The sequence below is a fragment of the Aestuariivivens marinum genome (genome assembly GCF_022662175.1).
Lineage (GTDB): Bacteria > Bacteroidota > Bacteroidia > Flavobacteriales > Flavobacteriaceae > Aestuariivivens > Aestuariivivens marinum.
On sequence record NZ_JAKMCR010000007.1, the window covers coordinates 1 to 57,671 of the forward strand.

The following is a 57,671-nucleotide window of genomic DNA, read 5'->3' on the forward strand; positions in this document are numbered from 1 at the left end:
ATACCTGAACCTGCCATATCTATTGTAACTGTCGCGGTTCCATCATCACTGGTTCCGCTATCGTCATCACACGTTACCGGTGTCGAGCCTACTGAAATTCTCAATGGATCTGCTGGCGCTACTGTTACTGGTAAAGTCGCTGTACATCCATTAGTATCTGTAACCAATACATTGTAATCACCCGCCGCCAAATCTGTCGCGGTTGCAGTAGTTTGAGCTAATGGATCATCCCACAAGATGCTCGCTATACCTGAACCTGCCATATCTATTGTAACTGTCGCGGTTCCATCATCACTGGTTCCGCTATCGTCATCACACGTTACCGGTGTCGAGCCTACTGAAATTCTCAATGGATCTGCTGGCGCTACTGTTATCATTTCATCAACATAACAGCCTCCAGTTAATTGTGCTCTAACTGTATAATCACCTGAAGTTAAATTATTATATGTATAAGTACCATTACCATTATCGGTATAAGCAACGGCTCCACCATTTAATAATAAAGTTACAGTAGCGCTACTAGGAGTAACTGTTACGGTAATTGTACCGTCGTCGCTAGTTCCATTATCATCATCACACATCACTGGTGTTGAATCAAGATCAATTTCTAGAGGTGTTGAATTTCCAAATTGGAATGGTCCAACTAAATCTTTTAACTCTGAAACAAAAGAGGTAGAAGAACGTGTTTTTACCATCACACTGGACAAAATTGGCTCACATGGCTCATCCTCTCCATTAATGTCTAAACTTAAAAAAGAACCATCTACTGCAAATTCAGCAAATTGCAACGTAGCGTAATCTCCGGTAAGACCTCCTCCTGGGGTAATAGTTCCCCAATTTGGACCATCTACTGGGTTTACTTCATTAACTTGAGCAAAAATTTCTGTGTCCAATTGTATTTGAGCATACCCATAGATAGTAGTACCTTCTCCACCATCCCAACGAGGGAAACCTCCCATACCATCACCAAAGTCAAAAGGTCTAGAAGTTAGAGTATTAAATTGAGCAAACCAGGCATCGTCTTTACCAGATAGATCCATCCAAATAAATACACGCACATCGGCTGCACCACCACCATTTTCATAGTTCATGGAAAAACTAACATCACCATTATCTATAATTGCTCCTGCATCTATTTCACCAGCAGGCACAAACGTATATGCGGTTCTACCATCTTGCATACCACCTGCAGTCCAAGTTTCTGATGTGTAGTCATAATCTATACCTTTTCTATAAAACTCAACATCCAGATAACTAGTACCGTTGGTAGCTCGAGTAGAAACACCAAAATAAGCCCATAACTTTTGATCTCCAGCAATTTCTTGTCTTACATGGAGATAAGTGTCTATAATATCATTTTTTTGCGGTCCACCAGATCCTTCTCCAACGGTCCATGTGGTAGGATTATCTGCATTGGAGTCTGATCCGGAAGTAAACCAAGATGCATCTGTTAAATTACCATCTTGATGTTGATCTCTATTATAAACAGCATCGATCCATACATATGGTGCTTGAGGATTGTTTTCACCGCCAACTTGCCTTAAAGTAAAATTGGCATTAGAGTCTCCATATGCTGGAGCACCAGTAATATCGATAACTCCATTCCCACCATTAGTTCCAACAAACCAATCGTCACTAACAACCAGAGGCATGGGATTTTGTTGGATTGGTCCTAGTTCATTGGACCTGACATCAGCATCAACACCAAACCCACCACGAACACTGGAAGTTAATGTTACTTGTGCCTGTAAATTGCTCGCAGACAATAAAAAAAGCATCACAACGGCCAAGCCGCCTATACTTTTAAATAATTTCTTAAGATTCAACCAACAACACATTTGGTCATTGATTTGTTGTTGTTTGGTAATTTTGTACATTAACATAACATTTAAGATTAATTAATAAACATGTTAACATAACAAGGTATGAGAAAGTCGTAGAATGAGGGGTTTACGAATCTTATCTAAAAGATAAAACACATAACATGGTAATACAAGTTATCTGGTAGTAAAGGGCATTTAATAGTGCTATTAATCAAATGCATTTTTTCAATAGGAGAAAATCTCGCAATTACTGCAAGACAAGTAAATTTAACTATTTAATTTTAATCTTTAGCATAAAAGTGAGAAAATTAGTTAAGTCGTAATTATCATCGATAAACTACAAAATTTCTCTTTTTATAGACTAAAAGTCCCTTTTTAAAGCAAGGAAAAAAGGAGACGATTTTATTACATAAATTTGAATATCAATTAGTTATGTGTTTTAGATAAACTTAGCAGTCATGGTGTTAAGGAAGTTGTTTCTAGTTTTCCAATTTCAGATTTTATATTCTAAGTTTGAGGTTGGAGGTATTAAGTTTTAAAATTCCAAATTTTTGATTTTATGTTTTAGGTTTCTTGACACTTTTCTGGCTCTTAGTTTTTATACCTATTCTAAAATTCAATTTTCTAAAACTTTGATGGATAGGCAATTTCTGTTTTGCCTGTTATATAAATAAGCAATCTAAGTTGGCAGTATTACTTAACCAAAATAAGTTAATAACAAAAAAAACGCAACCTTTTACTCCTCCCTGCATCTATTGAATAGCTTAATCAATCCGAATTGTGAAAACCATACTTATCATCAGCTTGCTAATCCTTGTTAACTTTATCCTTTTAGTGTTTAGCGTTAATAAACGAACTGAGCCTTGAATATAATGATACAAACGTCACTGCGAGCGAGCGCAGTGAGCGAAGCAGTCTTCTGTTGGGCGTACCGAACTAACTATAAGGAGATCACTTCGTTACTACGTGCCTCGTGATGACGTCACTGCGAGGAGCCCAAAGCTATTTGGGCGACGTGGCAGTCTGTTTGTCTGGAGTTCCTATTCATGGGATGGCTTCGCTGCACTTCGACAAGCTCAGTATGACAGTCGCCATGACGTTTTGTACCATGAGATTGCCACGACATTGACTGCCCCAATGTCTCGCAATGACCGTTCTATTCGTCACTGCGAGAAGCCCAAAGCTATTTGGGCGACGTAGCAGTCTGTTTGTTTGGAGTTCCTATTAATGGGATGGCTTCGCTGCACTTCGACAAGCTCAGTGTGACACTCGCCATGACGTTTTGTACCATGAGATTGCCACGACATTGACTGCCCCAATGTCTCGCAATGACCGTTCTATTCGTCACTGCGAGCGAGCGCAGTGAGCGTGGCAGTCTTCTGTTGGGCGTACCGAACTAACTATAAGGAGATCACTTCGTTACTACGTACCTCGTGATGACGTCACTGCGAGGAGCCCAAAGCTATTTGGGCGACGTGGCAGTCTGTTTGTCTGGAGTTCCTATTCATGGGATGGCTTCGCTGCACTTCGACAAGCTCAGTGTGACACTCGCCATGACGTTTTGTACCATGAGATTGCCACGACATTGACTGCCCCAATGTCTCGCAATGACACCAGATGGATATTGCTTCTTCGCCTATGGGCGAATTGCAATGACGAAAAATAAATATGCCCTTACCTAATTCACTTCGGGTAAAAAATTATAGTTTTTACTATAGTCCAGCATTTGGTTCATAAAACTTTCGGGTTGTAAGATCTTAATGGCCGTAATTTCACCTGCCTCATTGGTTTCGGGAACCAAAATAGGGTTTACAAAGCCACTATATGGTGCCGACTTAAATTGCTTATTACGTTCCAATACCTCAGCATGGATAGCTTGATCTACCTTTACGCCATAGCCTTCTACCAAAGCTTCGGCTGCGGCATAATCGCCTTCAGATTTAATGCGCTGGGTTTCCCTTAGCAGTTCGCCAAAAAGCATACGTAATTTATCATAATCGGTAATATTCAAATAGGTTTTTCCATCACGAACCACCTTTTCTATAACATTATCCTTTTGGCCTTTTTCATAAACCCAAGCCGATACCCATTGCCTGTTACGCATGTGGGCTTCTTCAACATCATCTCCTAAATTCAATCGTATAAGCTGTGTTATTAAACCATTTCTAATATATCCATCGTAAGTAGCTTTACCCACCGCCTTCCAATCTTCAACCAAACCAAGCTCCTGTAATTTAGCATCGTAGAGATAATACAACCCCACCAAATCGGCACGTCCTTCTTCCATAGTAGAGGCATAATTTTTTAGGGTTTCCTTGGTCTCGCCAACACCAGGGTTTAACTGGCCCGAAGCATGCCCAATAACCTCATGTAAAGCGGTATGCAGCTTATCGGCTAATTTTCCGTATTTCTCTTCCAACTCAATTTCTTCGGCATCGTGGGCAAATTCCTTTAAACGCCCACCGCCATCGGCATTATTATGGGCATTTACAATATTACCTAGGGACACCGATTTACTACCGACTTCCTTACGTATCCAGTTGGCATTGGGTAAGTTAACCCCAATAGCACAACTGGGGTGCGCATCTCCTGCCATACCTGCTACATTAACCACCTTATAGGTAACCCCAACCACATTTTTCTTTTTATGTGCATCCATTAAGGGTGAATTGTCTTCAAACCATTGTGCGTTTTCTGAAAGCACGGCCATTTTTTCGGACATGTCAAAATCCTTGATCTGTACATAGGTTTCATAAGAACCCCTATAACCTACTGGGTCGTTATACACTTCAATAAAACTGTTGATGTAATCTATGTTGCCTTCCGTGGCTTTTGTCCATGCCACGTTATAATCGTCCCAAATTTGTAAATCGCCTGTTTTATAATATTGAATCAACAGGTCTATGGCTTCGCCTTGGGCTTGGTTTTCGGCTACACCCTTTGCCAGTTCCAACCATTTTATAATTTCATCGATAGCCTCGCCGTACAGTCCTCCCGATTTATACATCCGTTCCTTTAACTCGCCATTTTCCTTTATCAATTGCGAGTTCAATCCAAACGATAAAGGCCTTTGTGGATCGGGCGATTGTTTGGCCGCATAGAAATGCTCCACATCGGCATTGGTAACCCCTGGGCCATAAAAATTAACCGCCGACAGAGCTACATTATCAATATCTTTAGCCTGGTTAACCTTTTTAGTATCAAAATCGTTAAAAATCACATTTAAAATTTCATCTTCTAAAACGGTATTTGTTTCAGCTAATAACTGCTTTAAATACGCTAAAGAAAAGTTGGGTTTCAGCTTGTCGTTCGAATAATGGTGATGTATACCATTACTAAACCAAACTCGTTTTAAGTAGGTTTCGAAAGCCTTCCAGTCTTGCGATGTTTTGTTGCCCTTATAATTCACATAAACATGTTCCAAAGCCTTTCTAATGGCTAGGTTATGTCTGTAATTCTGATCCCATATTATATCCCTACCAGACAACCCTGCTTGGGTGAGATAATAAACCAGTTTTTGTTCCTTTAAACTAAGTTGTTCCCAGCCAGGGATATCATAACGTAAAATTTTAATGTCGGCAAATTGGTCTACATTGTGACTCAACGATTGAGACACTTGAGATTCTGACTCCGTTTTGTTTTCAGTTTTTTCTTTTCCGCAGGACATAGAAAGTAAGGCTGCTAAAGACAGGATTAGGATCGGTTTCAACTTCATTTTTATCATTTTTTGTTTTGGTGAAATGAATGATTATTATTCAATAATTCTTTAAATTGAACTATCATAATTACATAATAACTTAAAATACACCATTTAAACTATTAATACTTTAATTTTGAGACAGCTAATGTAATAATTTCTTAACAAAAATATAGAAATGATTATCTTTGATTTTGACTAAAATTTAAAGGACAGAAAAAATCTAAATCGAAAACCTTTCCTGCCCTGAAATTGAATTTTAAAAATAAATGAAGCACCTCTTATTGGTTTTTTTGGGCGGTGGTTTTGGTAGCGTGTTGCGATACCTTATAGGTAAACAATTAAACAGCACCACAACTAGTATACCCTACGGTACTTTTGTAGCAAATATTTTAGGGAGTTTATTGATTGGTATTATTTTAGGCTTGGCCGCTAAAAACAATACCCTATCACAAAGCCAAACACTGTTTTTGGCTACAGGGTTTTGTGGAGGCTTTACCACCTTTTCTGCCTTTGCCTATGAAAACCATGTATTTTTAAAAGCTGGCGATTTTACAAGCTTTGCCATTTACACAGTGGGTAGCTTTATCGTTGGGTTTCTTGCCGTGTTTTTGGGAATCTTTTTGGTCAAATGATTTCGAGATGGAAGATGGTTAATGAATCACTAAACAACCAAACATTAACCAATAACAAACATTAATGCTTTTTAAACGCTTTAACTCCAGCTTCTATACGTATTCTTAAGTAATTATGGCGAGGCACAATGGGACAGGAATATGTATCGTTATAAGCACAATAAGGATTATACGCCTGATTAAAATCGATTACCATAGTATCATCTTTGGGGATTCTGGCATCGATGTAACGACCGCCACCATAACTTTCCAAGCCGTTGGTCTCATCCAAAAAAGGTAAAAACAAGTAATCTTCATAGCCTTCTTGTTCAATCAATCCCTGATTTTGATAAATATTCAATTTAAAATCTTCACCTTTCAAACTAAATAGCAATTCCCCATACTTCACATAAACAGGTAACCTGTCGGTAGTGGTTTTCATTTTAAAGGGATTTTCATTTGGTGTGCGTATGAATTGTGCTGTAACCACATAAATTGAATCAAACTTAAAGAAGTCCAACCCCGTAAAGCTTTTTCTATCCTCTTCTTTTAGGGGAGACGTTGATGCATCTTTATATTGAGCATTTAACTCTCTCTGAAACTCTGTTTCCCCTTGTATGGGGCGTTTTTTTTGAGCGCATCCTACCAAAAAGACAGCACACAGTATTAGTGTTATGGTATGCTTCATTTTAAAAAAATTTCATTTCAAAAGTACAACTTAAGAATATTTTATATAGTTTTGGGTTGTTAAAAAAGAAAATATGCGTTGTAGCGTCACAATTTACAAAAAGCAATGGACCTCATTAAAGGATGTGGGTTGGGCTAGTATATTGTGGTGATATGAACTTAAGATATTACAATATGTAAAAGTCCGACGTCAGCGTCGGACTTTTTGTTTTTAATGAAATTGATAAATCAAATGAACCCCGAACTATCGCGTTGAGCACAGTCGAAACGTTATTTCGAGAACTCGAGAAATAGAAACCAACACTAATGAAACGAACATTAACAAATTTTATAAATTTCTTCATAAAGGGGAATGTTTAAAATTTTTAATGTGAGAGCGTAGCGGTTGCACGCGTTCTCAATTTTATAATTAACACATTATCAAATAATTACTAAAATTTAAACGTGTGAAAACACTAATTAAAAATTACTTAAACACCTTTTCTGGATTATCTCGGGAAGTATGGTGGTTAGCGCTTATTACACTAATTAATAGAGCGGGTACTATGGTCATTCCGTTTTTATCACTTTATTTAACCCAAAGCCTAAACTTTAGCCATAGTAACGTAGCCTGGATTATGAGTGCTTTTGGATTGGGTTCGGTTACGGGATCGTGGTTAGGGGGCAAACTAACCGATCGGGTTGGTTATTACAAAGTCATGGCATATAGTTTATTGGGCACAGGGCTTTTATTTATTGCGTTACAGTTTGCAAACACCTTTGTACTTTTTTGCATTGGTATTTTTTTGGTCATGCTGGTTGCCGATATGTTTCGCCCAGCCATATTTGTTGCCCTAAGCGCCTATAGTAAAGCAGAAAACAAAACACGTTCGGTCACTTTAATACGCCTTGCCATAAACTTAGGGTTTTCGGCAGGACCTGCTATTGGCGGTATTATTATAACAACATTAAGTTATGCCGGATTGTTTTGGGTAGATGGTATTACCTGTATTTTAGCTACTGTTGTTTTAATAATTGTACTCAACCCAAAGTCAACCACGGTTTTGGACGCAGTAAAAGTTGAACATCCAGAATCGGCTTATAAGGATAAGTCCTTCTTAATATTTTTGGGGGCCATGGTATTGTTTGGTGTTATATTCTTGCAATATTTTTCAACCATGCCCTTATACTATAAGGAAGCCCATCATTTAACCGAATTGGAGATTGGCATGCTTTTGGGACTAAATGGTTTCGTTATTTTTATTTTTGAAATGCCTCTAATAAAATGGCTGGAAAACACACAACATTCCAAAACAGGATTGATGCTCTTTGGAGCCATACTAACTGCATTAAGTTTTTTGGTACTCAATTTTACCTCGTGGGTTGGTGTTTTGGTAATAGGTATGTTGCTCATGACATTTGGAGAAATGATAGCCTTTCCTTTTTCCAATGCCTTTGCCATAGAACGGGCAAGAAAAGGAAATCAAGGGGAATATATGGCCTTATACTCGATTTCATTTTCCATAGCCCACATCTTTGGACATAATGCAGGGTTACAAATGGTGGATAAATTGGGGTTTAGCAATACTTGGCATATTATTACATTAATAGGTGGTGTTTGTGTATTTTTATTATTCATTTTAAAACGAAATCTTAAATTATCTAAGCTAAAACAGGAATGATAGATGTCATAATTATTGGTGGTGGTCCCATTGGGATAGCCTGTGCCTTGGAGTGCGAAAAAAGCAATTGGAATTATTTAATCATAGAGAAAGGAGCGTTAACCAACTCGTTGTTTAATTATCCCAAAAACATGACCTTTTTTTCAACTTCTGAAAAATTGGAAATCGATAATATTCCCTTTATAAGTAAAAACCCTAAACCCAACAGGGATGAGGCTTTGGAATATTACCGCCGTGTGGCCACTTCCAATACCATTAAAATCAATTTGTATGAAACAGTTAATCAGTTACAAAAAAACAATGACCATTTTACTGTAACCACTAACAAAAGTACCTACCAATGTAAGAAAGTGGTTTTGGCTACAGGGTTTTATGACATCCCCAATTTATTGAGTGTTTCAGGTGAAGATCTACCAAAGGTCACACACTATTACAAAGAAGCCCATCCGTACAGCATGCAAGATGTGGTTGTGGTTGGCGCGAGCAATTCGTCGGTAGATGCAGCTTTGGAGATATGGCGAAAAGGCGGAAAGGTTACCATGGTTGTAAGGGGTGAAACTATTGGAGATCGGGTAAAATATTGGGTACGCCCAGATATTATAAACCGAATAAAGGAAGGCAGTATAGATGCTTATTTTAATGCTGAAATCATTGAAATAAAACCCTTGGAGGTTATTATTAAAACGCCTGATGGTCTAAAACACCTGCCCAACGATTTTGTCGTCGCACTCACTGGCTACAAACCCAATTTCGACCTATTGGAACAGGTTGGGGTTTCGCTTTCCAACGATGGTATAAAACGCCCTGTATATAATAAAGATACTATGGAAAGTAATGTTAATGGTTTGTATCTAGCGGGAGTGATTTGCGGTGGCATGGAAACCCATAAATGGTTTATAGAGAATAGCAGAATTCATGCTAAATTAATAGCAAACCATTTAAAACAAGTTTTTAGCAATAAATAAAAATTGCAACTAAATATATCCGTTCAAGTTATTAAATAGGTTTAATTTCCTTTTGTTTTACAACTCGGGATAACACTATTTGGGTTTTGCTTTCACCGTAGGTAATCAACTGGTCAATAAAGTTTTCTAAATGTTTTTGATTTTTTAAAACCACCTCCATAACAATGTTTTCATCACCTGTAATACGATAACAGTTTATCACCTCATCATATGTTTTTACCTTCTCCAAAAAAGGTTTTAATTTTCCCATAAAGGCGCGTAAAGTAATTATTGCCTTTAGTTGATACCCTAACTCAAATGGAGAAACAAGAGCTTTATAATCTTCTATAATGCCCAAATCTTCCATTTTTTTAATGCGCTCAGAAACTGCTGGAGAACTTATACCCACTTGCCTCCCAATTTCGGCATTCGAGAGCCTTGCGTTTTTTTGTAAACACCTTAAAATCTTCGTGTTAAGATCATCTAACGCCATTTAAAAGAATTTTAACTTGAAAAAAGTAAATATTAAAGCAAATATACAATTTTACTTTAACATTTAAAGTTGATTGTAAATTCTTGTCACTAATTTTGGGTAATTGCTTATAGAAAAAAGAATGATGTTAGCTAATACCCCATCAAACCTATCGGATTTACCGATTTACAAAAAAGCCTTAGAGATTTTTGCGCTTTCGCAGAATATTTCGGGCTATTTAAATCATGATTTATCAGCCCTAAAGGAAGATGGTTCTGAAGACGACAATATCTACTTTTCAGGAGACATTGTCCAACAGTCTGTATCCTTGGCACCAGAAATCATTAATGCTGAAATGCAACGTCATTCAGAACGGAAATATAAGCACATTGCTTCCCTTAAACGCCTTACCAATTTGCTCTATAAAAACTCTTACCGTTTGGAGAGGTCGAATAGTAACGGTAAAGATTTTCTACCCATTCTAAGACGTGAACTGAAGAAATTTAAAAAGCTTCAACGTAGTTGGATGCTAACTTTATAGTATTTTTAGTTTTATATAATTTTCTGTTGAAATTGTAATTCTAAAAAATCCTTGGACTACCTGCTTCGGCATAGCTCAGCTGAAAAATTTGGAGATCTACCTACATGTTTCTACGATACTGCCCCCCTACCTCAAATAAAGCATTGGTAATTTGACCTAAAGAACACACTTTACAAACTTCCATTAAGGCCCCGAAAATATTTTCGTTATTTATAGCTTTTCGCTGCAAGTCCTTTAATAAAGCTTCAGTATTATTAAATTTATGAAGCTGTTTTAAAGTTGTTATTTGTATTTGTTTTTCTTCTTCAGTTGCCCTAATAACTTGTGCAGGTAATATAGTTGGAGACCCTTTACTACTTAAAAAGGTATTGACCCCAATAATGGGATACGTACCATTGTGCTTCAAGGTCTCATAATACAAGCTTTCCTCCTGTATCTTACTACGTTGGTACATGGTTTCCATGGCACCCAAAACACCTCCCCGCTCATTGATTCTATCGAATTCCATAAGAACCGCTTCTTCAACCAAATCGGTCAATTCTTCAATAATAAAAGCCCCTTGAATTGGGTTTTCGTTTTTAGCCAAACCTAATTCTTTATTAATAATCAATTGAATGGCCATAGCACGACGCACCGATTCCTCGGTTGGTGTAGTAATCGCTTCGTCATAAGCATTGGTATGTAAGGAATTACAATTATCGTATATCGCATATAATGCCTGCAAGGTAGTTCTAATATCATTAAAGTCAATCTCCTGTGCGTGCAAACTACGTCCAGAGGTTTGAATATGATACTTTAACATTTGTGTCCTAGGATTAGCACCATATCTGTACTTCATTGCCTTAGCCCAAATTTTTCGGGCCACACGACCTATAACAGCATATTCTGGATCGATACCATTTGAAAAGAAAAAAGATAGGTTTGGCCCAAATTCATTAATATCCATACCCCTACTTAAATAATATTCTACATAGGTAAATCCATTGGCCAGGGTTAATGCCAATTGGGTAACAGGATTGGCTCCGGCTTCGGCTATATGATAACCGGAAATAGAAACTGAATAAAAGTTTTTAATGTTATTTTCAATAAAATACTCCTGTACATCGCCCATTAAGCGCAAAGCAAATTCTGTTGAAAAAATACAGGTATTTTGGGCTTGGTCTTCCTTTAAAATATCGGCTTGGACTGTACCCCTTATTTGGGCTAAAGTCCCTGATTTTATTTTTTGATACACCTCTATTGGCAATACCTGATCTCCTGTAACACCTAACAACATCAATCCTAAACCGTCATTGCCTTGTGGTAAAGCACCATAATACCTAGGGCGCTCTTTACCTCTGTACAATGCAGCTATTTTAGATTCAACGTCTTGCTCCAGTCCGTGTTCTTTAATATAAATTTCACATTGCTGGTCTATGGCAGCATTCATAAAAAAGCCTAGAAGCATAGGTGCCGGACCATTAATAGTCATACTCACCGAGGTCATTTCGTGGGCCAGGTTAAAACCAGAATACAATTTTTTAGCATCATCCAAACAGCAAATAGAGACACCAGCATTGCCAATCTTTCCATAAATATCCGGGCGGCTATCTGGATCGTTACCATAAAGAGTTACACTGTCGAAAGCTGTTGATAAACGCTTGGCAGGCATATCCATGCTTACATAATGAAACCGCTTATTAGTACGTTCTGGACCACCTTCTCCAGCAAACATTCGTGCCGGATCTTCATTGGTTCTTTTAAACGGATAAATACCCGAAGCAAAGGGGAATTCCCCTGGAACATTTTCCTGTAATACCCAGCACAAAATATCTCCCCAGGCCTGATATTTAGGCATAGCAACCTTAGGTATTTGTAGGTGCGACAACGATTTAATATGTGTTTCTACTTTTATGGTTTTATGTCGAACTTTAAAGCTATAAATGGGAGCTGTGTATCTATTTACCTTACTTTTCCATCCTAAAATTGTTTCCCAATGGCGAGGATCAAGATTGAGCTTAACACGATCGAACTCTTTAAAGAGAAGCTTTAAAAACCGTATTCGGGAATCCTCTTCTGGATGCTTACCATCCTGAACCTTTTTCAAAATCTCTTCTACATTCAAACCCGATTTGCCTATAAAAGACATTTCGAAAACACTTTTACTATGTTCTGTGATCCCGTCAGATGTAATATTAGCTACAGAGCAAATGGTTTTATATATACCATAAAGCTTTTGAGCGACTTCAGCTTGTTCTCTCAATTTTTGTTTATAAGTCCTGTTATGCTCTGCAATTTCCGACAGATAACGTGTTCTCTTTGGTGGAATAACAAATACCTTTTCGCTCATCCCCTCTGAAACCTCAAATGTAGAGCTTAGGTCGGTTTTGGTTTTTTTTACCAATATATCCATAACCGCTTTATAAAGCCTGTTCATTCCAGGATCATTAAACTGTGATGCCATAGTACCAAAAACAGGCAACCCACTTAGCGAAGCATCCCATAACCCATGGTTACGCATATACTGTTTTTTTACATCCCGTAAAGCATCCTCTGCGCCTCTTTTATCAAATTTATTAATAGCAACCAGATCTGCAAAATCCAGCATGTCTATCTTTTCCAACTGTGTAGCGGCCCCAAACTCTGGGGTCATTACATAAAGCGATACGTTACAATGCTCAACAATTTCGGTATCGGATTGTCCAATACCCGAAGTTTCCAGTATAATTAAATCGTACTCTGCAGCTTTTAATACGGCAATGGCTTCATTTACATGCTTGGACAGCGCTAAATTTGACTGGCGCGTCGCCAGACTTCGCATATAAACGCGGGGATTATTAATAGCATTCATACGAATTCTATCACCTAACAAGGCGCCTCCTGTTTTACGCTTTGAAGGATCTACCGAAATAATACCAACTGTTTTTTCGGGAAAATCCAATAAAAAGCGACGTACCAACTCATCCACCAAACTCGATTTACCAGCACCTCCTGTCCCTGTAATTCCCAAAACAGGTGCCTCATTTTGTTTTTTATAAAAATGAAGTGTGCTATTTACAAAAGCTTCATGATTATTTTCTGCAAGGGAAATTAATCTCGCAATACTATTTATGTCTTTTACTTTAAGATTTTCTCTAATATCATTTTCTTTTGGTAATGGTTCCATTGGAAAATCTGATTGCTCTACCAAATCGTTTATCATACCTTGCAATCCCATTTCACGACCATCATCTGGTGAGTAAATACGTGAAATACCATACTCCATTAATTCCTTGATTTCTGAAGGCAAAATCACACCACCACCTCCACCAAAAATTTTAATATGTCCTGCTCCCTTTTCCTTTAAAAGATCGAACATATACTTAAAATACTCATTATGGCCTCCCTGATAAGAGGTTACACAAATCGCATTTACATCTTCCTGAATGGCCGTATTAACAACCTCTTCAACACTTCTATCATGCCCTAAATGAATGACCTCAACACCTGTGGCCTGAATAATTCTGCGCATAATATTAATGGAAGCATCATGGCCATCAAACAGCGAAGCTGCGGTTACCATTCGTATATTGTATTTTGGTTTATATGGAGCCTGTTGATTCATTCGTAAAGAATATTCATTTTTATTACTGCAATTTACGAAATATTCAAAAAAATTAACCATTTACATAAAATCACCTAATATAGTTTCAGAAAATATTCTTTAATGAATTAAAAAAGGTAGATCGTTTTTGTGATTTTTTTGTCATATGAAGAAAGGTTAAAACCAAGTATCCACACCTGAGAATACTCCATAAATTAAAATACATATATTTGTTAAAGCCTATAAAACCCAAATTATCCATGATTCGTAAAACATTAACCTTTTTATTCCTTTTAAACTTAACGGCTTGTGCCGAACTCCAACAGGTAGTCAACCAGTTACCACAAGGCGGTTTGTCTCAAGCTGAAATTGCAGCAGGCTTAAGACAGGCCTTGAATTTTGGTATTGATAAACAGGTCACCAAGCTTACCCAAACAGATGGATTTTACAAAAACGAGCTGGTTAAAATTTTACTACCCGAAGAACTGCATAAAGTAGATAAAGCACTTCGCGATATTGGCTTAAGCAAACTAGCTGATGAAGGTTTAAAAGTGTTGAATCGTGCGGCAGAAGATGCCGTAAAAGAAGCTACCCCTATTTTTGTTGATGCCGTTAAGGATATAACCTTTTCTGATGCGAAAAACATTTTATTGGGCAGCGATGATGCTGCTACGCAATACCTAAACTCTAAAACCCAAACAACACTTTATGGAAAATTCCATCCCGTCATCAAAAATTCGTTCAGTAAAGTGGGTGCGGACCAAATTTGGAAAAACCTAATCAATAAATACAATACCATTCCATTTACCGCAGACGTTAACCCAGATTTAACCGATTATGTTACTAATGAAGCTTTAAAAGGTGTATATACCATGATAGCAGTTGAAGAAAAGGAGATTAGAACCAAAATAACTTCAAGGACTACCAATTTGTTAAGAAAGGTTTTTGCTTTACAAGATTAGTGACAAAGAATAATACTGAATGCCATCCACCTTTTAGCTTTTAGCAAACTAGACTTAAAAAACATTGTCAATAACTTTAACTATACTAAGAACTAAAAATATTTTTGCTTCATTATTTAATTTTAAAAATAAAAATGTATATTTAATAGCTTGTCAATCAACACTTAAATGAGCCAGATTGAAAATATAAAATCCAATCAAGATAAACTCTATAAACAATATAGGGCACTAATAGAGCAAGCCTACAATTTTAGGCAAACTGATTCTGCCTTTAGTGACATTTCAGAATATAAGGCTATAAAACTTCTTAATAAACTTAACAAGCTAAAATATCTAGCCAGGGAACAAACCAAATTAGCTCGATAATTATCAATAATTTAACGTTTTAATTACATCCAAAAAACATAAATATCCGTACTTTACATAAAAACACGTTATGAGTACGCATTTTTGTAGAGTTGGTAAAATTAAGCCCAACTTTAGTAAAGTAATAAGCTTAGAAGAATTGGAAAATTGCATTTCCAATTTTGTTGATGATTTAAGTAAATTAGATTACGACGGCAAGCACGAAATTTCTCCTATCTAGATGATAGAATGGACTGCATGACTATTTGAATGTCTTTTGCTTTTTCCGCTGCTGCATTGGCAAAATCTTCTTTGTTAGAGGCATAAATAATCCCTCGGGAAGAATTGATAAGAAGTCCAATATTTGCATTCATACCATACTTACAAACGTCTTGCAGATTACCTCCTTGGGCTCCAACCCCAGGCACCAACAAAAAGCTGTTTGGGATAATTTGCCTAATATCTTCTAAAAACTCTGCTTTGGTAGCACCAACCACATACATTAGGTTTTCAGCATTATGCCATGTTTTAGACGTTTCCAGAACTTGCTTATAAAGTTCTTTGTCACCAACGGTCTTCGTCTGAAAATCGAATGCACCTTGATTAGAGGTTAATGCTAAAAGAATGGTGTGTTTATCTTTAAAAGCTAAAAAAGGTTCCACCGAATCTTTTCCCATATAGGGTGCAACTGTGACACTATCGAAGGCCAAATCTTCAAAAAAGGCCTTGGCATACATACTACTGGTATTTCCTATATCACCACGCTTGGCATCGGCTATTGTAAAAATTTCAGGATGCTTTTCATTCAGATAATTGATGGTTTTTTCTAAAGCCTTCCAACCTTTTAATCCATAAGCTTCATAAAATGCCGTATTGGGCTTATACGCCACACATAAATGGTGCGTCGCATCTATAATGGCTTTATTAAAGGCAAAAATGGGATCTTCTTCCTGTAAAAGGTGCTGTGGGATTTTATTTAAATCGACATCCAATCCTATACATAGAAAGGATTGTTTTTTTTTGATTTCTGAAATAAGTTGGGCTGTGGTCATATTTTATTTTGCCAACAAAATAGCTATTTTAAATTGTGTCATCACCAGCTTTTAATTTCTCGGTATTTTCTGCCAGTTGCAATTCGTCAATAATTTTTTGTATATCACCATTAACAATATTTTGTAAATCGTAAAGTGTTAAACCTATTCTATGATCGGTTACACGCCCTTGGGGATAGTTGTAAGTCCTAATTTTAGCACTTCTATCTCCAGAACTTACCATACTACCTCGCTTAGCGGCATCTTCCTCCTGCTTTTTGGCTAACTCCATATCATACAACCGCGAACGCAATACCCTAAACGCTTTTTCTTTATTCTTATGCTGCGACTTTTGATCCTGACACTGCGCCACCAACCCTGTTGGGATATGTGTTAAGCGAACTGCAGAGTAGGTGGTGTTTACCGATTGCCCCCCTGGTCCAGACGAACAGAAATAATCAATACGCACATCTTTTGGATCTATTTCCACATCAAACTCCTCCGCCTCTGGAAACACCATAACCGTAGCTGCACTGGTATGTACACGCCCCTGGGTTTCGGTTTGAGGTACACGCTGTACGCGATGCACACCAGCTTCAAATTTCAATGTTCCATAAACATCATCACCCGAAACTTCAAATTGTATTTCCTTAAATCCGCCATTAGTCCCTTCACTAAAGTCAACCGTGCTTACATTCCAACCCTTACCTTCACAGTACTTGGTATACATTCTAAACAAATCGCCTGCAAAAATACTGGCCTCGTCGCCACCTGTCCCTGCACGTAATTCTACTACGGCATTTTTGGCATCTTCAGGGTCTTTAGGAATCAAAAGCAATTTAATCTCTTCTTCCAACTTTGGGATACCTTCTTTAGCCTCATCATACTGCATTTTAGCCATTTCCACCATTTCTGGGTCACTTCCATCTGAAATAATCTCTTCGGCTTCACTTAAATTATCGGTAAGCGAAATATATTGCTCACGCTTTTCCATAAGAATACGTAAGTCTTTATACTCTCTATTTAATTCAATATATCGCTTTTGATCGGAGATAATATCTGGTTGGATAATTAAATCACTAACTTCATCGAAACGTTGTTTTACTATTTGTAATTTCTCTAACATCTGCCTTTTTAATTGGTGACCAAAAATACGATAATTTATGAATTCTTAATATCTACAATCCCTTGATATCAATAAATCTTAAAATATTTATTTACACATGGGGCTATTTATAAGATGATACAGAAATTATTGTAATATTTATACTTTAAAAGGGTTTACATTTTGCTCCATTACCCTGAACATAGCTCTACTTCCCTTTAAAAAGTTAAAATTCTTTTGGTTAAAACAGAACCAATAACTTTGTGGATTGATACAGACCTGCCGGTTTATTACTTCAGCTGTGCTCAGCATAAGTAAAACCTAGCAGGTCCAATACATTAGTTCTCCATAATTATCCACATTTTGAACACCCACAGTCTTTGCAGGTTAAACAACCTTCTTGATAGATTAGGTTTTCCGATTTGCAACTATCACATCGCTGACCTTTGGCCCTAGTACCATCTTCAACATAGCGTTTTAAGGCACGAACAACACCGTTTTTCCAAGTATTAATCGATGCATTATCCAATTGCAAACTGTTAATTAAATCCACAATCTTATCTATTGGCATGCCATGGCGTAAGGTACTGGATATCAATTTGGCATAATTCCAAAACTCAGGATTGAATTTATGTGACAGACCTTCAATAGTAGTTTTATAGCCTCTCGTGTTTTTATATTGAAAATCATAACGCGAGGTACCATCCTCGTTTCTATTTTTAATGATAAGCCCTGTATTCACCCAACGTGGAATTAAAATACCATCCTCATCATCTGCCAACCCGGTAAAGATTTCATAAGGCTTTTCATCAATCAGACCAATAAATGCAATCCATTTTTCCTTATTGTTTTGGAAACGCACCACATCGGCCTCCAAAATTTGCGGACGCTTTACAGGAAAAGCTGTTAGAATATTACTGCTTTCTTCATCTTTTTTCTCATCATTAGAAATCAACACACCCGAACGTGAACCATCCCGGTATACCGTAACCCCTTTACAACCAACTTCCCAAGCTTTTAAGTAAAGCTCACCAACCAATTCTTCAGTCACATCATTGGGTAGGTTTATGGTCACACTTATGGAATGGTCTACCCATTTTTGAATCGCCCCTTGCATACTTACTTTACTCAACCAATCCACATCGTTTGACGTAGCTTTATAATAAGGCGATTTTTCTATTAGTTTATTAATTTCGGCTTGTGAATAATTTTTGGCAGTATCTATACCATTAACTTCCATCCATTGTTTAAACCGGTGATGAAATACCACATATTCTTCCCAAGAATCCCCTACTTCGTCCACAAAGTCCACCCGCACATCCTTGTCATTAGGATTCACTTTTCTTCTTCGCTTATAAACTGGCATAAAAACAGGTTCAATGCCCGAAGTGGTTTGCGTCATTAAACTTGTGGTTCCTGTTGGTGCAATAGTCAACAGGGCTATATTACGGCGACCATACTCCAACATTTCGTAATATAACTTATCATCGGCTTCCCTTAGTCTTTGAATAAACGGATTGTTCTTTTCGCGCTCCGCATCAAAAATGCCAAAGGCACCCCGTTCCTTCGCCAAATGCACAGATCCACGATAAGCGGCAATAGCCAAAGTTTTATGGACTTTCAACGAAAATGCATTACCAGCCTCACTACCATAACGAATACCTAAAGCGGCCAGCATATCACCTTCGGCTGTAATACCTATTCCTGTGCGCCTACCTTCCTCTGCTTTGGTTCTAATGTTAAGCCATAGATTACGCTCGGTGGCCTTGACCTCATCAGATTCTGGATCTTGATCGATCTTTTTCAAAATATTGTCAATCTTTTCAAGCTCCAAATCAATAATATCATCCATAATCCGTTGGGCATAAGCCACATGCTCTTTAAACATATTGAAATTAAAAGCAGCTTTTTTCGTAAACGGATGTTCTATATAAGAAAACAAATTAATGGCCAACAACCTACAGGAATCGTAAGGACATAATGGTATTTCGCCACAAGGATTGGTAGATACCGTTTTATATCCTAAATCGGCATAACAATCAGGCACAGACTCATTAATTATAGTATCCCAAAATAAAATACCAGGTTCGGCTGATTTCCATGCATTATGTACTATCTTTTTCCAAATATTTTTAGCACTAATCGTTTTGGAGACCTTAGGATTATCACTAAATACAGGATACTTTTGCACATAATTTCCTCCTTCCTTAACTGCCTTCATAAACCCATTATCTATTCTAACAGACACATTCGCTCCCGTGACTCTTCCTTGTTCTAATTTAGCATCAATAAAATCTTCGGAATCTGGATGGTTTATGGATACCGATAACATAAGTGCCCCTCGCCTACCATCTTGTGCTACTTCTCTAGTTGAATTGGAATACCGCTCCATGAATGGTACAACACCCGTAGATGTTAATGCTGAGTTTTTAACGGCCGATCCTTTTGGACGAATATGCGATAAATCGTGGCCCACACCACCTCGGCGTTTCATGAGTTGTACCTGCTCCTGGTCTATTTTCATTACACCTCCATAAGAATCCGATTCTCCTGAATTCCCTATAACAAAGCAATTAGAAAGTGATGCTATTTGATACGGATTCCCAATTCCTGCCATAGGACTGCCTTGGGGAACAATATACTTGAAATCCTTAATAAGGTCATAAATTTCCTTTTCCGACAGAGGATTGGCATATTTTAATTCTATACGCGCAATTTCTTTAGCTATACGACGATGCATATCGTTGGGCGTAAGCTCATAAATATTACCTTCAGAATCCTTTAAAGCATATTTATTTAGCCATACCCGTGCAGCTAAATCATCATTTTTAAAGTATTTTAGTGAGGCCTGAAATACCTCTTCTTGCGTGTAGGTTTTTGAAGATGTTTGGGCGAGTTCTGCTTTCATAAATTTGTCTGGTTTTAGGTTTGCTAGCGTTATTCAATAAAGATATGAATAAACAAAATTTTTTAAACCCAAAACATGACAAATGTCATAAAGTTTACAGGAATACAAATTTAAGTATTTGATTATCAATTTTTTAAAAATTTATTAACAATGAAAAGTTAACAAATTTTTTAAAGAAAATGTCCATTGAATTTTAGAAGTCCACAGCAAATCCAACACCAAGAAACTGCTTCCATTGAAGTTTGGCTCCAGCCTCATCAAATTCCCCCTCAACCTCAGTAGATTCACGTGTTTTAGTATCATCATCATACCTAATGTGGGAACCCAATGTGGCCCTTACAAAACTATTCACTTTAAAGTCGAAATCGATGCGCCAATCAACGTCTACGTTTCCAAAATTATTGATGTAATCGGTATAAAGATTAACCTGGTGCTTTAAACCTATATTTTCTACAACCTGCATTTGATAGCTATTGGTAATTAAAATACCTGCTTCTCGCCTAAACCGCTCTCCTTTTCTTATTAATACCCCAAATTCATCATAAACAGCAGGCTTCACCCCAAAAGCACCTGCATTAGCTAAATCTTCATCCAATACAAAAGTGGCCTTTAGTGTCAAAGGTGAAAAATAAAATGACAAAGCATCTATATTTTTTCCATATTCCATACCACCACCAAAAAACATATATCCAGGCGCCATAAACCTAGAAATTGGAACATCAGTATTAGGATATTTATATCCATTTGAAAACTGTGTCCTAAAATTTAGCCTTAAGGAGTAAAACCAATTTGAAATGATATCGGGTTTATAACCCAAATTAGAATTGATCTCAAATAAATCATCTGTCTTTCTTATTTGTTGTCCTTGTTGGCTATTTAAACCATAACGAGAGGTTAGGTTGTTATTCCAAAAATAATATTTATCCCTATAGTTAGCTTCAGTATAAAAACCCACCAAAGCAGAAACCGAGTTACTACCTCCAGCATTCCAATTCACAAAGGCGACCTCACTTAAATCGATAGAGAATTTGCTTTTTTGTAACCATTCTGGACGTTCCTCTTTTGGCGTAATCGTTTTAATAAACAAAGAATCTGGTTGGGCACTTAAATATTGAAATACCAAACAAACAACTACAAAAAGAATGTTTTTCATAAAAGACTGGTTAGAGATTTTTTAAAACGTTTAGAATTTTATCAAAAACTATTCCATTATAAACCAGCATGATAAATTTCTAGTAATTAAACTCACCAAACTCACTTTTTATTGTAAGTTTTTTAGTTTTTGAAGCCTCGACCCGACCAATAATTTTAGCATCTACATTAAAGGACTTTGATATAGCTATAATTTCATCGGCTATACTTGGGCTAACATACAGTTCCATTCTGTGCCCGCAATTAAACACTTGATACATTTCTTTCCAATCGGTCTTGCTTTGCTCCTGAATTAACCTAAACAATGGTGGAACTGGAAACAAATTATCCTTTATTATATGGTGCTCATCAACAAAATGAAGAATTTTAGTCTGTGCACCCCCTGAACAATGCACCATACCATGTATGGTTTCACTATTATAATTTGATAAAATCGATTTTATGATTGGTGCGTAGGTTCTTGTAGGCGACAAAACCAACCTTCCTGCATCAATTGGAGAATCCTCAACGGCATCTGTTAATTTAATACCACCAGAATAAACTAATCCTTCAGGAACCGAAGCATCAAAACTTTCTGGATATTTTTCTGCCAAATACTTATGGAACACATCATGTCTTGCCGAGGTCAAACCATTACTGCCCATACCCCCGTTATACATTTTCTCGTAAGATGCCTGTCCAAAACTTTCTAAACCTATAATAACATCGCCTACTTGTATATTGGCATTATCTATAACATCACTACGTTTCATTCTTGCAGTTACTGTGGAATCAACTATAATCGTGCGCACCAAATCGCCTACGTCGGCCGTTTCCCCTCCAGTGGAGTGGATGGTTACACCAAATTCTTTTAATTCAGTAATAAGTTCCTCAGTACCATTTATAATTGCTGAAATAACTTCGCCCGAAATTAAGTTTTTATTGCGCCCAATGGTTGATGACAACATGATATTATCTGTAGCCCCTACACACAACAAATCATCAATATTCATTATTAATGCATCTTGCGCAATACCTTTCCAAACTGAAATGTCCCCTGTCTCCTTCCAATACAAATAAGCCAAGGAAGACTTGGTTCCTGCCCCATCAGCATGCATGATTAAACAATAATCGTCATCATTGGTTAAATAGTCTGGAACAATTTTACAAAATGCTTTTGGAAACAGGCCTTTATCAATATTTTTAATAGCATTATGTACATCTTCTTTTGATGCCGAAACCCCTCTTTGGGAATAACGTTTGGAAACTTCTTGACTCATTGTTTTGGTTTGAGGTGCAAAAGTACATGAATTTTTTTATTTGGAATTTCAAAAAACCAAATGAAAAACATACAGACTCACCAAGCGGCTAATAAACAATGTCGAATTATGAATATTAAAGTAAAACTAGATTTTGTAATTTATTTGGCACAAAATCTAGTTTCCATAATAGAAATTCTTTTTTTGAATTAAAAAATCCCGCCTTTAAAGCGAGATTTTTATTGCAACTATTATCTTGTAAACAACAATTCCCTGTATTTGGTTAATGGCCAGAGTTCGTCGTCAACCAACAATTCCAATTTATCGCAATGGTAGCGTATCTGATCAAATAAAGATCTAACATTAAAACAATAACTATGTGCCTTATCCTCTATATCTTGCATAGCATTTGCCTTTTTACGCTCCTCTATCATTTTGGTGACATTGGCATTTATTCCTTCTATATGTCCTGAAATTTCTTCAATTAAGTTTAATTGTTCCTTGGAAACCTCAGTGAATTTTTTATCAAAAATCTCTTTAAGACCCTTAACATTCTCGATCAATACATTTTGATATTTAACCGCAGTAGGCACTACATGGTTTCTGGCAATATCACCAAGCACCCTACTTTCAATTTGAATATGCATTATATAAGCTTCGACCTCAATTTCATAACGCGCCTTAGTTTCTATAGCACTCATAACGTTCATTTCCTCAAACAAGGCTATGGTTTCTTTTGTTATTTTGGACTTTAAGGCTTCAGGTGTTGTTTTATTATTGCTCAACCCTCTCTTCTGAGCTTCTTTTTCCCAAGACTGGTCATAACCATTACCTTCAAACAGTATGCGTTTAGAAGATTTAATATACTCACGCAGCACATTAAAAACGGCTTCATCCTTTTTCAGACCTTTATTATCGATAAGCTTATCCACTTCTGCTTTAAAATCCTTTAGCTGCTTTGCTACAATGGTGTTTAAAACCGTCATAGGGTTGCCACAGTTGGCTGTGGATCCTACAGCCCTAAATTCAAATTTATTACCAGTAAACGCAAAAGGAGAAGTCCTGTTTCTGTCTGTATTATCTAATAGTACATCAGGTATTTTACCAACGACATTCAATTTAAGTTCTGTTTTTTCTTCTGGAGATAATTTTCCTTTGGTTACACCTTCCAATTCCTCCAAGACCTTAGTTAATTGCTCTCCAATAAATACCGACATGATAGCAGGAGGCGCTTCATTAGCCCCCAACCTATGGTCATTACTTGCTGAAGCTATCGCAGCTCTTAATAGAGCTTCGTGCTCATTAACTGCCTTTATAGTATTTACAAAAAAGGTCAAAAATTGGAGGTTACTCATTGGTGTTTTTCCAGGTGCCAACAAATTGACTCCTGTATCCGTAGATAGTGACCAGTTGTTATGTTTTCCAGAACCATTTATACCCGCAAATGGTTTTTCATGCATAAGTACTTTAAAATTATGCTTAGAGGCCACCCTTCCCATGATGTCCATTAAAAGTGAGTTATGATCTACCGCTAAATTAGCCTCTTCGAAAATGGGTGCCAACTCAAACTGATTCGGAGCAACTTCATTATGCCTGGTTTTAACAGGTATCCCCAAAAGCATACATTCTGTTTCCAGTTCCCGCATAAAACTTAATGCCCTAGTTGGAATAGATCCAAAATAATGATCATCTAACTGCTGTCCTTTTGCAGAGGAATGTCCTAAAAGTGTTCTGCCAGTCAGTGTAATATCCGGTCTACTTAAAGCCAATGCTTTATCCACCAAAAAATATTCCTGCTCCCAACCCAGTGACGATGATACTTTCCGAACGTTTTTATCAAAATACTTGCAAACATCGGTAGCCGCAGCGTCAACCGCCTGTAATGCCCTTAGCAAAGGTGTCTTATAATCTAATGCTTCGCCTGTATAAGCCACAAATATGGTAGGGATACAAAGCGTAGTTCCATAAATAAATGCTGGTGATGTAGGATCCCAAGCGGTATACCCTCGAGCTTCAAATGTATTCCGTATACCTCCACTAGGAAAACTTGACGCATCCGGCTCTTGTTGCACGAGTTGTGAGCCACCAAACTTTTCAATGGATGCACCAGAGCTTGTGGTTTCAAAAAATGCATCATGTTTTTCGGCTGTAGCTCCAGTTAAGGGCTGAAACCAATGCGTATAGTGTGTCACTCCTTTAGACAGGGCCCAGTCTTTCATAGATGAAGCGACTTGATCGGCTATGGTCCTATCAATTTTTTTCCCATGCCAAATAGCGTTCATTACCCCATCAAACGCATCTTTGGTAAGATGCTGTCGCATGGCCTGTTCGTTAAATACGTTTTTACCAAATAAATTGGAACGCCTATCATTTTCCCACACCTCTTTTGGACTGTGCGTCAAGGATTCTTTTACGGCATGAAATCTTAAGGTTGACATATTTTAAATGTTTGATTTGTTAAGAATTACAAAAATAAATATAGTGCTTCAATTTCAGATCCAATCGCAAAAAATATTGTTAACAATTTTTCAGTATAACGAGGCAAAAATTATTATTTTTCAAAATACTCCCCGAAAAAATAGGGGGTAGACAAAAATAATACCTCTGTTAATTAAATTGCCCCCTATAAAACAACATACATCTTATAAAATACTATATTTGCTCAATTATTATTTAGTACTGTATTTATAAACTATTCATTATGGCAAAATCAAAATTAGAGTATATATGGCTTGACGGTCATGAACCAACTCAAAACATGAGAAGTAAAACCAAGATTGAGAACGATTTTAGTGGAAAGCTAGAAGATTGTCCGATCTGGTCTTTTGATGGAAGTTCAACAGAACAAGCTGAAGGTGGTTCTTCAGATTGTTTATTAAAACCTGTTGCTATTTATCCAGATCCAACAAGAAAAAATGGATACTTAGTTATGTCTGAAGTTTTAAATTCTGATGGCACACCCCATGCTTCCAATGCAAGGGCAAAAATTGATGATGATGATGATGATTTTTGGTTTGGTTTTGAGCAAGAATATTTCTTAATGGATACTAAAACAGATTTACCTTTAGGGTTTCCGCGTGGTGGATTTCCTGGTCCTCAAGGAAAATACTACTGCTCTGTTGGTGGACGTTACACGTGGGGTAGGGATTTAGTTGAAGAACATGCCGATTTGTGTATTGAAGCTGGAATAAACTTTGAAGGTATAAACCAAGAGGTAGCTCCTGGTCAATGGGAATTTCAAATATTTGCAAAAGGAGCTAAAAAAGCTGGTGATCAAATATGGGTTGCCCGCTATTTATTAGACAGATTAACTGAAAAATACAACTATTATATTGAATACCATCCAAAACCTGTTAAAGGTGATTGGAATGGTTCTGGTATGCATGCCAACTTCTCCAATACTACGTTAAGAACCTGTGGTTCTAAAGAAGTCTATGAAAAAATATGTGAAGCTTTTAGGCCTGTAGCAGATGATCATATAGCTGTTTATGGAGCCTATAACGATGAGCGTTTAACTGGTTTACATGAAACAGCCCATGTTTCTGATTTTTCATATGGTATATCAGACCGTGGTGCTTCAATTAGGATACCAATTATTACTGTTGAAAGAGGTTGGAAAGGTTGGTTAGAAGACAGAAGACCAGCATCTAATGGCGACCCTTATAAAATTGCAGGTAGAATTATAGAAACTGTTAAATCTGCTGAAGTATAATAATACTTTAAGTTTGTTCATAAAAAAAGCGTTTGTATTAATTGTACAAACGCTTTTCTTTTGCTCTTATTTCTTTAAATCTTACCCGAAGCAAATACTAATAAAATAAAAATACTATAAGCCAATACCAAAAGAAACCCTTTTACCCTAGTAATTTCAAACCGTTTCTTTATAAATACCATCGGTAGTAATACAACTGCAAAAGCCAGCATCCAAACTATATCATTTGATAAAATTTTAGACTCTGTGACCGGTATGGGCTTTACTAGAGCAGTTAAGCCCAATACAGAACCTATATTAAATATGTTTGAACCAATTAAGTTCCCTAAAGAAATGGCCTTTTCCTTTTTTGCAGCTGCAATAACCGAAGCGGCCAATTCTGGAACACTGGTACCCACAGCTATTAAAGACACCCCAATAACAGCTTCACTCACACCTATAGATAATGCTATTTCCCTTGCTCCATATACCAGCCATTCACTTCCATAATACAAAGCCGTTGCTCCAATAAGTAGCCAAATAAGAATCTTAAAGTTAGAAACTATCGCTAGAGTAACATCAATGTCCTCTACTTCCTTATCGTTTTTCACTCCTTTTATCAAGTACACTAAAAATAAAATAAGCCCTAAAAACAAGACGGCTCCTTCTAAAGCCGTAAGCATGTTATCATTGCCTAAGAAATAATAAACTCCCAAGGAAAAAACCATCATAGCTGGCCAATTAACTTTATAAAATGATTTATCGACCACAATAGTGCCTACCATAGCCGTAATGCCTAGCACCAAACCAATATTTGCGATATTAGAACCTATTACATTGTTAATGGCAATTGCTGGCGACCCTTTTAATGCAGCTTGCAAACTAACCAATAGCTCTGGTGCCGAAGTAGCAAATGACACCACTGTCATACCAATAACCATCTTGGAAATATTGAACTTAAAAGACAGTGCTACCGAAGAACGCACCAAATACTCCCCTCCAATTACTAACATCACAAAACCCAAAACAACCCAAAGTAAACTCATTCATTTATTTTTTGCGAAGATAATTGAAAGTTATAAGCTAGAAGATAGAAGCCTAAAGTTTTTGTTATTATGCAATGAATAGTCTTAGCCAAAAAAAACATGCTGATAACTATTACGATATTTCACAATTTTTAACATTCAATTATAAAATTTGGTTAAAGTTTATAACACTATTTAATTACACTTTAAATTTGATATAAATAAAATAAATCATTGAGCATCATGAAAACCCCATCTGTTTTTAAAATTGGACTTAGGTTTTTATTTATCCTTTTAATATGTCAAACACCTTTAAATACCCATGCCAATATCATAAGTCATGAATCCTTCCAAACCAATGACGTTATTATTACTATCGACAACAAAACCAGTGACAATGATCTAGAGGATATTGAAGCCATGCTGAAAGAGCATTATATTAAAGTTACTTTTTCAAAAATAACCAGAAACATAAATGCCGAACTAATAGGAATTAAAATCACCCTGAAAGATGGTAACGGCTCACAAACCATTAGCGAATTTTCAGGTAGCCAACCCATTTCTAAATTAACGTTTGGCATTAAAGACGGGGTACTTTTTATTAGCCAAGGTGACAAACCTAACAATACCATGTCTGCTTATAACTTTCCAAATATTGTTATGGGATTTCCCAGTGATTCTATTTTTGGTCAAAATTTAAGATCCTTCAATTTTCAGGATTTTTTTGGAAACAGCAACGATAGTCTATTTTTAAATGAATATACAGATATACAAAAATTAATTGAACAAATGCGACAAGGATTAGGTCAAGACCTTTCCAAGCAATCTGCAAAATACAAATTCATTGATAACCCGAATCTAGACAAACTCATTATAATTGATGGCAAGGAAAGTGATTTTGAAACCCTCAACAAATTGGCTGAGTTAGATAAACTTGCCGATGTAGAAACTCTGGGCCCTAAAATAGCCATAAGCATTTATGGTGATAAAGCTAAAGACGGTGCTATAGTAGTAGTAACAAAAAATTAATCTAATTTTATTACTTATTATCTAATGCATTAACCATATCCCAATCTTCTGGAGTTCCCGAAATGGTATACTCTGCAGATTTGGTGACAAAATATTTGGCAACCATATCTTTTGGGTTTTTACCCAGCACCTTATCAAAAGCAGCTGAGGCTTTAGGAAATTCTTTATTGAAAAAATATTTTAGCCCTTTTTCAAAATCCTTTAAGGTTTTTATTTTTAGCTCAACAATAATATCTTCATCTCCGTTAAAACACTCATAAACCCCAATAGCTTCATTTTTTCCTTTTACCTTTATCTTTCCTAAATACCTAAAGTTAAAATCATCCTTTTTTTCAATAGATGCCATACTACTTTCACTTAATACAATATTGGCCCCATAATATTTAGTGGTGCCTTCCATGCGGGATGCCGTATTAACCGTGTCGGCAATAATGGCAGTATCGTTTCTATACACATCTCCTATTATACCCATAACCAATGCCCCTGTATGCATTCCCATGCCTACCGAAATAGGTTTAAAACCTTCCTTAACACGCCTTACATTATATTCTAAAATCGTTTTTTGCATAGCAATCGATGCCTCCAACGCATGTGTTGCATTTTCTGGAAAGAGTGCCATTATACCGTCTCCTAAATACTGATTAACAAATCCTTTGTTACGCTGAATTAATGGTCCCATACGACCCACATAGGCATTTACGAATTTAAAGTTTTGCTGTGGTGTCATTGATTCTGATAAACTGGTATAATCCCGTACATCGGTAAACAATACGGTAACCTTTTTTTGGATATGGTCCCCTAAAACCACTTCGGTTATCGCTTCCCTTCCTACGGATTTCAAAAACTCTGTTGGCACAAATCTACTTGTTGCCTTATGGATACCATATAAATTAAGATGGGTTTTTATTCTACTTAACAATTCGTCTTTAGAAAATGGTTTGGTTAAATAATCGTTTGCTCCAACATTAAAACCAGCAACCAAATCGCTAACTCTATTTTTAGCGGTAAGCAAGACAATAGGTAATTCACTGCTTGAATAGGTTTTTCTAATTGTTTCACAAACATCATAACCAGACATATTGGGCATCATGATATCCAATAGTATTAAATCAAAACTATTTCCTTTGGCCAAAAGCTCCAAGGCGTCCCTGCCACTACCAACCTCAACAACGTTATAGCCCGCAACCGTTAAATGGTTTTCTAAAACACGACGATTAATTGGTTCATCATCAATAATCAATATTGTTAAATTTGAAGTCTTAAAATCTGTCTCGACAACGTCTTCATTCATAACACCTATCTTGTCTTCTGCAATATTCTGAACATTATCATCTAGATTCTGAATTGACAATTCAGTTCTACTTGCATTGCTTAAAGGCAAGGTAAAAGTGAATGTAGAGCCTTCGCCAACCTTTGATTCAACATTTATTTTGCCTCCGTGCAGTTCAACCAATTGCTTAGTAACAGCAAGCCCTAATCCTGTTCCTCCATAAACTCTATCTGTAGAACCATTGACCTGTTCAAAAGATTTAAAAATAAAATCAAATTTATCTCTAGGAATACCTATACCGGTATCTTTAACGGACACTTCTAAAAAACCTACTTTTTCTTTTGCTTGAATCTCTACTGTCCCTTCTTGTGTAAATTTAATGGCATTGCCAACCAAATTATACAATATTTGTTGAAGTCTGTTTTCATCTGCTTCTACTAAAGAAACATCTTTAGATACTGCATTAATAAGCTTTAAATCCTTCCCTTTAGCCAAAGTAGCAGAAACTTTTAACACTAAATCGACAACAGAAAAAATATCGACAGGCTGAATAGCAAGCGACAAGTCCTTGTTTTTTAATTTGGAGAAATCGAGAATATCATTAACCAAATTGGATAATCGTTTTCCACTGTTTACAATCATGTCAAGATTCTCAATAGCCTTTCTGGACATCTTCCCGGCAACACCATCTTTTAAAGATTCCGATAATCCTATAATTCCGTTTAATGGCGTTCTTAATTCGTGTGATGTATTTGCTAAAAACTGATCTTTAAGCTTATCTACTTGCTTTAACTTACTAATTACCTCACGCTCTTGTTTTAATTTTATACTTTTTTGTCTTGAACGCCAATAAATACCTCCAACAACTAACAGCCCAATAGCGGTAAAAATAACAAGGTTTACTTTGTTTCTCTGTTTGCTTATGTCTTGTGTATAACGTAATTCCTGTTCTGCTTTTTCTTTGTTAAACGCAATACTATCTGCCAACTGTTGTTTTTCAAATTGGTATTGCATTTCTTGACGTGTAATCTCTTGAGTTTTTTCGCTATTAAACAATGAATCTTTTGCTTGTATGGATTGTTTATAATATTGCAAAGATCTATTATAATCACCAAGGTTTTCCCACACTTTACTTAAGCATTCACAGGATTCCTTAATTGCAATAAGTACACCCATTCGTTCGGCAAGTTCCAAACTTTTTTCGCAATCTAGTTTGGCCAAGCTGTATTTATTAGTATTAAGATATACACCACCACCCCTATACAAATATGCAGATATAAGACCTTCATTATCATTAATTTGCTTTTTAATCTCTATTCCTTTATTTAAATATGTTAAAGCTTCATCATATTTGCCCTGCCTATTATAAAGCTCTCCAATATTATTATAAGCTCGAGTCAATCCTCTTTTATCACCTACTTCTTCTGCTAGTTCGGCCGACTTTTTTAAATTATTTAATGCCAAATCAAATTGATCTAAATTGGTATATACTAATGCAACATTATTATAAGCATGAACCAAGGTACGCTTATTACCTATTTCTTTTTTTAGATCTAAGCTATATGTAAGGTATTCCAATGCTTTTTCATGATTTTTTTGACGCGTGAAGACATTACCCAAATTATTCGTTAATCGGGCTAAATTTTCTTTATCCTCAATATCTTCTGAAATCTTTAAGCCCTCTAACAAATAATCCAATGCCTTCGTAAAATTTCCAAGCTCGTAATAAACCGTTCCAATATTATTTAGTGTGGTTGCCATAGCTTTTCTGTCCAGCAGTTGTGTATGCAACTCATGGCTCTTTACAAAATAGTTTAAGGCCTCTTGGAAATCACCTTGTACAGCATAAGTGTTGCCAATAAACCTTTGCACCGTGGCCTCCCATTTTTTATTGGATTTTTCCTTTGAAAACTCAAGAATTTTAGCTCCAAAAACTTTTGCAGAATCTAAATCTTGTCTAAAATATAGCATAAAAGCATCTAATCCCGCTTCGTAACGTAAAGAATCAATAGTTTTTGAATTTTCAAATATGGCTTTTAGGCTATCTAATTTTGATGTTTGGCTAAAGGAACTATTAAAAAAGTAAATACAAGTAAGTATACAAAGACTATATTTCATTGTACAAAACAAAATCGTTTGGTTATGATAAATGTATAAAGTTAAGTGTAAATACTTAAATTATAAAGCACCAAAGTAAAAAAGGAACCCAAAAAGATAGATCAAAAGATAATTAATTACAGTGTATTAGTAATATTGTTCTTTCCCAGAGCAAGGCAACACAAAAAAGGGTATATCTATTTTAAAAGCCAAAGTTTCCAAACCATCATTATTAAACAATCGCTTTAAAAAAGAATGTTTTTTATTTTTTATGGCTAACATTTTTATTTTGTTGGTATGGATATATGTATAAATTTCATTGAACATATCTTTTTTAGTAGTATCAATATAATCATGTTTGGGCCGTTTAAAATATGTGTTGAAAAAACTGTGATTATCAAAAGCAACATAGGCCAAATGATTTTGATCTGCTATGTGTAGAATATCCAATTCAGCATCATATAATTCCACCCACTCCTTTAATAAAGCCATATCTTCAATTGCAAATGGTTCCAAATTGGTAGTTGCAAAAACAATTTTTGACAAACCTGAAAATCTATAACCATCTGGAATAACCAATACAGGAGCTAAACAACGTTGTATAACATGAATTGTGTTACTTCCAAAAATCACTTTCTCTAAACCAGAAGCTCCTTTAGTACCCATTAATACCAAATCTATATTGCGATTTACACTTACTTGATTGATGGCATCGGTAAAATTATCATAATCTACTATGGAGTGAAATTTATGTTTATCATTGGCGTAGGTCTTTTTAACATCTAAAATAATATTGCTTATAGATTTTTTTGCTGCCCCAACAATAGTATTATAAATTGTGGCTGAAGAGGCAACAACCATCATATCATCAGAAATAAAAGAAGAAGCCTTCTGTACATTCATAAAATAAAAATCACATGCTTGATCTTTAAAAAATCGCATAGCAAAGTGTATGGCGTTCAATGAGTTTTTCGAAAAATCAGTTGGCAAAAGTATAGATTTCATTGTACCGAAGTATTTTTCATAAATATAGTAATGCTAAACTTTTAAAAACATGACAATTATCAGTCTGTTTACCTATTTATTTAAATGATTAAAAATTAGTTTAGAATTTTAAAGCATTGTATTTTCGGCACAATAAATGTGATATTATAAAATATTAACAAAAAAACAAGTCCACAGAATGCGTTTTACCTTTATTCTTCTTGCCTTATTTTCATTGACCGTAAATGCTCAAAATACAGCCATTGGCACTAACGAAAAGCTTGTTTATACAGCCTCCTATAACATGTCAGGCATTTTAACAGATATCGCACAGGTAACCATGGAAACCAGTCCGGTAAAAACCTCAAAAGCCACATTATTAAGGCTAAAATGTACCGCTGCAACTTACAGTAAATGGGATAATTTTTTTAGAATAAGGGATCTCTATGAAAGCTATGTAAATCCAAAAACACTCACACCATATTTATATAATAGGGATATTAATGAAGGAAGTTATTATAAGGCCATGAAATACACTTTCAGTCATAAGACAAAAACAGTAAAATCGATACAGACCAAAAGAAACAATAACATAGAAAACAAAACCATTTCCATTGGTAATAGTACAAAAGATATAGTCTCTACACTCTATAGCATTAGGTCATTTAATTTTGAAAACATGAGTAAAGGAGATCGCCAATCTTTAACTATTATTTTCGACCGTAAAGAAACCAAGGCACAGGTCACTTATTTAGGCAAGGAAACTATTAACACTGCTATAGGAAAAAAAGAATGTTATAAATTGGCCATTGGATCCAACGAAGCCATATTACAAGGTAACAATAGTAATTTGCTTTGGTTAACTGCAGATGTAAACAAAATAATTGTATACGGCAAGTTTAAAATACCTGTGGGGAATGGCGAACTTAAAATAAAATCAGTTTCAGGTTTAATAAATTAAACGTAGTCATATGAAAAAAACCTTCATTGTTTTAGCTCTTGTCTCGTCAATTCTTGCCACCATATTTGCAGTATTGCCAATTTCTAACTTAGCCATAATCCCTGCCCTTGCAGCTTTAATATTTGGTTTAGTGGCATTCTATTTATCAAAAAAAACAGGTGACGTAAAAAAAATTATTCAATTTATTTTTTTACTTACAATTGTTGCACTTTCCCTAACCATTTTCAAAGCAGTTTTCACAACTACAGAAGTGGCTGACACCAAAACTTTGGACACTAAAGAAACACAATTGAAAGAAGAAGCCATTGAAGAATTGGAAAACATTGACATAGATGTCGAAGAATTTGAAGATATTGACATAGCACAATAAGTGATTCCCTCTTTATTGCATATATTTGTTATATCAAAAAAATATGAAATTAGCATATTGCATTTTTTTTGCCCAGAGAAAATTTTAATTATATATTACTTGGGATAAAACCTATCAAATATGCACACATGAAGACACTTTTTATCCTTTCTCTTTTTTCCCTTTTGGGTACTTGTGCAACCGAAAAATATAGCATAAAAATCAAAAATCTTCAAAACAGCATTACATTGGTAGACAGCATGAAAGTTATAAAATATGCTAACACTATCACTTCAAAAGAGTTAAAAACCCACCTTTATACTTTTGCCTCCAATAAGTTTGAAGGCCGTGAAGTAGGAACTAAAGGACAAAAATTAGCTGCAAGATTCTTAAAGGATTATTATATAAACAAAGGGATTCCTGCGCCATTTGGTAACAACAACTACTATCAATCCATTCCTGGATCCTATTTTTTAAAAGAAGGCATTAATGCTTCCGAAAATGTCTTGGCTTATATTGAAGGTAATGAAAAACCTAGTGAACAAATTATTATTTCGGCTCATTTAGATCATCTTGGTGTTGATGAAAGAGGAAATATTAATTATGGAGCAGATGACGATGGTTCGGGTACTGTTGCCATTATGGAAATTGCAGATGCTTTCCTTAAAGCAAAACAAGAAGGCAATGGTCCCAAAAGAAGTATCCTATTTCTTCATCTTACCGCAGAAGAGATAGGTAAACAAGGTTCTGAATACTACACAAGCAATCCGGTGTTTCCTCTTGAAAATGCCATTGCAAATCTTAATATTGACATGATTGGTCGTGTAGATGACCTTCACAAAGATAATAGCAACTATATTTATTTAATTGGTGCCGATAGGCTAAGTAAAGAACTGCATTACACTTCCGAAAAAGTAAACGATGCCTACTTCAATATTAATTTAGATTACAGATATAATAGCGAAAAAGACAGAAACAATTACTATACAAGATCCGATCATTATAATTTTGCTAAGCATGGTGTTCCTGTAATTTTTTATTTTAATGGTGAACACGATGATTACCACAAACACACAGATACACCCGATAAAATAGATTATAATCTATTAAAAAAACGTGCCCAACTCATATTTGCCACTGCATGGCAATTGGCAAACCAACCCCACAGATTGACAACTGATGAAAAACATGAGTTGTTAAAATAGATAAAAGTCTAACATATATTAGCTTATATTTTTGTATTATAGCACACATTATCGTCCAATTGGAGTTAAAATTATTTGTCTTGATTTAATAAAAAAGAATGAAAAACATAGTCTTATTTATATGCTACACTTTTTTAACGGTTTCTTGTAGCTCTTCGCAAGGAAAAAAATGGTCCAACTCAAGTAAAGAAATGGTTACCAAATTTGCAAAGACCATAACTAGTTACGAATTAAAAGAGATGCTTTACATCTACGCATCTGATGATTTTGAGGGTAGAAATACTGGAGAACCTGGACAAAAAAAAGCAGTAAACTTTATTAAGGACCACTATGTTGAGAATGGCATTTTATCACCAATAGCAATAGACGACTATTTTCAAGAAATACCGTCGTCTTACTTTAATAACCAAGTAAAAGATTCAGAAAACGTGTTGGCTTACATCAAGGGATCTGAAAAACCAGATGAAGTCATCATCATATCGGCTCATTTAGACCACATAGGCATATCTAAAAGTGGTGAGATAAACAATGGTGCTGATGATGATGGTTCGGGCACAGTGGCTATTTTAGAAATTGCTGAAGCTTTTCAAACAGCCGTTAAATCTGGTTATTCACCCAAGCGCTCAATATTATTTTTACATGTAACCGGAGAAGAGATTGGCTTATATGGTTCACGTTATTATGCCGATATAGACCCTGTTTTCCCTTTGGAAAACACCGTTGCCAATTTAAATATTGATATGATTGGACGTGTTGACCCCAAGCATGAAGACAAAGGTAATTACCTTTATTTAATTGGTTCGGACAAGTTAAGTAAAGAACTCCATGATCTATCCGAATTGGTAAACAAAACTTTCTTCAATTTAGAGTTTGATTACACCTATAATGATGATAACGACCCAAATCGTTTCTATTATCGTTCAGATCACTATAATTTTGCCAAAAACAACATTCCCGTTATTTTTTATTTCAACGGTACACATGCTGATTATCATAAACCCAGTGATACGCCCGATAAAATAAATTATGAATTTTTAGAAACCCGTGCCCGTTTAATTTTCCATACCGCTTGGGAATTGGCTAATAGAACAAATCGTGTGAAATTGGATTAAGAGTTACTTCTAAAGAAAACATACAATAAGCTTTTTGTTTGAAAAAATCTTATCTATTGGATGAGAGCTAAGTTTAATTTCAACTCCATTTGTTTACTACGATTAAGCTCAAAATAGTCTACAAAAAAAGTCCCTTGATAATACCAAGAGACTTTGTTAAGGGTGGAAGATCGGTCTCGAACCGACGACCTCCTGAACCACAATCAGGCGCTCTAACCAACTGAGCTACAACCACCATGTAAATCGCATTATAAATGCGAGTGCAAATGTAATTTATTTCGGTTTGTCTACAAAACCTTTTTTCAAAATTTTAAAAGCTATTTTAAATTAAATAAGCTGTCTACGGCTACATAGCGCTCTACATTAAACCCTTCGGCATATTCAACTCCAATTAAACGCCCCATATCCCTGGCCCTGTATTTCACACTATCGGTAAAATTTTTGCTCGAAATTGGTGTTTCAGGTTCAATACTATTTTCATTATAAAATTGTGTTTTATACGCTAAAACCGCTTCCATCTTTTTATCCATGAACCCTGTAACATCTACAACAAAATCAGGCACTAGGTTTTTCCATTGAATGTAGTGATATACCTGTTTAGGACGCCAGGGGTCTTGCCAAACATCATCAACTTCATCTTTGGTATCAATCTTTAAAAGACCACTTAAAAAACAAGCATCACTAACTAATTTACTGGCTTTACCATGATCTATATGTCGATCATCTACAGCATTACACAACACGATTTCTGGCCTGTATTTGCGTATCATTTTAATTAATGCAATTTGGTGGTCCTTATCGTTAACGAAAAAGCCATCGGCAAATTCCATGTTAATACGAAAAGATACCCCGAGTACCTGCGATGCATGTTCAGATTCTTCTTCCCTAGTCTTAACAGTTCCTCGCGTTCCTAATTCACCACGGGTTAAATCTATGATGCCCACCTTCTTGCCATGAGCAATTTCTTTAGCTATAGTAGCACTGCAACCCAGTTCTACATCATCTGGATGTGCACCTATAGCAAGTATATCAACTTTCATATATAATTTTGTTATATTTAAGGACACTTGATGCCAATTTAAGAAGAATTTTTATCAAAATTTTATTATGTCTTTACAGATTTTAATTCGTTCCACTTTATATTTCCTAAATATATTCAGAAATCTTAAAAAAAGCGATATTACTATTACGTTTTCGTATTTTTATTCAACACAAAAAACCCCAAACACCTAACAATCCTTGAAAAATGTGGCCTTAAACAAAAGAATGACATTCGTCATAATAATTAAGGGTGTTGGAAAGTAATTTTATCGAATAAAACAAACTACTTTTAGATATGATTTATTTAATGCTTACCATATTAGCTATTACCATAGGGCTTTTTGTTTGGGGCAAATTAACACCAGATATTGTAGCTCTCATATCTATGATAAGTTTGTACCTCACAGGCATATTAGATGCAACAGAAACCCTGAGTGGATTCAGCAATCCCACAGTTATTATGATTGCTGCATTATTTATTATAGGCGAAGGTATTGCGCAAACGGGTTGGACTGCCATGGCAGGTAAAAAGTTTGTGGATTGGGCGGGAAAAAGTGTACCAAAACTATTGGTAATTGTTACTTTGGGTGCCGGTATCCTATCTGGCTTTGTAAGCAACACAGGAACCGTCGCCACATTAATGCCCTTAACTATATCTTCTGCTTGGAGTATTGGCACATTACCCTCAAAAATGTTAATGCCTGTTGCTTTTGGGTCCAATACAGGTGGATTATTGACCTTAACGGGAACACCTCCTAACATTATTGCCAGTAATGCTTTAGTAGATGCAGGTTTTAAAGGGTTTTCGTTTTTTGAATTTGGTTTAATTGGTTTACCGCTGTTAATTATCGCAATATTATACTTTAGATATATAGGCTACAAATTATTGCCTAAAAACAAAACCAACAACAAGCCTATTAATATTGAAACTACACTGCACAAATGGATTGAAGCTTATAAAATAGACAACGACTATTATAGGCTGCGTATAAGAAGTCTGTCGCCACTCATTAATACCAAGTTAGAAGACTGGCACATTGAAAAAAACTATAATGTTTCTATAATCCGATTAAAAAGAAGACATCCCAATATTCTAAAGGGCATCCATAGTTATGAAGAATTCCCTAGTAACGATACAGAACTTATGTATCATGACATTATAACCGTAAAAGGAGATACAGAAGCCATTAATACATTAATGATAAAATTCAGGCTAGGACTTTTACCTTTAGAACCTATTACAGATGAACTTAAAAATAACCTCATAAACCAAGAGGTAGGTATGACCGAGGTAATTGTTAATCCAAACTCAATCTTAGTTGGAAGACACTACAAATTAGGTGATTATTTTAATCGATATGGCATCCAACTATTGGCCGCTTCAAGGAATAACAAACCTTTGGAAGACAAAGAAATAACTGTTAAAGCAGGAGATGCTTTTTTATTACGAGGTACCTGGGAAGATATTGAAAACCTAAAAAAACAACACGAAAATCTAGTAATTATAGGAAGTCCCGAGGGTATGGCCAAAAATGTTGACAAACTAAATCTTAAATCCTATATAGCAATTAGTGCTCTTTTATTGATGATTGTATTTATGGTATTTAACATTGTACCAGGTGCTATTGCTGCTTTAATATCTGCGGGTGTTATTTTGTTAACTGGCTGTGTACCTATTACTAAAGCCTACAAAGGCATCAGTTGGACCAGTGTAGTTATGATTGCTGCTATGATACCTATGGGTATTGCTTTACAAAAAACGGGAACTGCCCAAGTAATAGCCAATGGCTTGGTAAACTATTTAGGAGCCATTCACCCAATAGTATTACTGGGTGGTGTTTTTATGTTAACCACAACTTTTAGTCAGGTTATTAATAATTCAGCAACAGCTGTGCTTATGGCTCCCATAGCCATATTAGCAGCAAGTTCCCTAAATTTATCACCAGAGCCATTTATGATTGCCGTTGCTATAAGTGCTTCAACGGCATTCCTCACTCCAATAGGCACCACAACAAACGCAATGGTCATGACTGCTGGAGGATATAAGTTTATGGATTATTTAAAAGTAGGAGCGCCTTTATTGTTCATTTTCTTAATGATAACACTAATACTAGTGCCATTAATTTGGCCTTTCTAAATAAAAAATTATTAATAAGAACCTTAAAATAAACACAAAATGAAAACTTCAGAAACCTTATTTAAAGACACAAGCTTAGAGCAATATGGTATAACGAATGTTAACGTTAACTGGAATTTAACGCCTGAAGAACTTCAAAAAATAACTGTTGAAAGAGGTATGGGAAAAGAAACTGCAAATGGAACCCTTGCCATTAATACCGGTAAATTTACAGGACGTTCACCTCAGGATCGCTTCCTTGTAAAAGATGATTATACAGCAGATAAAGTATGGTGGGGAAAAACTAACAAAGCCATATCTCCAGAAAACTTTGATAAACTTCAAAATGAAATTACAGCATACCTTTCTGGAAAAGAAATTTATGCTAGGGATGGTTATGTGTGTGCCGAACCAGAATACAGGACCAATATTAGGACCATAACAGAATACCCTTGGTCTAATATGTTTGTTTACAATATGTTTTTAAGACCAAGTGCTAAGGAACTTGAAAACTTTAAGGAAGATTGGCTCATTCTTTGTGCACCAGGGTACGAATGTCCAGATCCAAAAGCTTATGGAATACGACAAGGTAATTTTTCTATCTTGAACTTCACCAAAAAAATAGCTTTAGTTGGTGGTTCAGCTTACACAGGTGAAATGAAAAAAGGTATTTTCTCTGCTTTAAACCTCATATTACCTACCGAAAAGAATGTGCTTCCTATGCACTGCTCGGCTAACGTAGGCAAAAAGGGAGATACTGCTATTTTTTTCGGGCTATCTGGAACAGGAAAAACAACTCTTTCAGCAGACCCTGATAGAAAATTGATTGGTGATGACGAACATGGTTGGACGGCAGACAATACCATTTTTAACTTTGAAGGTGGGTGTTATGCCAAGGTAATTGACCTAACTGAGGAGAAAGAACCAGATATTTTTAGAGCAGTAAAGCCAGGTGCATTGCTTGAAAATATTGTATTTAAGGATAATGGAGAGCCAGCTTATGAGGACAGCACCATAACACAAAACACACGTGTAAGTTACCCAATATATCATATTGACAATATTCAGGAAACACTTTATGCTAACAATCCGAAAAACATATTTTTCTTAACCTGTGATGCCTTTGGTGTACTCCCCCCTGTTTCTAAATTAACTCCAGGTCAAGCCGCATACCACTTTATTTCTGGTTATACTGCTAAAGTTGCTGGAACTGAAGCTGGAATTACCGAACCTGTACCATCGTTCTCCGCTTGCTTTGGAGAGCCTTTTATGCCATTACACCCAACTGTTTATGGTGAAATGTTAAGTAAAAAAATGCAAGAAGCGGGTGTAAACGTTTGGTTAATTAACACTGGATGGAGTGGTGGCCCTTATGGTGTTGGTTCTCGTATTAAACTAAAATATACTAGAGCTATGATTACCGCAATACTTAACGGTGATTTAGATGGCGTGGATTATGAGCAAAACTTTATTTTTGGGTTATTTATGCCTAAATATTGTCCTGGTGTACCTACCGAAATTTTAGACCCAATGAACACTTGGTTACAAAAAGGTCAATATATTGGTAAGGCTATACAATTAGCTCATTCATTCCACCTAAACTTTGAAAAATTTGCACAACAAGCTACAGATCAAATTATTGAAGGTGGACCACTAATTGATGAACACCATCATTTACATGAACACTTTTAATAGGTTCTTATTAACCGTAAAAGGAGCTCTATAACGAGCTCCTTTTTTAAATTGTTAAAACTATTTTAGTTTTTAGAACAATAAAAGCTTTCAATCCCATAAATTTGAAAACAGTGAAAAAAACCACAATATTACTAGGCGTTTTATTAACTGCATGTTATAGTTATGCACAGATTAATCCCGAAGATAAATGGGCTACATGGTACGGTTTGGGAGGAAATTATCGGATTTCCGAAAAATCAAGCATTGAAACTTTCACATATTTATGGCATTATGAGTTAAACGACAATTTTAATTTCTTGTTATTAAATTTTGGATACAACTATCATTTTAATCCAAAACTAACAGGAACAGTTTTTTGGGGATATGCTGATATTGATAGTGAAATGAATATGAGTTCTCCTCACAGTTCTGAAATACGTTTAGCCGAACAAGTTGCGTTTAAGCATAAATTGAGTACAATACCCTTAGACCATAGGTTTAGAATTGAGCATCGTTTTCTTAGAAAACCTAACTCAAAACAAAACGTGGCTCGCCTTCGCTATCGCTTAGGCACAAAATTTAATTTGAACAAGATTTTATTTGTTCGTATTCACAATGAAATATTGCTTTCTCCTAAATTAGAAAACTCTTCTGAAAACAGATTTTATTCCGGACTGGGTTTTAACATTTCCAAATCCAATAATATCCAATTGGGTTATATGAACAGAAATACCCCAAACAAGGACAATTTACACCGAATACAAATGGCACTCTTTATTAAAATTGATTTTCGAAAAAATAAAAATTAATCTACTGGGGATTTATAAATCTTTTAATTTCTATTGTCTGCAATTAAACCACCACCGCCTTCCAATATCCCTTTTTAAACCAAATTATAGCAATAATGGCAATCAATACTTCGGCAACTGTAATAGCCCAAAACACACCTGAAGGTCCAAAATCTAAAGTAATAGCCATAACATAGGCAAACGGCAACTGTAATAACCAAAAGCACACAAAATTAATATAGGTAGGTGTCTTGGTATCTCCTGCCCCATTAAATGCATTTATGACCACCATACCATAGCCATAAAAAATATAGCCTGCAGCTATAACCCGTAAGCACAAACTACCGTACTTAACCACATCTGGAGTTGTATTAAACAACACAATAATTTGAGGCGCAAACACCAAATAAACCACAGAAACAAAACCCATAAAAACAGCACTGTACTTGCCCGTTTTCCATACCGACTGTTCCGCACGATCTGGTTTTTTAGCACCCAAATTTTGCCCAACTAAAGTAGCCGCTGCATTGCTCATACCCCAAGCAGGCATCATTGTGAACATCATTACACGAATAGCAATTGTATAACCAGCTAATACTTCACTGCCAAACTCACTCATAATGCGCATTAAAAATACCCAAGATGATGTTCCAATTAAAAACTGCCCTATTCCTCCCAACGACACCTTTATTAAGTTAAACATCACTTTAAACCTCAATACCAAATCGTTTAATCCAATTTTAATTTTGCTATAGCCTATAAACAAAATAACCAACTGGAAAATCACAGCAGTTCCCCTACCAATGGTTGTTGCTATAGCAGCTCCTTTCACACCAAATTCAGGAATTGGCCCAAAACCAAAAATTAAAATAGGATCAAGAATAATATTAAGCCCATTTGATAAGACCAAAGTCCACATAGCTACCGAGGCATCTCCTGCTCCCCTAAAAATAGCATTGATTAAAAATAATAACATAATGGTTACGTTACCTCCCAATAGCACCTGTGCATAACCATAACCCTCGGCAATTAAATCTGGTTCACCCCCCATTAACTCCAAAATATGTTTAGGATAAATAATTCCAATAGCACTAATAATCGCAGCAATAAATACGCCTAAAAAAATAACTTGCACTGCTGCATTTGATGCGCCTTTTAAATCTTTTTCTCCTACCCGTCTAGCTACAACGGCCGTTGCTGCCATGCTTAATCCTATGGCAACAGCATACACCAAGGTTATTACAGATTCCGTTAAACCTATGGTGGCTACTGCATTCACACTTACTTGGGAAACATATAAAATGTCTACCAAAGCAAAAATGGATTCCATGAGCATTTCTAAAATCATGGGAATCGACAACATAAAGACAGCTTTTCTAATACTTCCTGATGTAAATTCCTGTTCTTTACCTGTTACAGCAATTTTAAAATATTGAAAAAGTTGTTTTAAAGTGATTTTACCTGATTGCATTCTTAAAAATTGTAAACATATTAACACACCAAACCCTCTACCGTTTAGCTCATTTTTTGCTCGAGAGAACCCCGATGCACAACAGAAGTCGACTTAAACAATCATAAGTAACAAATATGGAGAATTAATTTAAATCTTCAAAATACTTTTTTACGGTTTCTTGCAATGTGTATCTTCGCATAAAATAATTTCAACCTTTTATAAGTCTTTTCAATAACTTAATAACCAACAATCAGTAATCTAAAATGCTTAAAGCTGTTATTTTTGATATGGACGGTGTTATTGTCGACAGTGAACAACTACACCGCAAAGCCTATCAACGTATGTTCAAAGACGTGAACATTGATGTTAGTGATGCTCTCTACGAATCTTACACAGGGCAAGCTACCTTACCTATTTGTAAGCACTTATGCCAACATTTTAACTTAAATGAGCAACCCGAAACTTTAGTTGCTTTAAAGCGTAAGCACTACAAATATTTGTTCGACAACGATACTAGTTTTAAACTTATTGATGGCGTTTTGGATCTAATCAAGAATTATTACAACAACGGACTAACATTAGTATTGGGTTCCTCGGCATCGATGCCCAATATTGAACGTATTTTTGAACGTTTTGACTTAGACCGGTACTTTAAAGCAAAATTGAGTGGTGCCGAGTTAAAGGAATCGAAACCTCATCCCGAAATTTTTATCAAAGCTGCACAATCTTCTGGATTTAACACTAACGAATGTATGGTTATAGAAGATTCAACCAACGGTATTAAAGCAGCTAAAGCAGCCCAAATTTTTTGTATTGCTTACGATAGTGAGCACTCAAAAAACCAAGATTATACGGAAGCAGATATTGTCATTTCCGATTTTAAGGATATTTATTTTAATACCATTAATACTTTATTGACCTAATTTGTTTTATATAGGTCGTACTTAGCTAACTCTAATTCAACTATAGCCTCCCATTTTTCCTGAACTTCCTTTTTATCTCCCCGCTGAGTTTCGTAATCGTACTCTTCCTGACGGTCTTGCCACTGCTTTTTTATATCATGAAATATTGACATAGCTTTCGAACTATTTTTCATTGAAACATTAGCATCACTAAACGCTTTTCTTAACATTCTAGAATAGATTTCGGTAATATCGAAATGAATTTGTTCATGTCTTAAAACATAGTCTGATTTTCCTTTTGGTAATACCCAGCTACCATGATTAATAAAAATCGTTCTAACAAAAAGTTTGCCGTCTTTAAAAGGGTTTATACTACTAGGCTCAAAAATAATAGCAGAATTAGTTACGGCTAATGCCTTTGGAAAGTTTTCAATATTTGGAATTCCCTTAAAATCATCCCATATTAACTTCCTGTCGGGAGACCATTCAATTTCTTTCTCATACTTTTTTACTTGACCTACCTTATAAATTTTTGCCCATAACCTATCACAAGTACTCCATTTATCTGCACGTTTGTGTTTTGTTAATTTAATAAGGTTAGCTCCTACTTTCCTTGCTAAAATTTTTAAATTATGAATATTTTCATAATACGAACAATTATTGGACAATCCATTGTCAATAGCTTTTATTTCTCCAATGGGATCTTCGCTTATTCCTTGTTCATCATAAATATCAAGAACAACAACCAACTCATTTTCAGGTAATCCAGGTAATTTTTTAAAGATATTACTTCGCAATTTTGGTGAGCAAGAGCATACAATTACAAATAATAGAGCAATAAAAAGTAGTTTCAAACTTTTATAATTATTGTTCTTTGTAATATTTCACGAAACCCTTATAGCTAAAAAACCCTAGCAGCCCCACCAATGTAACTGCGATAGCTATAATTTTAAAACTATCTAATTGCTGTCCAGACTGGTACGAGTGCAATCCTGCTAAATAAAAGTTCACGCCAAAGTAAGTAAAGATTATAAACGAGATGGCTATAACAGAACATAGGTTAAAAATCCAGCGACCTCTAAGCCCAGGAACCAATCTCATATGTATAACAAAGGCATAAATCATGATACTTATAAGCGCCCAAGTTTCCTTTGGGTCCCAACCCCAATAGCGTCCCCAACTTTCGTTGGCCCACATACCACCCAAAAAGTTTCCGATGGTTAACATAACCAAGCCAACGGTTAAAGCCATTTCGTTTACTATAGTCAGCTCTTTGATGTTCAAGTCCATCTTTACCTTATTCTTAGCAGTAGTTAACACCATAAGAAATAAAGACACCACACCTAAAATCATACCCAAAGCAAACGGACCATAACTGGCTACAATAATGGCTACATGTATCATAAGCCAATAACTGTTTAAAACAGGCTGTAAGTTTCCAATGTCGGGATCCATCCATTGAAAATGCGCCACCATTAATAACATAGAGGTTACAAAAGCGGCAGCAGCCATTGTTAAGCTACTTTTTCTTCCAAAAATCAACCCAAACAACATGGTTGCCCAGGCCACATATATCATGGACTCGTATGCATTACTCCATGGCGCATGGCCCGATACGTACCAGCGTGTAATTAATCCGGCCAAGTGTAGAACAAACAACCCAACTATAATCCATTTTAAAACCTTTACAGTTGCTACTATGTACTTACTTTTATCTTTTAATATTTGAACAATGAGTAAAACAAACATTAAGCTACTGGCATACATGTACCAGCTAAACAATTTTTTAAAAATATCGTATTTATTGTATAATACTTCAGTATGTATCTTATCGTCATTTAACATAACTTCCGATCCATATTTATGTTGGGTTTTCTTAAAAGCATCCAACAGTTTTTCTGCTTCTGAAAAATCTCCGGTTTGTTTGGCCTTATTAAGGGTATACAAATAAGCCTGAAAACCATTTTTTATAAAGTTACCATATAACGAATCCTTAATTTTATGGATTCCCATTTTGTAATCGTGAGAGGTAATCCAGGTATTATTTTCGTCATTGGGAACAGGAAATAATCGCAACGACATGCCTTCAATTGCATTATAAAGCAAGTTAACCTTATTATAGGCTTGCTGTATTTCTTTTTGATAACCATTGGGCTTGGTCGTATTAAAGGCGTCTTCTAAATAGGGCTGCAGCTTAAAGTCTCCCCGTTCTGTAAAGAAATCGGCTAAGGTCACATATTTATCCTCTACACTAGTACCTATTATATGCCTTATGGTATCGGCCTTTTTCTTTGCCAAATAAATAACCGGTACATTGTACCAGAGCTTTGGACTTTCTTGAATCGATAAAAATACTTGATGGGCATCAAACCCTCCATAAATGTCATGCTTACTTATTTTTCGAAGCATTTCGGAAGCATAGGTACTCACCGGTTTCATACGTCCGTCATAATCCTGAATTACCAAATGGGCAAAACGCTCGGCATGTTCTTTAGGCGTTATGTTCGCTATTAAAATGGAGTCTATCTGTGCCTTTGTGGGTATGTGTTGCCCTTGTGAATGCAAGCCGTGGTTATCATCCTTATTTTCTTGATGGCCTTGTGAAAATCCATAAACCCCCAAAAACAACAATAAAATTGTAATAAGTTTTGCCTTTTTGGCTTTAGCTTTTTTAAGCTGTTTCCTTAAATCTGAAAATCTACTGCCTTTTGTAAATAAAATAGCCAATAAGCCCAAATAGAGCATAAAATAACCAATATAGGTAAACAAGGTACCCCAATAATCATGATTAACAGAAAGAATAGTTCCCTTTTCATCAGGGAAAAAACTAGATTGAAAAAAACGATACCCTCTATGGTTTAAAATATTGTTCATGTATATTTTATAATCGAAGGTCCCTTCCTTTTTATCAAAAACCGTCACATCGCTGGAATAGGCTGAATTGATATTGGACCCTGGGAATTTATCGGCTACAAAATCATTTAGCTTAATTGAAAAGGGTAACTTTAAGGTCTTGGCTCCATACTTAAAGGCAAAATCGAGACCTCCCAACTTCATTTGCTTAAAACCATTGTCAATACCTTGTCCGCCCAATAAACCAATACGCTTGCTTTCTCCATTAGTGGTTACTTTTAACACCACCCCATCGGTGTCGTTCTTTAGAATTTGAGATTTTGGAACGACATCGAAAACACCCTTAATAACAGGTTTAGGAAACACCATTTGCATATTACCAATCACATAGCGCGAACGCAAATGTAAGGGCTGCAAACTATCCTTAACCAATTGTCCTTTGGTCATTGTAGCCATTGTCATGTACTCCCCTTCAAACGGTGAATTAATACTTAATGAGTCGCCTTGGTAAGTTATATTTACAGCGCCTTTGGTTGGTTTATTAAGTGCAAAAAGGATATTGTGGATACTGGCTACCTGGCCTACCTTTAAAAAATGGTTGTGTGAACCATTGGCTCCAGCCTCTACCATTTTAAGATATGCTTCACCATTCTCATCTGGAATAATATCTTCTTCGGCTCCAACAATAAATTTTTCCAGCTCGATGGTTACTGGCTGTTTATTATACTTTGTATTTATTTTAAAATGGTTATCCAATCGAGGAGAAAAGTCAACTTCACTTTCAATGGGAAGCCTTTGCGGCAAACCATCAATCATATAATCTCCATCAATATAAGTTGTTATATATGTTTTTTGTGACAAAAATGTATTTTTCGTTGCCCCTTCCCTAATGGCCATCATACCTTCAAAACCTATATATCGTGTGATTAATGCACCAAGCAAAATGAATATAAATGCAAAATGCAGGATAAAAGTTGCCCACTTTTCCTTTTTAAATAAACGATACCTAAAAATGTTCCCTATAAAATTAATCACAAAAAACACCATAATAGCCTCGAACCACCAAGCATTGTATATCAAGCTTCTAGAGTAGGGCGTTGGCGAGGTTTCCTGTCCGGCATCCATGAAAGTACCTGTAGCCATGGCTGCTGCGAAAACAATAAATAAAATAGCGGTAAGTTTTGTAGAAAAAAGAATTTTAGTGAGTTTTTCTTGCATGATATACCCATTTTAAGGTCGTGCAAATTTACATATTTCAATTTAGTTTAAGATGTTAAAATTAAGTATAGTTAATGATCGTTAGGTAATTGACATTTTACAACAAATTCTCAAGTTTTTCCTTTTTATAATTTTTGGGTTTATACAAATTCCCATTAAAGCCTTAAAAATCTATTGAAGTACTCTTAAAATAACCTAATACAAAGAACATATTCTACCTAATTACTTCTGGCTTCAAAAATCTTTAAATATAAAAACGTTGCCATTTTTCTAGCCCTACGTTTGGCATTTTCAGCATAGTCACCTTCAAACAATCCATCAATAGTTTGAATCCATAAATTTAACCAAAGCCCAAAATGACGCTCGGTAATAGCATGGCCATGGGCTTTATCAACTTCAACATGTACCTCTAAAGGATTGCCTAAATATCGTGTTTTTAAAAACAGACTAGATTCCCAAAAGGTGGTGAGATTATCTAAATGAACGTCCCAATCTTTAATGGTTTCATTAAAAAAAGGCCCTAATTCTTTACTAAGCCTTATTTTTTCATAAAATGATGATACCAATAAATAAACATCCTCTCGTGTTTTTATGTCTTTCTTTTGCATAAGCACAAATATAGCCTTAATCTCAATTAATAACCCACATAATCGGTTTTTAAATACCGTATTATTACCTATTTTAGCACCATGATTTCGGTAATCCTTCTTGGCGCCGGTAATGTCGCCACCCATTTATTCAAGGCTTTAAAAAAAGCTGAAAATATAACTGTTACACAATGGTATAATAGGCGATTTAAATCCATTAGTATTTATCAGAACACTATTGAAGTTACTGATAACTTAAACGCTTTAAAAGAAGCCGACATCTATATTCTAGCAGTAAGTGATGATGCCATTGCCGAATTATCATCCCAACTACCTTTTGAAAATAGGCTGGTACTGCACACATCAGGTAGTGTAAACGTACATGATATGGACAAGAAAAACCGACGTGGTGTACTATATCCGCTCCAAACCTTTAGCAAAAATGCTGAAATTGACTTTAGCAATGTGCCTATATGTATTGAAACGCTCCATAAACCAGATTACCATACGGTAAAGCAATTGGCTATTGGCTTAGGCAGTCCAACAAAGAAAGTGAATAGTGACCAACGAAGGGCATTACATATGGCGGCCGTTTTTGTTAATAATTTCACCAATCAGTTATACCGTATCGGACATGAAATTACCGAAACCCAGGGTGCTGAATTCGAGCTTTTAAAACCGCTCATTATGGAAACCGCAAAAAAAGTGCAGACCATCTCGCCCTATATGGCTCAAACGGGGCCTGCAAAACGAGGTGATGAAAACACCATTAAAATACACTTAAATCAGTTGACCAACAAACAGCATCAAGAGATTTATAAACTGCTAACCTCATCAATCCAACAAACACATGGAAGAAAAAAGCTATAAAGAATATTTAGAACACATTACCACCTTCATTTTTGATGTTGATGGTGTTTTAACTGATGGGTCGGTTATTATAGCCACTAATGGCGATATGCTTAGGACTATGAATATAAAAGATGGTTACGCCATTAAAACTGCTATTAATAAAGGCTATAACATTTGCATTATATCAGGTGGAACGAATGAAGGTGTGCGTTTACGCTTAAAAGGCTTAGGCGTTAAAGATATTTATTTGGGCGCCCATAACAAAATTGAGCAGCTTAATGACTACTTAAATAAAAATAGTATTAAACGGGAAAATGTGCTGTACATGGGTGATGATGTTCCCGATTATCCAGTTATGAAAATGATTGGTCTTCCTTGTTGTCCGCAAGATGCAGTACCTGAAATAAAGGCCATTTGCAAATATATTTCACATAAAAAAGGAGGTAAAGGCGCCGCTCGTGATGTTATTGAACAAGTTATGAAAGTACAAGGTAAATGGAACGGCAATTATGATGCAAAATACGACTAGTTTTTAATCACAGTAAACATTAATAAGCTTATTTGACCCGAAATAAAAGAAGACATAGAACAGGCTTTGGATATATTGGATTTGGCAACAACCATAACGTGTTTAACCAAACCAATAACAAAGCATTTTCTTCTTTAAAAGACAAGCTAAATAAAGAAACCTATTACCGTTTTCAGCTTCACTTCTCACACCATAAGCTTACCCATGCCGAAAGACAGTTAATTAAAAATAAAATAAGAAAATCGGAAAAAAAAAAATACGAAAAGCTTTTATCTTCTTTGGTATCGCTATGCTGATTTTAGGTTATTTTATTAAATTGGCTCTCGATAATTTTGTTTCACGATAATAATTGTTGAACAGGTTATACTAAAACCTAAAACCTTGAACTTCTTTAACCTTATTCGTTATAAAAACTTATTAGTGATAGTCCTAACACAATTACTGGTAAAATATGCAGTTTTAGAACCTTTTGGAGTTAATACCAGCTTAGATATTTTTAGCATTTCTTTATTGATACTTTCTACGGTTTGTATTGCTGCTGCCGGAAACATTATAAACGACATGTACGATGTGGAAACCGATACTATAAACAAACCAAGTAAGGTTATTATAGGTAAACACATTTCAGAAAAAGCAGCATTTAATCTGTTTGTTGCGTTAAATCTGGTTGGCGTTTGCATTGGATTTTATATATCCCATCTTCTTGGAAAAAGTGCTTTTTTTTCGGTATTTGTCATTATTTCAGCATTGCTTTATGTCTATGCCAATTATTTAAAACGTCTGTTTTTAATAGGCAATATTGTTATCTCCATTTTGGTGGCATTAAGCCTTTTAATCATAGGCCTATTTGACCTCCTTCCAGGAATCACGCCCGAAAACCAACATATTCAGTTATCCGTTTTTAAAATCATATTCTATTATGCGACATTTGCCTTCATTATTAACTTAACACGTGAAATGGTAAAAGATATTGAAGATATTGAAGGAGATTCCAAATCGGGCATGCTCACCTTGCCCATTGTTATAGGCGCGACCAAAGCCAAACGTGTGGTTTTTGCACTAATAGTTATTACCATAATCACCATTTCATATTATGTAATCCATTTACTGTACAAAAACCTTATCGCCTCAGGTTATTTTTTACTATTCATCATCGGTCCATTGATTTATATTTCTATTAAATCATTAAGTGCATCGACAAAACAGCACTTTCACCATATAAGTACTGTACTGAAACTGGTTATGGTTTTTGGATTACTTTCTTTACTTTTATACAAGTATATCCTTTTAAAATAATGCTTAACGACAACCTAAAAAACCATCATATTATATTAGCTTCAGGTTCGCCAAGACGACAGGAATTTTTTAAAAATTTAGGACTCGATGTTGAAATTCGTTTAAAACCTATCGATGAAACCTATCCCGATAGGTTGGCCCATTTTGAAATCAGTAACTATCTGGCACAATTAAAGGCGATACCGTTTAAAGGTGAATTACAAACCAATGACATCCTAATAACCAGCGATACTATTGTTTGGCACAATAACATGGCTTTAGGAAAGCCAAAAGATAAAAACGAAGCTTTCAAAATATTAAAATCATTAAGCAATAAAACCCATGAGGTAATTACATCGGTTTGCTTTACTACACCTACTTTTGAAAAAACTGTTCACGACATCACAAAAGTGACCTTTAAAGCATTATCTGATGACGAAATAGACTATTACATCGAAACCTGTAAACCTTTTGATAAAGCAGGAGCTTATGGTGTACAGGAATGGATAGGACAAATTGGGGTTACCCAACTGGAAGGTTCTTATTTTAATGTTATGGGACTCCCTACCCATCTTGTTTACAAAACCTTAAACGATATTGCATTAGCGTCTTAAGTTTATAACTTTACGAAAAACAAATAACATGTTAAAAAACATTGGCATAACCAAAATATTATGTTGTAGTACACTCGGCTTAATTACATTATTTACCTCTTGTAAAAAAGCAACTCCAAAAAAGATGCTGGCAAAAAACTGGGAAACAGAGTTTATCGTTCGTAAAGATTTTAATGGAGGTACATTATCTAAAGCATTCAAGAACTATTGGTATTCCGGCGAAGCAGAAATTTCCTCTTACAATCTGGAACAAGCCCGCTATGGTGAAATAAGACAGGGGAAAGCCGTTTTAATCTATGTTACCGAAGATTTCTTAAATAATAAACAAGTGAAAGCCGAAAGCAGTAACAGCAATAGCATACCCGTTTTAAAATTAAATGCCACTAAAAAATTCAATACGGGCATTTATCCGTATACTGTGATGCAAAGTACCTTTTACCCTGTATCAAATACCTCTCATGCCCTAAAGGTATCAAGTTCTATGCAAGAATGGTGTGGTCATGTATATACCCAACTCAATAACAGGGATCAATTTGAAGTGACCTCCCACTCCTATTTTGAAAATGAAGCCGACCAACATTTTAAGATGCATAAAACCATTTTAGAAAATCAACTATGGACACAATTGCGTATCGATCCACAATCTCTGCCAATTGGTGACCAACAAATCGTTCCCGCTTTCGAATTTGCTAGGCTACGCCATGTTCCCATTAAAGCTTATAAAGCCAACACAATATTAAAAAACAATACCTATACTATAAACTATCTCGATTTAAACCGAACACTTAGCATCACTTTTAATCCTATGTTTCCATATGATATTCTGGAATGGAAAGAAACATATAAAAGTGGTTTTGGATCTAATGCAAAAATGTTAACCACAAAAGCAACAAAATTAAAGACCATAAAATCGGCTTATTGGCAAAAAAATAGAAATTTTGATGAAGTGTTAAGGGATACACTTCTACTGGACTAGAATCTGTTTATCTTTGTTAATATTTAACTTATTATTCAAAAATAATGTCTTCCGAAGAATTAACTCTTTTTGAAACACCAATAGGCAAGCTTATAATAACTGGCATAGTTATTATATCACTTTTAATTATTAGAGCTATAAGCAACTTGGCCATTGCTAAAGTTGCTCGGAAAAATGGTATCAATGAGGCTCGTATTAGACTTATGCAACGTTATGTAACGGTGGCCTTATTTTTAATTGTCCTCTTGTTAGAAGCCTTAATATTTGGTACTGATCTTAATGATTTAGCCCTGGTTTTTTCTTCTGTTTTTGCTGTTTTGGGCGTTGGCTTATTTGCCATTTGGTCCATTTTAAGCAATGTTACCTCAGGTATTATTATGTTCTTTAATTTTCCCTATAAAGTGGGCGATAAAATTGAAATACACGACAAGGATTTCCCTATAACAGCGATTATTGAAGATATAAGGGCCTTTCAAATCCATTTACGACTGGAAAACGGTGATTTAGTTACCTATCCTAACAATTTAATGCTTCAAAAAGCCGTTACGCTACTTAAAAAAGATGCTATTGAAGATGATGGTGAGGCTGTATAAATATTTTTTATATTTATAACAGTTTAGATTTTCAAAATGGCAAAAAAGAGAACCCATCTATTTAAAAAGAAACTAGGACAAATTCCAGGCAGTATTATTTATACGGGTGAACGGGCCAAGGAAAAACTATTTATTGAAGTTTTTGATTATAACAAGGACCAGTACATTGAAAAGGAACTTCAAACGGTTGAGGAAAGTTTCGATTTTAAACTTTCAGACTCTACAACCTGGATTAACTTAAACGGGTTAAATCATGTTAGTGCCATTGAAACCTTGGGCGAAAATTATAATTTACACCCTTTGGTTTTAGAAGATATTGTAAACATTTCCCAGCGGCCAAAAATTGATGAACATGAAGGTTATCTATTCATTGTGGTGAAGATGCTATATTACGATAGCAATGAAAGAATGGTATCTGAACAGGTTAGCTTTGTTCTGGGGAAGCATTATGTTCTTACCTTTCAAGAAGCAGAAGGCGATGTTTTTGATGGGGTTCGTGATCGTATAAGACAGGCAAAGGGGCGGGTAAGAAACATGCAGGCCGATTACCTGCTTTACATTCTTATGGATGCTATTGTTGACCACTATTTTAGTGTGATTGAACTCTTGGGCAATAAGATTGAAGATTTGGAATCGGATATTTTTACAGGCAATATCAACGATGATGCTACCAAAAACATTCAAAATTTAAAACGGGAAATCCTCAGGGTACGCCGCTCTATTTTTCCACTTCGTGAAGTCATCAACCGTATAGAAAAAAATGAAAACACCCTCATCCATAAAAAAACCATTACCTACTACAGGGATATTTACGACCATTTAATACAGGTTTCAGAGAACATAGATATTTACCGTGAAATGATTTGGAGCTTAATGGATATGTACATGACCACGATAAGCAATAAAATGAATGAGGTGATGAAAGTACTTACCATTATGGCCTCTATTTTTATTCCACTCACCTTTATTGCCGGTATTTATGGTATGAATTTCAATTACATACCCGAACTACAATTTAAATATGGGTATTTTACTGTTTGGGGGGTTATGATTGTGATATTTCTGGCCATGCTCTATTATTTTAAAAGGAAAAAATGGTTATGATTTTTAAGTTAAAGAAACATTAAAAGCCTGCTAATCTCTCCATAACTTTGTTATATTTGACTATGAGCCAATCAAAGAAATTTATGCGAAGAGCCATTTTATTTGCTTTTATCACTGTTTTTTTTCTATCCTACGCACAAGCCCAAAAGCCAAATACACCATCCGCAATCGAAATTTATGAATCCCTACAGAAACTCAATTTCCTAGGTTCGGTTTTATATGTAGCTGCACATCCCGATGATGAGAATACCCGTCTTATTTCGTATATGTCTAATCATGTAAAAGCCCGCACAGGATATTTATCATTAACGCGTGGCGATGGCGGACAAAATCTTATTGGGCCAGAGTTAAGGGAACTTTTAGGGGTAATAAGAACCCAGGAATTATTGGCAGCGAGGCGAATAGATGGTGGTGAACAGCTATTCACCAGAGCCAACGATTTTGGCTACTCCAAGCACCCCGACGAAACCTTATCGATTTGGAACAAAGACGAAGTGTTAAGCGATGTGATTTTGGCCATTAGAACCTTTAAACCTGATATTATTATCAATCGTTTTGACCATAGAACACCAGGCACAACCCATGGCCACCATACCAGTTCCGCCATGCTTAGCATAGAAGCCTTTGAGCTATCGAATGATCCCTCCGTTTATCCAGAAACCTTAAAAAATGTGGGGACTTGGCAGCCCAAACGCCTATTCTTTAATACGGGATGGTGGTTTTATGGCAGTCAGGAAAATTTTGAAAAAGCCGATAAAAGCAATATGCTAAGTTTGGATATTGGGGTGTACTATCCATTAAAAGGTCTATCCAATAACGAAGTGGCTGCATTGGCCAGCAGCCAGCACCTTTGTCAAGGTTTTGGACGATTGGCACAACGGGGCTCCCAAAATGAATATATTGAATTTTTAAAAGGCGAACCTCTTATTGACAATGTCAATATCTTTAATGGTATAGACACCTCTTGGAACCGTATTAAAGGAGGAAAAGTCATAGGTGATATACTTTATAAGATTGAAAACAATTTCAATTTTAAAGATCCATCGGTACATATTCCACAATTAATGAAAGCTTATCAATTAGTACAAAATATTGAGGATACCCATTGGAAAATCTTAAAAACAAAGGAACTAAAGACTATAATTGAAATGTGTGCTGGATTGTATCTGGAAGTTTCAGCTGAAAATAATTGGGCAACACCAGGTGAAGACATCAAACTGGATATTGAAGTTTTAAACCGAAGCAATCTAGCTATAGAACTCATTACTATCAAAAACACGAACGGTTTAAAAATTTCAAAAAATATCAACCTTGAGGAAAATACCAAATATGTGTTTAACGAACCTTTAAAAATAGACAATCACCAAGAACCAACAAGTCCATATTGGCTTACGGAAAAAGGGTCATTGGGCATGTACAAAGTATCCGATCCAGAATTGATAGGCTTGCCCGAAACACCTAGGATTTTCAATTTGGATTTTAACCTTTTAATCAACAATATTCCAATTACAATTACCAAACCAGTAATATACCGCTATTCAAAACCCGATAAGGGTGAGCTGTACCGACCATTTGAAGTCATTCCTGAAGCTTCGGCAAAAATCACAGAAAAGGTTATTATTTTTGAAAACAATAAGCAACGGGATATATCAGTTGTGGTAAAGGCCGGACGTGACAATCTAATAGCATCGGTAGAAATAAGCCACCCCAACAATTGGAGTGTATACCCCAAAACACAAAAGGTAAATATTGCCAATAAGGGTGAGGAGCAAACACTTGTTTTCACCATTGTACCACCAAAAAGTCAAAGCGAAGGCCATATAAGTCCAATAATTCATGTTAACGACAAACAGTACTCCAAAGAACTTATAGAAATAGACTATAGCCATATTCCATTCCAAACCGTTTTGCTGCCCAGTGAAAGTAAAATAGTTCGGTTGGACATTAAAAAGAAAGGAGAAAACATTGCCTATATACAAGGGGCTGGTGATATGGTCCCTGAAAGTTTACGACAAATTGGGTATAATGTAAGGATTATAAAACCAGAAGATATTAACCCCGAAACCCTTAGTTTATTTGATGCCATAGTAATTGGTATTAGAGCCTATAATACCTTGGATATATTACCTTTTAAACAGCAGCAACTGTTCGATTTTGTTGCGCAAGGAGGTAATATGATTGTTCAATACAATACCAGTTACGGTTTAAACACCGAGCAATTAGCACCCTATAAATTAACGATTTCCAGAGATCGGGTGACCAACGAAAATGCCGAAGTAAGGTTTTTGGATCCTGATCACGAACTCTTAAATTATCCCAATAAAATTATACAAAAAGACTTTGAAGGCTGGACACAGGAACGCGGTTTGTATTTTCCCAATGCGTGGCACGATGCCTTTACCCCTATCCTATCTATGAACGATCCTAAAGAAACACCAAAGGATGGTAGTTTACTGGTTGCAAAATACGGCAAAGGCTATTATATATATACCGGACTTAGTTTTTTTAGGGAATTCCCGGAAGGTGTTTCCGGGGCTTACCGCTTATTTGCCAATATGCTGTCTATTGGCAAAAACACTGTAGAACTGGAAGCCAAACTAAACGACTAATTATGAACGATACCAAACCGTC

The 57,671-nt window shown here is 35.7% G+C and carries 45 protein-coding genes and 1 tRNA gene; 26 read left to right on the top strand and 20 right to left on the bottom strand.

Annotated features, from left to right (window positions below):
- Together MR053_RS12965 and MR053_RS12970 are read right to left on the bottom strand one after the other, a co-directional pair.
- Positions 1 to 1,877 (bottom strand): carboxypeptidase-like regulatory domain-containing protein (locus MR053_RS12965; RefSeq protein ID WP_242132842.1); only part of this gene is annotated, 1,877 nt, incomplete at its 3' end.
- 1,624 nt (positions 1,878 to 3,501) lie between these two features.
- Positions 3,502 to 5,538: a dipeptidyl peptidase 3 gene (locus tag MR053_RS12970; RefSeq protein WP_242132843.1), complete on the bottom strand. Its 2,037-nt coding sequence runs from the start codon at positions 5,536 to 5,538 to the stop codon at positions 3,502 to 3,504.
- A 251-nt stretch (positions 5,539 to 5,789) separates the two neighbouring features.
- Between MR053_RS12970 and crcB the strand changes: the two genes are divergently transcribed.
- Positions 5,790 to 6,155: a fluoride efflux transporter CrcB gene (gene crcB, locus MR053_RS12975; RefSeq protein ID WP_242132844.1), complete on the top strand. Its 366-nt coding sequence runs from the start codon at positions 5,790 to 5,792 to the stop codon at positions 6,153 to 6,155.
- Positions 6,156 to 6,216: 61 nt separating this feature from the next.
- Here crcB and MR053_RS12980 read toward each other — a convergent pair whose 3' ends face one another.
- Positions 6,217 to 6,822 (bottom strand): DUF1684 domain-containing protein, encoded by a 606-nt coding sequence (locus MR053_RS12980; RefSeq protein ID WP_242132845.1) that lies wholly within the window; start codon positions 6,820 to 6,822, stop codon positions 6,217 to 6,219.
- 445 nt (positions 6,823 to 7,267) lie between these two features.
- Here MR053_RS12980 and MR053_RS12985 point away from each other — a divergent pair, with 445 nt between their 5' ends.
- On the top strand, positions 7,268 to 8,482 hold the full coding sequence (locus tag MR053_RS12985) for an MDR family MFS transporter (protein ID WP_242132846.1): 1,215 nt from the start codon (positions 7,268 to 7,270) through the stop codon (positions 8,480 to 8,482).
- Positions 8,479 to 9,447 carry a YpdA family putative bacillithiol disulfide reductase gene (locus tag MR053_RS12990; protein WP_242132847.1) on the top strand — a complete coding sequence of 323 codons (969 nt, stop codon included), beginning with the start codon at positions 8,479 to 8,481 and terminating at the stop codon, positions 9,445 to 9,447. The genes MR053_RS12985 and MR053_RS12990 overlap by 4 nt, the downstream gene beginning before the upstream one ends.
- Positions 9,448 to 9,478: 31 nt before the next feature.
- Here the strand turns inward: MR053_RS12990 and MR053_RS12995 are convergent, their stop codons facing one another.
- Positions 9,479 to 9,919 carry an Lrp/AsnC family transcriptional regulator gene (locus tag MR053_RS12995; RefSeq protein WP_223551528.1) on the bottom strand — a complete coding sequence of 147 codons (441 nt, stop codon included), beginning with the start codon at positions 9,917 to 9,919 and terminating at the stop codon, positions 9,479 to 9,481.
- A gap of 124 nt (positions 9,920 to 10,043) precedes the next feature.
- Here MR053_RS12995 and MR053_RS13000 point away from each other — a divergent pair, with 124 nt between their 5' ends.
- Positions 10,044 to 10,439: a hypothetical protein gene (locus MR053_RS13000; protein WP_242132922.1), complete on the top strand. Its 396-nt coding sequence runs from the start codon at positions 10,044 to 10,046 to the stop codon at positions 10,437 to 10,439.
- A 100-nt stretch (positions 10,440 to 10,539) separates the two neighbouring features.
- Here the strand turns inward: MR053_RS13000 and MR053_RS13005 are convergent, their stop codons facing one another.
- The gene (locus MR053_RS13005; RefSeq protein WP_242132848.1) at positions 10,540 to 14,022 is read right to left on the bottom strand and encodes a methylmalonyl-CoA mutase family protein; all 3,483 of its coding nucleotides are present in this window, start codon (positions 14,020 to 14,022) and stop codon (positions 10,540 to 10,542) included.
- Between the two features lie 239 nt (positions 14,023 to 14,261).
- Here MR053_RS13005 and MR053_RS13010 point away from each other — a divergent pair, with 239 nt between their 5' ends.
- The 3 genes from MR053_RS13010 to MR053_RS13020 all read left to right on the top strand — a co-directional run bounded on the left by MR053_RS13010 (position 14,262) and on the right by MR053_RS13020 (position 15,549).
- Positions 14,262 to 14,963, top strand: coding sequence for a DUF4197 domain-containing protein (locus tag MR053_RS13010; RefSeq protein ID WP_242132849.1), 702 nt, complete (start codon positions 14,262 to 14,264; stop codon positions 14,961 to 14,963).
- 168 nt (positions 14,964 to 15,131) lie between these two features.
- A complete protein-coding gene (locus MR053_RS13015) occupies positions 15,132 to 15,329 on the top strand; it encodes a Lacal_2735 family protein (RefSeq protein ID WP_242132850.1) in 198 nt (65 codons plus the stop codon).
- Positions 15,330 to 15,399: 70 nt separating this feature from the next.
- Positions 15,400 to 15,549 carry a hypothetical protein gene (locus MR053_RS13020; protein WP_223551524.1) on the top strand — a complete coding sequence of 50 codons (150 nt, stop codon included), beginning with the start codon at positions 15,400 to 15,402 and terminating at the stop codon, positions 15,547 to 15,549.
- Here the strand turns inward: MR053_RS13020 and pyrF are convergent.
- The 6 genes from pyrF to MR053_RS13050 form a co-directional block, all read right to left on the bottom strand.
- Complete coding sequence (gene pyrF, locus MR053_RS13025) at positions 15,542 to 16,360, bottom strand: orotidine-5'-phosphate decarboxylase (RefSeq protein WP_242132851.1); 819 nt, start codon at positions 16,358 to 16,360, stop codon at positions 15,542 to 15,544. The two genes, MR053_RS13020 and pyrF, sit on opposite strands and share 8 nt — an antisense overlap.
- Positions 16,361 to 16,388: 28 nt before the next feature.
- Entirely contained in the window at positions 16,389 to 17,465 is a 1,077-nt protein-coding gene (prfA, locus tag MR053_RS13030; protein WP_242132852.1) for a peptide chain release factor 1, read from the bottom strand.
- A gap of 331 nt (positions 17,466 to 17,796) precedes the next feature.
- Complete coding sequence (locus tag MR053_RS13035) at positions 17,797 to 20,352, bottom strand: adenosylcobalamin-dependent ribonucleoside-diphosphate reductase (protein ID WP_242132853.1); 2,556 nt, start codon at positions 20,350 to 20,352, stop codon at positions 17,797 to 17,799.
- A 193-nt stretch (positions 20,353 to 20,545) separates the two neighbouring features.
- Positions 20,546 to 21,505 carry a DUF3078 domain-containing protein gene (locus MR053_RS13040; RefSeq protein WP_242132854.1) on the bottom strand — a complete coding sequence of 320 codons (960 nt, stop codon included), beginning with the start codon at positions 21,503 to 21,505 and terminating at the stop codon, positions 20,546 to 20,548.
- 79 nt (positions 21,506 to 21,584) lie between these two features.
- Positions 21,585 to 22,763 carry an AIR synthase related protein gene (locus tag MR053_RS13045; protein ID WP_242132855.1) on the bottom strand — a complete coding sequence of 393 codons (1,179 nt, stop codon included), beginning with the start codon at positions 22,761 to 22,763 and terminating at the stop codon, positions 21,585 to 21,587.
- Between the two features lie 230 nt (positions 22,764 to 22,993).
- Positions 22,994 to 25,180 (bottom strand): glutamine synthetase III family protein, encoded by a 2,187-nt coding sequence (locus MR053_RS13050; protein WP_242132856.1) that lies wholly within the window; start codon positions 25,178 to 25,180, stop codon positions 22,994 to 22,996.
- Positions 25,181 to 25,443: 263 nt separating this feature from the next.
- On the opposite strand from MR053_RS13050, the gene MR053_RS13055 reads away from it, so the two are divergent.
- Complete coding sequence (locus MR053_RS13055) at positions 25,444 to 26,454, top strand: glutamine synthetase beta-grasp domain-containing protein (protein WP_242132857.1); 1,011 nt, start codon at positions 25,444 to 25,446, stop codon at positions 26,452 to 26,454.
- A gap of 74 nt (positions 26,455 to 26,528) precedes the next feature.
- Here the strand turns inward: MR053_RS13055 and MR053_RS13060 are convergent, their stop codons facing one another.
- Positions 26,529 to 27,479: a calcium/sodium antiporter gene (locus MR053_RS13060; protein WP_242132858.1), complete on the bottom strand. Its 951-nt coding sequence runs from the start codon at positions 27,477 to 27,479 to the stop codon at positions 26,529 to 26,531.
- A 222-nt stretch (positions 27,480 to 27,701) separates the two neighbouring features.
- Between MR053_RS13060 and MR053_RS13065 the strand changes: the two genes are divergently transcribed.
- Positions 27,702 to 28,487 carry a hypothetical protein gene (locus tag MR053_RS13065; RefSeq protein WP_242132859.1) on the top strand — a complete coding sequence of 262 codons (786 nt, stop codon included), beginning with the start codon at positions 27,702 to 27,704 and terminating at the stop codon, positions 28,485 to 28,487.
- A gap of 10 nt (positions 28,488 to 28,497) precedes the next feature.
- On the opposite strand, the gene MR053_RS13070 is transcribed toward MR053_RS13065, so the two are convergent.
- Complete coding sequence (locus MR053_RS13070; protein WP_242132860.1) at positions 28,498 to 31,875, bottom strand: tetratricopeptide repeat protein; 3,378 nt, start codon at positions 31,873 to 31,875, stop codon at positions 28,498 to 28,500.
- 126 nt (positions 31,876 to 32,001) lie between these two features.
- Positions 32,002 to 32,859, bottom strand: a complete 858-nt coding sequence (locus MR053_RS13075; RefSeq protein WP_242132861.1) for a universal stress protein — start codon at positions 32,857 to 32,859, stop codon at positions 32,002 to 32,004.
- Positions 32,860 to 33,037: 178 nt separating this feature from the next.
- Between MR053_RS13075 and MR053_RS13080 the strand changes: the two genes are divergently transcribed.
- The 4 genes from MR053_RS13080 (at position 33,038) to MR053_RS13095 (ending at position 36,465) form a co-directional block, all read left to right on the top strand.
- Entirely contained in the window at positions 33,038 to 33,799 is a 762-nt protein-coding gene (locus tag MR053_RS13080) for a DUF3108 domain-containing protein (RefSeq protein ID WP_242132862.1), read from the top strand.
- A 10-nt stretch (positions 33,800 to 33,809) separates the two neighbouring features.
- Positions 33,810 to 34,169, top strand: a complete 360-nt coding sequence (locus MR053_RS13085; RefSeq protein ID WP_242132863.1) for an FUSC family protein — start codon at positions 33,810 to 33,812, stop codon at positions 34,167 to 34,169.
- Positions 34,170 to 34,297: 128 nt separating this feature from the next.
- Positions 34,298 to 35,353, top strand: coding sequence for a M28 family peptidase (locus MR053_RS13090; RefSeq protein WP_242132864.1), 1,056 nt, complete (start codon positions 34,298 to 34,300; stop codon positions 35,351 to 35,353).
- Positions 35,354 to 35,451: 98 nt separating this feature from the next.
- Positions 35,452 to 36,465, top strand: a complete 1,014-nt coding sequence (locus MR053_RS13095; RefSeq protein WP_242132865.1) for a M28 family metallopeptidase — start codon at positions 35,452 to 35,454, stop codon at positions 36,463 to 36,465.
- Positions 36,466 to 36,625: 160 nt separating this feature from the next.
- Here MR053_RS13095 and MR053_RS13100 read toward each other — a convergent pair.
- Together MR053_RS13100 and bshB1 are read right to left on the bottom strand one after the other, a co-directional pair.
- A tRNA-His gene (locus MR053_RS13100) sits at positions 36,626 to 36,701 on the bottom strand.
- 81 nt (positions 36,702 to 36,782) lie between these two features.
- Positions 36,783 to 37,505, bottom strand: coding sequence for a bacillithiol biosynthesis deacetylase BshB1 (bshB1, locus tag MR053_RS13105; RefSeq protein ID WP_242132866.1), 723 nt, complete (start codon positions 37,503 to 37,505; stop codon positions 36,783 to 36,785).
- Between the two features lie 296 nt (positions 37,506 to 37,801).
- On the opposite strand from bshB1, the gene MR053_RS13110 reads away from it, so the two are divergent.
- The 3 genes from MR053_RS13110 to MR053_RS13120 all read left to right on the top strand — a co-directional run bounded on the left by MR053_RS13110 (position 37,802) and on the right by MR053_RS13120 (position 42,105).
- Positions 37,802 to 39,643: an SLC13 family permease gene (locus tag MR053_RS13110; protein WP_242132867.1), complete on the top strand. Its 1,842-nt coding sequence runs from the start codon at positions 37,802 to 37,804 to the stop codon at positions 39,641 to 39,643.
- 39 nt (positions 39,644 to 39,682) lie between these two features.
- The gene (pckA, locus tag MR053_RS13115) at positions 39,683 to 41,314 is read left to right on the top strand and encodes a phosphoenolpyruvate carboxykinase (ATP) (protein ID WP_242132868.1); all 1,632 of its coding nucleotides are present in this window, start codon (positions 39,683 to 39,685) and stop codon (positions 41,312 to 41,314) included.
- A 113-nt stretch (positions 41,315 to 41,427) separates the two neighbouring features.
- Complete coding sequence (locus MR053_RS13120; protein ID WP_242132869.1) at positions 41,428 to 42,105, top strand: DUF2490 domain-containing protein; 678 nt, start codon at positions 41,428 to 41,430, stop codon at positions 42,103 to 42,105.
- Between the two features lie 43 nt (positions 42,106 to 42,148).
- Here the strand turns inward: MR053_RS13120 and MR053_RS13125 are convergent, their stop codons facing one another.
- Positions 42,149 to 43,555 (bottom strand): MATE family efflux transporter, encoded by a 1,407-nt coding sequence (locus MR053_RS13125; RefSeq protein ID WP_242132870.1) that lies wholly within the window; start codon positions 43,553 to 43,555, stop codon positions 42,149 to 42,151.
- 245 nt (positions 43,556 to 43,800) lie between these two features.
- Between MR053_RS13125 and MR053_RS13130 the strand changes: the two genes are divergently transcribed.
- Positions 43,801 to 44,460, top strand: a complete 660-nt coding sequence (locus MR053_RS13130) for an HAD family hydrolase (protein ID WP_242132871.1) — start codon at positions 43,801 to 43,803, stop codon at positions 44,458 to 44,460.
- On the opposite strand, the gene MR053_RS13135 is transcribed toward MR053_RS13130, so the two are convergent.
- From MR053_RS13135 to MR053_RS13145, 3 genes are all read right to left on the bottom strand, one after another.
- Complete coding sequence (locus tag MR053_RS13135) at positions 44,457 to 45,293, bottom strand: DUF922 domain-containing protein (protein WP_242132872.1); 837 nt, start codon at positions 45,291 to 45,293, stop codon at positions 44,457 to 44,459. The genes MR053_RS13130 and MR053_RS13135 overlap by 4 nt on opposite strands.
- Before the next feature lie 10 nt (positions 45,294 to 45,303).
- Positions 45,304 to 48,510 carry a cytochrome c biogenesis protein CcsA gene (gene ccsA, locus MR053_RS13140; RefSeq protein WP_242132873.1) on the bottom strand — a complete coding sequence of 1,069 codons (3,207 nt, stop codon included), beginning with the start codon at positions 48,508 to 48,510 and terminating at the stop codon, positions 45,304 to 45,306.
- Positions 48,511 to 48,728: 218 nt separating this feature from the next.
- The gene (locus tag MR053_RS13145) at positions 48,729 to 49,244 is read right to left on the bottom strand and encodes a group III truncated hemoglobin (protein WP_317221716.1); all 516 of its coding nucleotides are present in this window, start codon (positions 49,242 to 49,244) and stop codon (positions 48,729 to 48,731) included.
- On the opposite strand from MR053_RS13145, the gene MR053_RS13150 reads away from it, so the two are divergent.
- The 9 genes from MR053_RS13150 (at position 49,200) to MR053_RS13190 (ending at position 57,649) form a co-directional block, all read left to right on the top strand.
- Positions 49,200 to 49,967 carry a Rossmann-like and DUF2520 domain-containing protein gene (locus MR053_RS13150; RefSeq protein WP_242132874.1) on the top strand — a complete coding sequence of 256 codons (768 nt, stop codon included), beginning with the start codon at positions 49,200 to 49,202 and terminating at the stop codon, positions 49,965 to 49,967. The genes MR053_RS13145 and MR053_RS13150 overlap by 45 nt on opposite strands.
- Positions 49,948 to 50,478, top strand: a complete 531-nt coding sequence (locus MR053_RS13155) for a KdsC family phosphatase (RefSeq protein WP_242132875.1) — start codon at positions 49,948 to 49,950, stop codon at positions 50,476 to 50,478. The genes MR053_RS13150 and MR053_RS13155 overlap by 20 nt, the downstream gene beginning before the upstream one ends.
- A gap of 32 nt (positions 50,479 to 50,510) precedes the next feature.
- Entirely contained in the window at positions 50,511 to 50,774 is a 264-nt protein-coding gene (locus MR053_RS13160) for a hypothetical protein (RefSeq protein WP_242132876.1), read from the top strand.
- 85 nt (positions 50,775 to 50,859) lie between these two features.
- Positions 50,860 to 51,774: a geranylgeranylglycerol-phosphate geranylgeranyltransferase gene (locus tag MR053_RS13165; RefSeq protein WP_255745077.1), complete on the top strand. Its 915-nt coding sequence runs from the start codon at positions 50,860 to 50,862 to the stop codon at positions 51,772 to 51,774.
- Positions 51,774 to 52,367, top strand: coding sequence for a Maf-like protein (locus tag MR053_RS13170; RefSeq protein ID WP_242132878.1), 594 nt, complete (start codon positions 51,774 to 51,776; stop codon positions 52,365 to 52,367). The genes MR053_RS13165 and MR053_RS13170 overlap by 1 nt, the downstream gene beginning before the upstream one ends.
- A 28-nt stretch (positions 52,368 to 52,395) precedes the next feature.
- A complete protein-coding gene (locus tag MR053_RS13175) occupies positions 52,396 to 53,343 on the top strand; it encodes a septum formation inhibitor Maf (RefSeq protein WP_242132879.1) in 948 nt (315 codons plus the stop codon).
- Positions 53,344 to 53,387: 44 nt separating this feature from the next.
- Positions 53,388 to 53,936, top strand: coding sequence for a mechanosensitive ion channel domain-containing protein (locus MR053_RS13180; protein WP_242132880.1), 549 nt, complete (start codon positions 53,388 to 53,390; stop codon positions 53,934 to 53,936).
- A gap of 36 nt (positions 53,937 to 53,972) precedes the next feature.
- Positions 53,973 to 55,040 (top strand): magnesium/cobalt transporter CorA, encoded by a 1,068-nt coding sequence (gene corA, locus MR053_RS13185; protein WP_242132881.1) that lies wholly within the window; start codon positions 53,973 to 53,975, stop codon positions 55,038 to 55,040.
- Between the two features lie 83 nt (positions 55,041 to 55,123).
- The gene (locus tag MR053_RS13190; protein WP_242132882.1) at positions 55,124 to 57,649 is read left to right on the top strand and encodes a PIG-L family deacetylase; all 2,526 of its coding nucleotides are present in this window, start codon (positions 55,124 to 55,126) and stop codon (positions 57,647 to 57,649) included.
- Positions 57,650 to 57,671: the final 22 nt, after the last annotated feature.

What these genes read in the sequence shown, in the direction of transcription:
- MR053_RS13085 (WP_242132863.1), top strand. Translation starts at nt 33,810, where the DNA reads ATGAAAAAAACCTTCATTGTTTTAGCTCTTGTCTCGTCAATTCTTGCC.
- MR053_RS13035 (WP_242132853.1), bottom strand. Translation starts at nt 20,352, where the DNA reads ATGAAAGCAGAACTCGCCCAAACATCTTCAAAAACCTACACGCAAGAA.
- pyrF (WP_242132851.1), bottom strand. Translation starts at nt 16,360, where the DNA reads ATGACCACAGCCCAACTTATTTCAGAAATCAAAAAAAAACAATCCTTT.
- bshB1 (WP_242132866.1), bottom strand. Translation starts at nt 37,505, where the DNA reads ATGAAAGTTGATATACTTGCTATAGGTGCACATCCAGATGATGTAGAA.
- MR053_RS13060 (WP_242132858.1), bottom strand. Translation starts at nt 27,479, where the DNA reads ATGAGTTTACTTTGGGTTGTTTTGGGTTTTGTGATGTTAGTAATTGGA.
- pckA (WP_242132868.1), top strand. Translation starts at nt 39,683, where the DNA reads ATGAAAACTTCAGAAACCTTATTTAAAGACACAAGCTTAGAGCAATAT.
- MR053_RS13065 (WP_242132859.1), top strand. Translation starts at nt 27,702, where the DNA reads ATGAAAACCCCATCTGTTTTTAAAATTGGACTTAGGTTTTTATTTATC.
- MR053_RS13150 (WP_242132874.1), top strand. Translation starts at nt 49,200, where the DNA reads ATGATTTCGGTAATCCTTCTTGGCGCCGGTAATGTCGCCACCCATTTA.
- MR053_RS13170 (WP_242132878.1), top strand. Translation starts at nt 51,774, where the DNA reads ATGCTTAACGACAACCTAAAAAACCATCATATTATATTAGCTTCAGGT.
- MR053_RS13015 (WP_242132850.1), top strand. Translation starts at nt 15,132, where the DNA reads ATGAGCCAGATTGAAAATATAAAATCCAATCAAGATAAACTCTATAAA.
- MR053_RS13090 (WP_242132864.1), top strand. Translation starts at nt 34,298, where the DNA reads ATGAAGACACTTTTTATCCTTTCTCTTTTTTCCCTTTTGGGTACTTGT.
- MR053_RS13040 (WP_242132854.1), bottom strand. Translation starts at nt 21,505, where the DNA reads ATGAAAAACATTCTTTTTGTAGTTGTTTGTTTGGTATTTCAATATTTA.
- MR053_RS13005 (WP_242132848.1), bottom strand. Translation starts at nt 14,022, where the DNA reads ATGAATCAACAGGCTCCATATAAACCAAAATACAATATACGAATGGTA.
- MR053_RS13130 (WP_242132871.1), top strand. Translation starts at nt 43,801, where the DNA reads ATGCTTAAAGCTGTTATTTTTGATATGGACGGTGTTATTGTCGACAGT.
- MR053_RS13020 (WP_223551524.1), top strand. Translation starts at nt 15,400, where the DNA reads ATGAGTACGCATTTTTGTAGAGTTGGTAAAATTAAGCCCAACTTTAGT.
- ccsA (WP_242132873.1), bottom strand. Translation starts at nt 48,510, where the DNA reads ATGCAAGAAAAACTCACTAAAATTCTTTTTTCTACAAAACTTACCGCT.
- MR053_RS13075 (WP_242132861.1), bottom strand. Translation starts at nt 32,859, where the DNA reads ATGAAATCTATACTTTTGCCAACTGATTTTTCGAAAAACTCATTGAAC.
- MR053_RS13180 (WP_242132880.1), top strand. Translation starts at nt 53,388, where the DNA reads ATGTCTTCCGAAGAATTAACTCTTTTTGAAACACCAATAGGCAAGCTT.
- MR053_RS13070 (WP_242132860.1), bottom strand. Translation starts at nt 31,875, where the DNA reads ATGAAATATAGTCTTTGTATACTTACTTGTATTTACTTTTTTAATAGT.
- MR053_RS12980 (WP_242132845.1), bottom strand. Translation starts at nt 6,822, where the DNA reads ATGAAGCATACCATAACACTAATACTGTGTGCTGTCTTTTTGGTAGGA.
- MR053_RS13125 (WP_242132870.1), bottom strand. Translation starts at nt 43,555, where the DNA reads ATGCAATCAGGTAAAATCACTTTAAAACAACTTTTTCAATATTTTAAA.
- MR053_RS13050 (WP_242132856.1), bottom strand. Translation starts at nt 25,180, where the DNA reads ATGTCAACCTTAAGATTTCATGCCGTAAAAGAATCCTTGACGCACAGT.
- MR053_RS13145 (WP_317221716.1), bottom strand. Translation starts at nt 49,244, where the DNA reads ATGGGTGGCGACATTACCGGCGCCAAGAAGGATTACCGAAATCATGGT.
- MR053_RS12970 (WP_242132843.1), bottom strand. Translation starts at nt 5,538, where the DNA reads ATGAAGTTGAAACCGATCCTAATCCTGTCTTTAGCAGCCTTACTTTCT.
- MR053_RS12990 (WP_242132847.1), top strand. Translation starts at nt 8,479, where the DNA reads ATGATAGATGTCATAATTATTGGTGGTGGTCCCATTGGGATAGCCTGT.
- MR053_RS13045 (WP_242132855.1), bottom strand. Translation starts at nt 22,763, where the DNA reads ATGAGTCAAGAAGTTTCCAAACGTTATTCCCAAAGAGGGGTTTCGGCA.
- MR053_RS13190 (WP_242132882.1), top strand. Translation starts at nt 55,124, where the DNA reads ATGCGAAGAGCCATTTTATTTGCTTTTATCACTGTTTTTTTTCTATCC.
- crcB (WP_242132844.1), top strand. Translation starts at nt 5,790, where the DNA reads ATGAAGCACCTCTTATTGGTTTTTTTGGGCGGTGGTTTTGGTAGCGTG.
- MR053_RS13175 (WP_242132879.1), top strand. Translation starts at nt 52,396, where the DNA reads ATGTTAAAAAACATTGGCATAACCAAAATATTATGTTGTAGTACACTC.
- MR053_RS13010 (WP_242132849.1), top strand. Translation starts at nt 14,262, where the DNA reads ATGATTCGTAAAACATTAACCTTTTTATTCCTTTTAAACTTAACGGCT.
- corA (WP_242132881.1), top strand. Translation starts at nt 53,973, where the DNA reads ATGGCAAAAAAGAGAACCCATCTATTTAAAAAGAAACTAGGACAAATT.
- MR053_RS12995 (WP_223551528.1), bottom strand. Translation starts at nt 9,919, where the DNA reads ATGGCGTTAGATGATCTTAACACGAAGATTTTAAGGTGTTTACAAAAA.
- MR053_RS13095 (WP_242132865.1), top strand. Translation starts at nt 35,452, where the DNA reads ATGAAAAACATAGTCTTATTTATATGCTACACTTTTTTAACGGTTTCT.
- MR053_RS13080 (WP_242132862.1), top strand. Translation starts at nt 33,038, where the DNA reads ATGCGTTTTACCTTTATTCTTCTTGCCTTATTTTCATTGACCGTAAAT.
- MR053_RS13155 (WP_242132875.1), top strand. Translation starts at nt 49,948, where the DNA reads ATGGAAGAAAAAAGCTATAAAGAATATTTAGAACACATTACCACCTTC.
- MR053_RS13110 (WP_242132867.1), top strand. Translation starts at nt 37,802, where the DNA reads ATGATTTATTTAATGCTTACCATATTAGCTATTACCATAGGGCTTTTT.
- prfA (WP_242132852.1), bottom strand. Translation starts at nt 17,465, where the DNA reads ATGTTAGAGAAATTACAAATAGTAAAACAACGTTTCGATGAAGTTAGT.
- MR053_RS13055 (WP_242132857.1), top strand. Translation starts at nt 25,444, where the DNA reads ATGGCAAAATCAAAATTAGAGTATATATGGCTTGACGGTCATGAACCA.
- MR053_RS13000 (WP_242132922.1), top strand. Translation starts at nt 10,044, where the DNA reads ATGTTAGCTAATACCCCATCAAACCTATCGGATTTACCGATTTACAAA.